This window comes from Microcoleus sp. MOSTC5, assembly GCF_036701825.1.
GTDB lineage: Bacteria > Cyanobacteriota > Cyanobacteriia > Cyanobacteriales > Microcoleaceae > Microcoleus > Microcoleus asticus.
The window spans coordinates 1-51,241 of the sequence record NZ_JAUBRK010000059.1 but is presented as its reverse complement, the minus strand read 5'-3'; the positions used below and the strand labels follow the sequence as shown (position 1 = coordinate 51,241).

Genomic DNA, 51,241 nt, shown 5'->3' with positions numbered 1-51,241 from the left:
GAATTTAACAGGCTTCTCAATTCACATATCATTTTCAGTCTTTTTTGTCAACTCCTAATACTGAACCGACGCCCTAGGCACCAAAACCAAAGAAACCGGGTTTTTTCCCTTTTCTACGGCTGTAACGCGTCTTCTGGGCAAAAACCAGGTTTCTGGGCACCCGCGCATAATCTGATTGCGCTCGCCAAATTTTCACTCTTAATACAGCCTCACGCTTTCAATCATCGGTTTGATGAGCAACAATGAGGCGATCGATTTCTTCGTGATGGCGATCGTAATAACGCCAAGCATTCTCTCTTCTCAAACTCTGGCACAAGAAGCACTAGCTGACAGTGAAACCGAAGGATTTGGACTATGAAAAGATTGCTGAGAGCGAGGAAGTGCGAGGGATAAACTTTGAGTTGCTGTTATGCTGTATTAATCTGGTTAATCATCTTGATGCTATCAAAACTTTTCAGCAAGCACTCAAGAACGATTAAAATAAGTAAGGGTTTTCAACTCAGATTGAGTATCAAGCCACATAAAAAATACGCCCCCGACAATAGGTGGGATTGTCTGTTTTAATATAAAAATTTTAAGTGCGGATAAAAGGACTTGAACCTTCACTCCTTTCGGAACCAGAACCTAAATCTGGCGCGTCTGCCAATTTCGCCATATCCGCATTTTGAGATTTAAATACTATAGCACACAACAAAGCGATCGGTCAATCGATTTTAGATTTTAGATTTTAGATTTTAGATTGAAGAAAGGGACCCACTGATAAATCCGCAGGCTGATAACCAAATTGCTCGATCGCTCAACATCGAGAAACCCGGTCATTTTTGGACACCGGGTTCAATCATGAGTTATCGCCACAGCAATTTTCCGTATTTTTCACTCGTCGCTTACTTTTGGCCCAGCGCCTTCCAGGTTGTGTCGTCCACCATGCCGTTAGCCATCAAGCCCTTATACTGCTGAAAGTTCTTGACAGCCGAAGCAGTGCGAGCGCCAAAAATGCCGTCGATGGGGCCCGGATCGTAACCCTGTATTTCCAAACGCACCTGTAGCGTCTTCACCTTGGAACCGACAGCGCCTTTATTTAGAAGAGTTGGAGGATTGCCGGGAACAGCAGCATTGCTCAGAATTGGAGCATTGCTCTGCACAGTTTCAGGAGCTGCCGCCGGATCTGCTGCTAAAGCTGTCCAAGTTTCCTTGTCCACAATGCCGTCTGAGTTCAAACCCTTAGACTGCTGAAAGGCACGAACCGCCGATGTAGTCCGAGAACCGTAGGAACCGTCGATCGTCCCCACCTTGAAACTGTGCACCTGCAACCGCTGCTGTATGGCTGCAACTTCTGGCCCGTCAGCTCCCGCCGAGATAGTTTTTTCCTTTCTCACCGGCGGCTTCTCGCCCGCGTAAAAAGGCTTGTTAAACATATCTGCTTGGGAATTTTCCTCGGGCGATGCTGACGCACCCGGATCGGCGGGAGCCGTAAAGTCTCTGCGGTACTGTTCCTGCACCAAGGGTTGGGAATCGAAAGCAGCAGTTGCCTTTCTGGTCAAGGCCGGAGCGAGCAGAGCGAGCAAGCTGAAAATCGTAACAGTAGTCACACGCATAAATTTCATCCTGTTAGTGAGGTTTGACAAGGTTTCCCTGTTTTCTAGTTTCTAAATCTAATTGTATTACCCGGACTGCTTTATGAGACATATAGCAGAAGCAAGAAGGAAGAATCCCCTTCGACTTGGCGATCGGGTAAATAGAAGTCCGAAGAAAGGGGTAATCGACCGCATTGGTTTGAACCCTTAAAAAGCTCCTAAGCGTTTGGCGCGGTTGCTATATCTGCCCTGGCCTCTAGAAGAGAAGTTGGGCAATGGAGACACCAGCACTCAGAAGTTGCGAGTTAGAAGTTACGTGTTAGAAGTAGGGGCCGGTTCGCACTATTCCTAATAAACCCGGTTGATTCCGAAATGTTTCGTTACCAAAGCCAATATTTTCGTATAAACCACGTCTTTCAGCCTCAGTCTTAGGGTACAAAACCAGCGGTTCTTCACAAATCTTTACAGGCGGATTTTGTACAAAGTTGCTCTATGAGAGGCTAAGTTTTTTCCTTCAACCCCGCCGTAATATCAATTCCGGTTGTATCGGAATTATTAAACCGCTCTTGACGCAGAGGATAAGGAGAAACGGAAGAGAGACATGAATAATTTCGATGCCAACCTATTTGATATAAAAACCAAAACTCGCCACCACTTATCGGTTTGCGTGTTCGGCCAATAAAGCCTTGGCTCTTGGCTTGTAAATTAGATAAAACAGCGATTCTATGTAGCGGAGCATATCTTCGCGGTTTTCCTTGGATGAGTAGTTCCAGAAACCGTAAGTCCGGGCCAGCGTCAGCAGCTTGGTAGTGTGAATTTCCCAAGTATACGTGCTGTAAACTCGGTCAATTCCTCGCGTTGAAATTTCATACCAATAGTTGGGATTTGGTTCGCACTTCGATAAAAAATCTAGAATTTTTTGGGCGGTTTCCGAGTGGTTATTCGGGTTGATATAAAACCCATTTACGCCATCTTGAATGATTTCCAGCGGGCCGCCAAACTGCGTCCCGAAAGTGGGAATGCCGGTAATCATTGCTTCGAGAATTGTCAAGCCAAAAGCTTCAAATAATGCTGGCTGAACAAATATACCTTGGGTGTCGGCGATTACCCGGTAGATTTCGCCGGACAGGCTTTTGGAAAGCCTCACTCCCAGCCAGCGAATTTTACCGTGAAGGTTGTATTGGTCGATAATTGCGTAAAGCTTTTTAATTTCTTCTGCTTCTTCGTGGTCTTCGGTTTCTTCGACCCGCAGCTTGCCAGCTACTAGAATTAAGTTGCATTTTTCTTGCAATTCCTGGCTTTTTCCAAACAATTCTGCTAAGCCTGTCAGGTTTTTAATGCGATCGAGCCGGGCCATCGAAAATAAAGGGCGCTTTTGCGGGTCGTCGAGTTTTCCAAAGACGTGTTCCGGGTCTTCTAGAGTAAACAGCAGTTCGTTGAGCCGATCGCGATCGCCTTGCACCCGGTCTTCTATCCGCGTGTAGGGAAAGTACACGCTTTCGTTGACTCCCGGCGGCACTACGTTGAATTTAGGGCTGAACAGTTCAATCCCGTTCACAACGTGGTACAAATCCGGCATGGTGAAACAATTATAAGATTCGTACTGACCGACACTATCGGGTTGGCCCACAATCTCTTGATAGGTGCTGCTGACAATACAATTAGCTGCATTCATAGCAATTATATCGGCAGTAAATTGCAGCGAAAAATGGTACTTTTCCTCTGATTCTTGCCAGTAGAGATTGCTGAACGAATATTTAGATTTTTCCAGCGCATGGGCAATATTGCACTGAGTAGTTTTGAGTTTGCGAGACAGCAAAAAGGCTACCAAGTTGCCGTCTGAATAGTTGCCGACAATTAAATCTGGTTTGCCCTGAAACTCAGCCAGCAATTCCTTTTCTGCATCGATCGCGTAAGTTTCCAAATAAGGCCAAATCTCGAATCTAGAAATCCAATTTTGAGTCAGTTTGGGATTGAACTCCCGGAAGGGAACCCGCAAAATCCAAGTATTTTCTGTGCCGTGAACTTTTTCCAAACGTTCGTTGCAGCGCGTGCCGTCGCTGTTAGGAATTAACCGGGTGAGAATAATTACTTTAGGTTTGACTCCTAAACTATCGAGACCGGCAAGATGAATGTCTTCTTGCAGTTGTTTCTCTAAACTCTTGGCTTGATCGAGGACATAAACTACCTGACCTCCCGTATCCGGTCGCCCCAAAACTCCTTCTTGGCCGAACCAGCCGTGAGGAGAAACTAGGACGATTTTGAAAATCATCGGGATGCGAGAAATAAATGCTTCTAGAGTTTGCGGATCGGGGGAATCAATTAATTCGTCAAGAATTCCTAGGGTTTCATTCACGTGGGCTGCGGTATTTCCCCAACCTGCCTCGAAACCCATCAATTGCAGAACCAGTCGAAATCTTTCGTAGGGTTCTTCTTCAGAAAGATCGCTGACAAAGGTGAGGGCTTTTTTGATTTGTTCTGAAAGTTGTTCTTGGGATTTTATGCGATCGTTAATTAGTAATTGTACGCCGTTGTAGCGGTGAATGCGCAAGAAATTAAATAGAGTTTCCTGCCACTGCCTGGGGTCTTGAAACAGTTTGCTGGACAGGTATCGGTTGAGGAATTGCACTCCTTTGCCGATGTTTTTGGGGTCGCGAATTGTGGGGGAATAATCGTAAAAAGGGGCGAAATCTAGTTCTAGAATGTCGCCTTCTTGGGGGTGAAAGTGGTTGACGAAGCGATCGCGCACGTCGAGCAATTCTTGCACTCTCATCTGCTCAACAGTCAAGTCGTCTGCAATTCGCAGTATTTCCATTGTAGCAATTTTTGGCCGCAGCAGGACGCAAAGACTGCCATCTTCGAGAATAATTTCCTGAACGTAGTAAATCAGTTTGCTTAAAAGAGAAGATTGATGAAACTGTTCGGGCTTTTCGTATTTGGTGCAGTAGGCGGCAAAAGCGTTAACTATGTCGTTTCGCAGCAAATATTTGTTGCCTAAAACCCGCAAATCGCTGACAAACTGACGCAAGTCGGTTTTTTCGTCGCTGGCGATAACAGCCTGAAAGAGTTCAGACATACATACTCCCTTATTTATGATTTTTGATTTTATCTGTAAAAAAGGGCGATACTGTTTGAGTATCGCCCTTTTTTTTTTTTGACTACTTTTTTTGTAATTTTAAAGTTGGCAATCTGAACTTGCTATCCCTCAAATGACATAAAATTCCCCGTATTTGTGGCGAATGTAACGGACAAAGGGATCGATACTTAAAGCTGAACCGGTAACGCGATCGATCAATTCGACGGCGGTGTATTTGCGGCCGTGCTGGTAGATATTTTGTTTTAGCCAGTCGTGGAGTACGGTAAAATTGCCCTGTTCTATTTCTACGGGAATTTCAGGATTGATTTTTACTGCTGTTTCGTAGAATTGGGCGCTCATCAAGTTGCCGAGGGTGTAACCTTGGAACATTCCGCCGATCGTACCAACATACCAGTGAACATCTTGCATGGCGCCATCGCTGTCGGTGGCGGGGACCACTCCCAGGTCGTTTTGATAGCGTTCGTTCCAAGCTTCGGGGAGGTCTCGCACTGGTAATTTTCCTTCTACCATTGCCAATTCTAGATCGAAGCGGATGGCGACGTGGAGGTTGTAGGTTACTTCGTCGGCGTCGGTGCGGATGAGCGATCGCGAGACTTTGTTAATTGCCCGGTAAAATGCGTCAGTGGATACGTGTCCCAACTGTCGCAAAAATACGCCTTGGAGTTGTGGGTAGAAACATTCCCAAAAACCGCGGCTGCGCCCGACCAAATTTTCCCAAAGTCGCGACTGACTTTCGTGCAGGCCGGAGGAAATGCCGCCGGCCAGAAGCGTGCCTTCAAATTCCGGGGAATTTCCGAGTTCGTAGAGGGCGTGTCCGGCTTCGTGGATGCTGCTGAAGAGTGCTTGATCCAGGTGATCTTCGTAGACGCGGGTGGTGATGCGCACGTCGTCTATGGAGAAGTTGGTCATGAATGGATGCAGGGTTGTGTCTTGGCGTCCCCGCTGGAAGTCGTACCCCATGCGTTCTACGATTGTGCGGGTGAATTCTAATTGCTGGGATTCGGGGAAGTGTTGGTGCAAGCAGGAGTCGTCGGCGGGAGGTTGGGAGGTTATGGCTTCGACTATCGGCACTAATTCTTGACGCAGTTGGGCGAAAAGCGGGCGCAGCAGGGATACTTTCATGCCGTAGTCGCTACGATCGATCAAAGGATCGGCGATGTGTTCGTATCCGGGGAAAAACTCGGCGTACTGCCTGCTTAATTCTAGGGTTTTTTCGAGATACGGCTCGACGGCTGCGAAGTTGTTGGCTGCTCTGGCCGCGGCCCAAGCTTCGTAGCAGTCGGCTTGGTGGCGGCAGAGCGCTGACATGAAGGTTGCGGGGATTCTGGCGGCGCGATCGTAGTCTCTGCGGGCGATGCGGATCAGGCTGGCTGCGGTGGAGTCGTAGGGGAGCGTTTGTTCGTAGAAACGCAAGTCTTCTAGGAGTTCACCAATTTTGGGGTCGGTAAATTTTTCGTGGGATATTTGTTTGAGAGTTGCCAACTGGCGGCCTCTGGCACTTGCACCTTTGGCGGGCATATAAGTTGATTGATCCCAATGCAGCAGCGACGAGGCTGATTCGATGTCGTTAACTTCTCTGAGGTGGGCTGCCAGTTGAGCGAATTTTGCTTGAGTTTTGTCTAGGGTTTGCATGATTGGGGTTTATGGTGCTGTTTTGCCTACAAAGGTTGCAGTGCGGCATCCGTATCCATCAATCATCGCTACCCTGAAATCAAGCTAAAAACCGCACTTCTTCCCGTATTGTACGCAATTTAGAGTCATTTTTGCACAGTTTCCGGTATTTATGGGGATTGAGATCGATCGCCTCGGACAAGTTTTCGATCGCCAGCCGGATACTGGTGGCTACAAGTTCGGGGTTGTTTGTGAGTTCGCCTGCTGCTTTTTCCAGGGCGTAAACGCAAGCTTTTTGATAGTAAAGGTTTGGATCGTCGGGGTTGAGTGCGATGATTTTATCGTAGGAGGCGATCGCTTCGGTAAATCGTTGAATTGTTTTGAGGGCGACGGCGCGGTTGTACCAGGCTTCGGTGTTATCTGGCTGCAACTCTACCGTTTTGTCCCACGAGGCCACTGCTTCTTCAAAGCGTTGTAACTTGGCGAAGGCTAAGCCGCGGTTGTACCAGGTTTCGCTGTCGTTTGGCTTGAGTGCGAGGGCTTTGTCCCAGGATGCGATCGCAGCTTCAAATTGTCCCATTTGTGCGATCGCCGTGCCGCGTTTGTTCCAGGCTTCGGCGGAATTCGGCCGCAGTTGCAGGGTTTTGTCGTAGGAGGCGACGGCTTCCGGGTAGAGTTTTTCATCAGCTAGGGCTAAGCCGCGGTTGTACCAGGCTTGATGCAAGTCTGGTTTAAGTTCGATCGCTTTGTCGTAGGATGCGATCGCTGCTGTATTTTTGTCGCATTTTCTCAGGGCAAATGCTTTGTTGTACCAAGCTTCGCAGTAGTCTGGTTTGATGGCGATGGCTTTGTCGTAGGAGTCGATCGCTTCTGATAATTTTTCTACGTTGACGAGGGTGTTGCCGAGGTTCGTCCAAGCTTCGTGGTAGTCTGGCTTGAAATCGATCGCTTTTTGGTAGGATGCGATCGCTTCTGAGAGTCTGTTGAGCTTCCGCAAAACGTTGGCGCGGTTATACCACGCTTCGGGATTGTTTGGTTTGATTTCTAGGGATTTGTTGTAGGCTGCGATCGCTTCTTCTAGCTGTCCCAATTTTCGGAGGGCTACGCCTTGGTTGTACCGCGCTTCATAAAATTTTGGTTCGAGTGCGATCGCTTCTTCCCAAGATTCGATCGCAGCTTGGAAGCGCCCCATTGCTTCTAGGGCGTTGCCGCGATCGTACAAGGTTTGAGCGTTTTGGGTGTTGACTGCTATGGATTTTTCCCCTGAGTCGATCGGCTTTTCTATGCTGGCTAATTTTTGCAAGGGGTTTCACCTCATTTTCTGTCTAATTGATTCTTTTCTTTTTTATATGCGATCTTTTTCGCCTGTGAGTGCTTTCGATCGATATTATTTGGTTATTTCTCGCAATTTTACAGGATTTTGGGAACTTTTTCAATTTTTTTCAATATAACCCTATCTCGGAGATTTGTAGGTATAGATTAATACTATTTTTTTAGATGACTGCGTAGAAAAGAGGAAAGGGCGATCGCACTCAGGTGTGACAAACCTCACCCAAGATATCATTTTCACGTAACCCTTTTGAGCGATCGGCGGTTGAAACCGCGTCTTGTCAAGCGAAGTCCGCCTTTGCAGACTAATAAATAAGAGGGATATTTAAGGTAGATATGGTTTACCGTCAGCTATAGTATAAATGTCTTCTTCTGGGTCGAGTATCGAACGAAAATTAGGATCGATCGCTACTGTTTTAATCCATTCTGAGTCGTGGAAAGGCAAGCCATCAGCTAAAGTGTAGATATCTTCCGCTGAGTCTCTTAGGGAATCAAATGCTGGATTTGCGATCGCAGCTTTTAGCCATTCATATTCTTCGAGTTTTGCTTTGTTAATTATGGCGGCTTCTAGTGCTTCTAGTCGCTTCAGATCGGCATAAGTAATGATAGCAGCGATCGCTCTTCCTTCCTGTTCTATGACAATTCGTTCTCCAGTATCCTCGACACGGGCGATGAGTTCGGGAAATCTGTCATTGGTTACGGTTACATTTAGTTTGGTCATCTTTTACCTCGCTACTAATTCTTATATCATATCGTGTCCGCTAGCTTCGGTTGAAAAGTGTTTTTGATGCTGTTGTGGCGGGTTTTACCAACAATAATTGCCGCAAACCGACAATCTCATAAACCCGCCCCGCCCAAGGGCAAATCCCTATTCTTGAATCAAGGCTTGAAACCTAGTATGCGATCGAATGCTGTCAAAACCCGAATCAGTTTTTGCCATTTCTCGGTATTGGTCAGGATTCAGATTGATGGCTTGCTGCAAATTCTGGATCGCTGGGTCAATTTGACTCTGTAACCCATAGCAGCAAGCTTTATTATAAAATGCTGCGTGTAAATCAGGTTTAAATTCTAAAGCTTGGTCGTAGGAGGCGAGCGCTTCTTCCAATCTTCCTAAACTAGCTAGTGCATTGCCCCGATTCAACCCGGCTTCGTAATAATCTGGTTTGATTTCTAAGGCTTTGTCGCAGGAGGCGATTGCTGCTTCAAACAAGCCTAAATTATTCATTGCATTGCCCCGATTGTTCCAGGCTTCGTGATAATCTGGTTTGATTTCTAAGGCTTTATCCCAGGAGGTTATCGCTGCTTCAAATCTTTCTAAATTAGCCAGCGCACGGCCCCGATTGTCCCAGGCAAGGTGAAAATCTGGTTTGATTTCTAAGGCTTTGTCCAAGGAGGCGAGCGCTTCTTCCCATCTTCCTAAATTACCCAGTGCATCGCCCCGATTGTACCAGGCTTCATGTAAATCTGGTTTAATTTCTAAGGCTTTGTCGCAGGAGGCGAGCGCTTCTTCAAACAAGCCTAAATTACCCAGCGCAACGCCACGATTGAACCAGGCAAGGTGACAATCTGGTTTGATTTTTAAGGCTTTGTCGCAGGAGGCGAGCGCTTCTTCAAACAACCCTAAATTATTCATTGCATTGCCCCGATTGTTCCAGGCTTCGTGATAATTTGGTTTGATTTCTAAGGCTTTGTCGTAGGAGGCTATCGCTTCTTGAAATTTCCCTGAATTACCCAGTGCAACGCCCTCATTGTAACAGGCTTGGGGATCGGGTTTCATTTCTAAAGCTTCGTCGAAAAAGGCGGTTGCTTTTTCAAACAAGCCTAAGCCTAAATTATACAGTTCATTCCAATCCATAATTTCTGACCTCAGGGCTCAAATTGTGCAATACTCTCTTGAAATTGCTTAATTCCTTTAATCAGCGGAGGAAAATCTTAATAATCTTAAAGTATTTTTGGCAAGTTCAATGTTTCTCAAGACTAACACAACCGAACTAAGCTGACAATACCTGAGCCGCCGTCAGCACTAATTCGGGGAAAGTCGGCGAAACGAAACAATTTGTTCATTATCTCTAAACTGAGTGCGGTGATATTTGCCTTCAGCATTTAGAGAAAACACAAATACCGTCGGAATTTTCGGGTTGCCCAAATACTCTCTTTTTCCAATTGCTAAATAATCAATAACCCAGTATTCAGAAATGCCCAAGCGTTCATATTCATCTAGCTTATAAACATAACCATCTTTCCAATTAGTTGATACTACCTCGACAGCTAACTGAATCGGCGATTCCAGTGCGGCATAAGCTTTGCGTTCAGCACGCCACAAAGTACGATCGATAACATTGACATCAGGAACTCGTCCTTGCTCTATACCTTCTTTTGTGGTAGTTTTAATCGTGATGCCTCGTTTTACTACATAGTTTAGTTTCAGCCGATCGCTCTCTTGATAAAAGTGTCTGTCTGTAAATTCACTAATATCATCATGATTTCTGGTAATTGCTATTTTGACAATTTCTCCGTTCACCAATTCTTAAAGACTATCTTCCGGGAAAATTGCAATAAATTCGTTAAATTTCAATTGGTGTTTGGTGGTTGCAATCATTTTTTAAAGAATCCTTAAAGTTGCAGCCATATCCTCCGGTTCTGCCTTATCAGGCTTTGGTTGAAAACGATGAGTTTCTTAGTCTCGCGTTGCGCGGAATTTGTTTGTGTAGTAGCGATTCCAAATTATTTTTTCAGCACTTATGCACTACGATCAAAGAAACCGGGTTTTTTACCGAATCTGCGGGTTACAACGAATAATCTTGGTAAAAAACCCGGTTTCTGAACTCCTATGCGTAAGTCCTAAGAATGCGGCTGCACCCTATTTTTAAGCTTGATATTTTTTCAGAGTTGCGACTTTTTCGGGGAAGATTTCGATCGCCATTTTGTCATCATCACGAGTCGCGAGCGATCGCCTCACTTCGCCCAAAAACAGCGGCTGCGACAGCCCCGGTTCAGGATGTACAACTGTACGAACCCGGATTGTCATGTAGTCTCTGCCCCTTCCAGAGCGCCCTGGAGAGTACAAATCCGCAGCCGCTTGCCGCATCGTTGCTTCTAATTCCGATTCGGTGATCGTAGGCGGCACAGTAACTACTGTTTGAGCGCCGCCAGTATCGTAAACTAAAGAATAGCGAACTGCACCGGGAATTTCTGTGCGAGTAAACAGTCCCAAACCCAGACCGAATATACTCGCAGCGACTACGGTCATAAAACTTGTCACTCCTACCAATCGGAAGCGAATACCCCATTTGAAGATAAATGCTATAACAGTTAGAATAGCCAAGGCTGCTGTCAGAATTCCCGCCCATTGGGCGTAGATTAAAAGGTTAGAATTTACGCTCATTTGTCAATTTGGTAATTGGTCGTTTGGTCATTTGTCATATCGTTTTCCGTGGGATGGGCACGATCGAGTCAAAGTCAATAATTACACCTTCCCCCACTCCCCACTCCCCATCATTCCGGTGCAACCGGAATTGATATCATGAGGCGTTTCGGGCCACAAGCAGATAAGTCATCATATCGCCTTTCCCCTTCACCGGAATCACGCCTCGCTCCTCAAAAACATACTTACCCCGCAGGCGCTCGTAGGTAGCAACTGTCACCTGAATGCTGCCGGGGACGCCTTGAGATTCCATCCGGGAAGCTGTATTTACCGTATCTCCCCACAAATCGTAAGTAAATTTTTTAGTACCGATTACCCCAGCTTCCACCGGGCCTGTGTGGATGCCGATGCGGATGCTGAGCGGCTGACCTCCCTTGGTGCGTATCTTAGTCATTGCTGCTTGAATGTCTAACGCCATTTCGGCGATCGACTCGGCGTGGTCGTCGCTGGGCGTCGGCAAACCGCCAACAACCATATAAGCATCGCCGATCGTCTTAATTTTCTCAAGTCCGTAGCGCTCGGCCAACTCGTCAAAAGCCGAAAAAATCTCGTTGAGCAACTCCACCAACTGGGCCGGCGACAAATGAGCCGAAAGCTTAGTAAAACCCACCAAATCGGCAAACATCACTGTTACCTCAGCGAAACTGTCGGCGATCGTACTTTCCCCGTGTTTTAGGCGCTGCGCGATCGCCTTCGGTAAAATATTTAACAGCAAACGCTCGGACTTTTCCTTTTCCAGGGCCAACTCGTGTAAATACGCCTGCTCCTTATCCCGCAGCCGCTTCTTTTCCAGACAAGCGCTAATCCGAGCCTTGAGCAATACCGGATTGAACGGTTTAGAAAGATAATCCTCCGCCCCCAACTCAATACACCGGACGATACTGTCAATATCGTCCACCGCCGAAATCATAATCACCGGGATATAGCGCAACTTTTCGTCCGCTTTCAGATTTTCCAGCACCTGATAGCCGTTCATTTGCGGCATCATAATGTCTAGGAGAACCAAATCAAAAGGATCTCTTCGCAACATTTCCAGAGCTTGGAGACCATCTTCAGCAACAGTGACCAAGTGGCCTTGACGCTGAAGTCGGCGGGCCAGCAAATCGCGGTTTACCTCATTGTCATCAACAACCAGCACGCTGCCCTCGTCACCTTTCATGTCATAGCCTCTTTCAGAAGCGTTTCAATTTTACCCAAAAGTCGGGGAAACTCGACCGGTTTGGTGTCGTAGTCGTCGCAGCCGGCGGCCAGACACTTTTCACGATCGCCCGCCATTGCGTGAGCCGTCAGAGCAATCACCGGAATCGTGCTAGTTTCAGGAGCCGCCTTAATTTGCTGGGTTGCTTGCCACCCGTCGAGCACTGGCAGACTCATATCCATCAGAATCAAATCCGGTACTTTCGCGAGCGCCATCGACACCCCCTCAGCACCGTCAACAGCAATAAAGACCTCGTGTCCCTTGCGGGCCAGACGCCTGGAAAGCATATCCCTATTCATTTCGTTATCTTCGACCAACAGGATTTTAGCCATTGGTGTTCTCCTTGCCTTTCGAGTCGTACCTGCGATCGAACCTGTCATTCACTATAGAGCGAACATCGCGCAACAAAGTATCGCAACTGTAGACTCCTTTTTGTAGCACCCGATCGACACAACCGTTAAGCTGCTGGCTTTCGGCCGGTGTCAGGTCTTTCCCTGTGAGCACAACAATCGGTATTGGATCTCCAGAGTACGATTTGCGAAGTTCGCCGATCAACTCAAAACCATCCATTTCTGGCAACATCAAATCCAGCAGGATCAGATGCGGTCGGGCAATTTCTAGCTTAGAGAGAGCCGCGCGCCCGCTGTCAGCCTCCGTTACTGCCCAGCCTTGTCTTTCTAGTATGCGTCGCAGTATTTCCCGCGTGGCAACGTCGTCTTCCACAATTAGAATCTGACAGGTCAAATTGTTACTTGCAACGCCGTCTTGGTCGCGCCGGTACTTGTTCAACAAGGCAGCCAGCCGTTTGCCGTCCACTGGTTTGGTGAGGTAGTCCGAGGCACCCAACGCAAAGCCGAGGCTTTTGTTGCCAACAAAGGATAGCAGGATTACGGGAATTTCGGCAAGATCTGGATCTGCCTTTAGCGCTGAGAGTACCGCCCAGCCGTCCATTCCGGGCATGATCACGTCGAGGGTAATCGCGTCTGGCCGCAGTTGCTTAGCGAGCCGGAGAGCTTGCTCGCCGCCGCCGGCGACTTCGATGTGCAGCCCTTGGCGAACGAGGGCGCGCTGGATCAAATCCCGCGATATCGGGTCGTCGTCAACTACCAGCACCGTGCCGACAGCGGGGGCGACCGGAGGGCTAGTGCTGTCGCGGACTTTGTTGGCGATTTCCGGCTGTTGAATCGCGCTGGGCAAAAGCACGGTGAAAGTGCTGCCTGCGCCCAGCGTGCTGCTGACCTCAATGCTGCCACCCATCATATGACAGAAGCGCTGGCTGATAGCTAGTCCCAAACCCGTGCCGCCGTACTTGCGGGTAGTCGAGGCGTCAGCTTGGGTGAAAGGTTGGAAAACTCGCTGCAATTGCTCTTTTGTCATGCCGATACCGCTGTCGGCGACGCGGAAACTGAAAAATTCGGAGTTAGAAATTAAAATTTGGGAAGATTCCTCTTGATTGTTCATTTTTAATTGTTCATTTTTAATTCTTTCCACCCCGATCGCAATTTTCCCGTTTTGGGTGAACTTGGCAGCGTTGCTGAGCAGGTTGAGCAGCACTTGCCGGACTTTGGTCATGTCGGCGTGCATGGTGTCGAGGTTGTCTGGACAGTAAACTTCTAGGGTATTACCGTTTTTCTCGACCAGCGGTCTGGCCGTGGCGACAGCACTTTCAATTAAGGGATGAATGTCGAAGGTTTCTAAGTAGAGATCCATTCGGCCTGCTTCAATTTTAGAGATATCTAGGATGTCGTCGATCATCGACAGCAGGTGTTTGCCGGCGCTGCGGATTTTTTCGAGGTCGGGGACGAAAGCTTCATCGCCCAATTCTTCAGCTTCTTCTTTAAGCATTTCGCTGTAGCCGACGATCGCATTGAGCGGTGTGCGCAGTTCGTGGCTCATGTTGGCAAGAAATGTGCTTTTTGCCCGGTTGGCTGATTCTGCTGCTTCTAGGGCCGACTGCATGGCGGATTCTGCCTGTTTGCGATCGGTAATGTCTTGGACTGTGCCTTCGTAATACAAAACGCTGCCGCTTTCGTCGCAGATTCTGCGCGCGTTTTCGGAAATCCAGATCGTGCTGCCGTCTCGGCGGTATATTTGGGATTCAAATTTTGATATTTGACGGCGAACCCCCAATTGGGCAATAAACTCGGCGCGTCGCTTGGGGTCTACGTAAAGTTGGCGGTTGAGGTTTGCGAGTTCGGCGAGCATTTGGGTAGAGGATTCGTAGCCGTAAATGCGGGCTAGTGCGGGATTGGCACTGAGGTAGCGCCCGTTTGGGGTGGTCTGGAATATGCCTTCGACTGCGTTTTCAAAGATGCTGCGGTATTTTGTTTCGGATTGTCTCAAAGCTGCTTCTGCTCGCTTGCGCTCTAGGGCATTGGCGAGCATTTCTCCTACCATTTTTAGCTGTGTGGATATTTCTGGCGATAGATTTGCTATTTGCTTTAAGGCATCGAATCCGAGAAATCCTACTAGGTTTTTACTGCAAATTAGGGGAATAATTATCAGCGATTGGATATTTTTTAGCTGTTTTTTTGATTCTAAATTATTGAGGGAAGCGCCAATCGAAGGTATTGAGGCGATTGCTGTTTGATTGGCTGTTGTGGATGGGGAGTCTCTCTGGAATTGGGCTGGATTTTGACCGATAAAATAGCCAATTTCGGCTTTTGCTGGGGGTTCGAGTTCGCCGATTTCTGGAATATAGAGGCATTCGGCGCGATCGAGCTTTTCTGCGATCCAAGGGATTTGTGCGATGTTTATTTGTTTTTGGGTGCTGCCTTTTATTACCGGAATGCAGTCAGCGCACCACTCGTAGGTTTTGTCGGCACGGGTTTTGTCTTGAGATAACAGGTAGATGTAACTGCGGTCAAACCCGCTCAAAGTGGCGATCGCTTCCAGAGTTCGATCGATGCTTTTGTCTATTCCCGATGCGGTCTGACTGATTAAATGGGTTGACCAACTGGCAATCAAATGATTGAATTCTACTTGATACTGCAAAGATTGTTCTACTTTTTTGCTATCGGTAACGTCTCGAAAGCTCCCGACTCTGTTCGCTCCGACTTTTTTTGACGGTAACGAATTTAATTCGATAATTTTTCCGTCTTTCTGTTCTAATAATTCGCTGATTTGAGTATCCGGCTCTGCCGACACTTCGAGCGCGTTTTGGAGAAATCCTTGGGGGTCTTTTAATTGTTCTCGGGCGAAGGGGAATCCTGTTCCGATGTTTTTTTTAACAGTGCCGAAGGTCGATCGGCTCAAGTTTCCTTGGCGGGCGGATAAACCCCACATCTCGACAAATTTCTGATGAGAATTGCATATATTGCAGTTTCTGTCAACCGCTATAATTCCAGCATCTGTAAATTCTAGAACGGCTTGCAGCATCGAGAGCGATTGCTTGTGTTCTCTAATGTCAAAAAACACCAACACTGATATTTCGCCGCCCTCAACTGCGGGATTGAAAAAATAGGAAACTGGTAAAATCTTGCCGTCGCGGCACAGAAACTCGTCGTCCCAATTGCTGCAAGGTTGACCGGAGGCGATCGCCTCTTGTAAACCTAGTGTAGGTGCGATCGCTGCATCTTCACTATTGCTTGGCAACTGTTTCCGAGGCGTCAAAACTTGGGATTTCTTGCTTTGATTTGGGTGACTGGCGATGCGCTGTAGCAGAGAAACGCCTGCAAGTTCCGACTCTCGCCACCCCAGCAAGCGTTCGGCCTCTGGATTCACCGAGATGACAAACCCTTTCGCGTCAAGGATACACAATCCCGCCCCCAAACTGTTGACAGTCGCCCGCAGCCGATCGATTTCTGAAGCTGCTGGAGAGTCTTGAGGCGACTGGGGCGAGGAACTCAAATCCTGTAGTGCCACCGGATCGGAGTTCAAACAAGCCTCCCGCAGCGGTTCCTCCTCACTCCGAGCTCCGTCGTAGCTACAACTTACCTGCTCTAAGAATAGCTGCCACTGCTCGGCATTGGGAGGGGGCGACTCGCTGGCTAAACCGAGCTGTTCGAGTTGGCGCTGGAGGTGAGAATGCATAATTTCTGGCGCTTTGTAGGCAACTTTATACAGTATATCTTTTTAATTAATAGTATATATACCCCGCTATACAGTTAGTGGAAAGGTACGGGATCGAACTTTCTCATAGGTTTGAGCGAAAAGCCGATCGAGCATCTCTGCTCTCCAAAATCTTTCCAACTGCGCTAATTATATTTATAGCAGATGTTGAAGGCCCTTCGGCTCCCTTCGGCTTCGGGATCGGGCAAGTCGCCCAGGGTAAAAAGAAGGAAGAAGGAAGAAGCAATAAAAGCAAGGGTTTTAGCAATTAAGAACGTCCTTACCCTATGGACGCTTTCTATAATAGTATCAAAAATTTTTCGATTGTCACCAAACCGATGTTCTGAATGTCGGCCGCACACTCAAAAATGGTATTTTATCAAGTTAACTTACGCTGAAAAACCCGGTTTCTGCCAAAAATCGCTTTTTTGACGGCCCGACTTAGGTGAAGAAACCGAGTTTCTGGAGGGAGCAATATCAAATCCGGTTAGATAGGAATGATACCGAGCGTGCGAACACGGCGATCGCACTGCACTCTGATTATTCCGATGCCAGTGGAAACTATAGCAGGACTTTGTTACTTACTGCGAACTTAATTAGGGTTAGAGTGCAAAACATGATATTATACCTGCTTATTTAAGAATAAAAGTAATAAAAATAAGTCGATCGATGTGATAAATTATAAAAACCGCGCCCGACGGTTAGGAATTTTTAATTATTGCTAAAAAATGAACTCTGATATTGCAACTTCAGTCTTCCTTCTTGCTTCTGCTATATGGTCAAAATCTCCATACCTGCTAGCGAAAGAATCAGCAAATTGCGGAGGCTAATAAATTTAGTAGCAATTGAAAATAACTGTTAAAAAATATTATTTATCAGAGTTTTCGGTTGATATCGAAAGGTCGGTGAAAATAGCTGGCAGCCGAATTATAAAAGTAGAACCTTTATCCAACTCGCTGAATGCGGTAATGTCTCCGCCCATCATTTCGCAGAATTTCTTAGTAATCGTCAGCCCCAAACCAGTGCCGCCGTACTTCTTAGTAGTTGAGGAATCGGCTTGGGTGAAAGGATCGAAGATTTTGGCTAACTGTTCGGGATTCATGCCAATGCCGGTATCTTTGACTGTAAAAACGATCCAATCTTGAGGGGAAGATAAGAGAGATAAGCTATTTTCAGCTTGGCCATCTCCTCTATACGCTCCAAGTTTTTTGCCTTTCTTTGCAGAGTCGGCGGGGGTTTCGACGGATCTGGTAACGGCGAAGGTAATCGCGCCGGAGCGAGTAAATTTCGCGGCATTGCTGAGGAGGTTGAGCAGAGACTGCCGGAGTTTAGTCAAGTCGGTCTGCATCGAGCCAATATCCTCGGGGCATTGTATTTCTAGGATATTGCTATTTTTGTCTGCCATCGGCGCGATCGTGGTAACTACTTCCTCAAGCAGAGTTGAAATGGTGAAGGTTTCGAGGTGGAAGTCGATGCGGCCTGCTTCAATTTTGGTCAAGTCGAGAATATCTTTAATCAGGTCTAGTAGGTGCTTGCCGGCCGTGTTAATTCTCTGGAGGTCGTCGATGAACTCTTCGGCACCGAGGTCTCGGGCGTCTTCTTGCAGGATCTCGCTGTAGCCGATGATAGCGTTGAGGGGGGTTCTGAGTTCGTGACTCATGTTGGCGAGAAAAATGGTTTTCGAGCGATTTGCAGCTTCCGCGGCTAATGCGGCCCGGCGGAATTCTTCGGAACGCAAGCGTTCGGTGATGTCGCTGGTCATGATTAAAACGCACTGAGTGCTGGCGAGGTCGATGAGTTCCACTGACAGCAGCCAGTCGCGCACTTCGCCGGCTTTGGTGCGAATTTTGATTTCTTGGTTGCTGATCGAATTTTGTGCTTGCAAAATCTGGGCTAGCCGCCGCCCGTCTTCTGAATTGACCAAGATTTTTAACTCGCTGGCGGTGCGGCCGATAAATTCGTGCCGCAGCCAGCCTAATGATCGCAAAAAGCTTTCGTTGGCATCGAGGAAGCATCCGTCTGTGAGGGTGCAGATGCTGATACCGACTGGGGAGGCGTGAAATGTTTTGGAAAATCTTTCTTCTGAAGAACGCAGCGCGGCTTCTGCCCGCTTTCTGTCTGTGATGTCTTGGACGGTGCTGGTGATGTAGAGGAAGTTGACGGCGGCTTGTTCGTAGACTGTGCGGTTGCTGCCGTCGGGGAGTACGAGCCTGTAGTCGATGCTGTAAGGCTGTTGGTGAAATAAAGCTGCTTCGATCGAGGTTTTGACTAATTCTCTGTCTTCGGGGTGCACGTATTCCAAGAAGGCTTCAAGGCTGGGTTCAAAAGTTCCCGGTCGCTCTCCCAGGATGCGATAAATTTCCTCTGACCACCGCAATTGCTGGGTGTTGCGGTCTAAGTCCCAGTTGCCTAGTTGGGCGATGCGCTGGGCGTTGGCGAGGCTGGCTTCGCTGGCGCGCAGCGAGGCTTCTGCTTGGTTGCGTTCGGCGACGGTGGCGGCTAAGACTAAGCCGGTGACGGCGATGACGGCGATGAAGGCTTGCAGGGATAACAGTGCTTGGGGGATGCTGCTAGCGTGTTTGAAAAAGGGGCCGCTGCTTCGGGCTATGCCCCAGATGGCGAAGCCGCACAGGATGAAGTTGGAGAGGGCCGTGTAGCGCTGGCCGAATCGAAAGGCAGCCCAAACTACTAGGGGAAATGGTAAGTATTCGAGGGGATAGCGGGCGTAGGCGGCGCGGGTGCGCGAGCAGAAGACGAGCCAGCCGACTGCTAGCAGCAGCAGCAGCCAAATCGCTCGTTCAGCTATCTTTTTTTTGCGATGGGTGGAGACTTTGGGGAATTGTTGCCACGCCAGCAGCAGCGGGGCGACGAGCAAAATTCCCATAGCGTCTCCCACCCACCAAGTCGCCCAAATGGTGCCAAAATTGCTGCAGCTAGATAAGCTGCTCAGGCATACGACAATGCTGCCAATGGTGGAGTTGATCAGGGTAGATCCTAAGGCTGCTAGTCCGACTATTCCTAAAACGTCTTTGAGCCGATCGAGCCGTGCGCTAAAGTTAATGCGCTGCAGTAGATAAGTTCCCGTCCACGCTTGCAGGGTTCTGGCGCCTGCCGAGATCAATGCCGTGCCGATGTTGGCCGACGGTGCGCTCATGCTGAACAGGAAGCCTCCGATCGCGATTCCCGGCCACAGTTGCCGCCCGAACAGCAGCAGGGCGACTTGGGCAATTCCTGCTGCTGGCCACATCGGGTAAATTTCTGAACTGAGGGTGAGGGTGGAAACGGCGAATTGCGACGCCCCATAGTAGGTCAGGGCGATCGCACCTACTGCGAGGAAGTACCGCCAGGAATGTCCTCTGATGGCGTTAAGGAACTTTGTCTGCATGGTCGTTTGGGGAAAAGGTTGACGGTTGTTGGGGTTTCAGTAGGTGGCACGGGACGGGCACAGGGTAGAGAAGATGTTTCTATTAAGTGATGGTAGGTCATGGGTGGTAGGTAGGGGGAGAACCTTTTGAGCTAACTTTTTGTGGCGCCGTTGAAGGTTCGGTTTTTTTTTGCTGTGCGATCGAATCTGCGCATCAATTTCGGGGGTAGCCGTTTTTTGCCAATATATCTGTAATGACTAAGCATTTGGTTTGTAAATTTTGGGTTTTGTTAAAAATTTATTACCGAGGTACAGCCGGCGTCTTTTAGTGTCGGGCGATCGCAACTCGATTTAACCTAACATCTTGCACCCTTGTCAATAATACCCAAGCAACCGATAACAGCGACACAAAATCTCAGCTTTTAGGTAAGCCCAAGGCAAGAAATCCGGTTTCTGACTATAAGTGCAGGCAGAAGTGATTTTAACTGGATTTTCAACCAATTAATTGATGCTTCAAGTCTTTTGATTCAATACAGTGAAAGCAGATAATTTACAGCAAATTTTTTTTATTCTCTATTTCCCTTTGGCTGTTGCAATATCTAAGGTTAGTGTCAAACGCTCTTGAGATTCTTTAAGGGCGTCTTGGGGGTTGCGGCCGAGAAGGGTTGCCTCTATGGCGCGACCGAGGTTTTCTGACAGGCGGGAGTAACCTGAAATAATGGGTCGCGCTCTGGCTGAGTTCATTTGCTCTAAAAATACTCGCAAAACAGGGTTTTTTTCCACAAAGCTTTGATAAGCTTTGCTCTGTCTCGATTTTAAGTTAACGGGCAAGTAACCTGTTCCCAATGCCCATGCTGTTTGGAATTCTTCACCTAGAACGTATTCTAAGAATTTTAGGGCTGCTCGCTCTCGTTCAGGGGATGTTTTCATTAAAAATAGGTTTTCACCCCCAACGACGGCTGCGGGGCGTTTGAGGGCGGGTATCGGCATCACTGCGTAGTCGATCGGGCTTTGCTGCAATTGTGCTAGCGTCCACGGCCCGGTGATTTGCATGGCGACTTTACCGGCGATGAAGTTGTCGAGTTCGTAACCGCGTTCTGGTGCTGACAGTATTGCTGAACCTTCTTTTAACAAGTCTCTCCACAATTCTAAGGCCGCGCGAGAACCGGGATTGTCTATTTGGGGTACGGGAGTTTGAGGTGTTGCGGCTTTGAGTTCGCCGCCTGCACTGAACATGAATGGCAGCCAGGTAAATACTGTCCATTCTCCTTTGCCTAGGGGGAGGACTATGCCGTGTTGGTCTGTGCGGCCGTCTCCGTTGGTGTCTCGGGTGAGCGATCGGGCTACTTGCTTTAATTGCGCCCAATTCTGGGGAACTTTTTTGATTCCTGCTGCTTTAAATAAGCTGGGACGGTAAAATATGGCGGTGTTATTTGTACCTAGGGGAACTGACCAAGTATGTCCGCCCAGTTCCATTGACTCGAAGAGTGCCGGGTCGATTTCGGCTTTCCGGGGCGATTTGTTAAGCCAGTTTTCTAAGGGTTGAATTGCGTTGAGTTCTGCTAGCTTTCCTGAAATTGTGGCACTATTCCACAGCAAATCCGGCGGTGCATTTCCAACTATTGCTGTTAGTATTTTTGGGAGTTGTTGGTCTGGCTGGCCGATGTAAACTGGTTCGATATGGATGTTGGGATGCGTTTTGTTGAATTTGTCTGTGAGGGTTTGAAATACGTCGCGATTTGGTGGAGGATTGATGCCGTGCCACAGTGTAATTTTAATCTTTTCGCTGTTTTTTTCTGGGCTTTCACAGCCGCTTAATATTACCAAATTTAAAATAAGTAAAATGCAAGCAGCTAGTTTTAGTTGCATTTTGATGGCTTGGGATAATTTTGATAAAATCATTTTTTAGTTGTATTCAGGAAAGAAGTTTTTTTAACCGCAAATGAAAGCCGATGGACGCGGATAGTTAGAAGTTGGTAAAACAAGTTAAATCTAGAAAATCGGCTGGTAGCTGATTTCTCTCTCCATCCGAGGTGTTTTGAAACAAAACGGTGAAAGCTCCTGCTCCTAGTTTATCTTGCGGCCACATCCGATAGCAAGGAATTTCTGTCAGGTGCGATCGATATTTTTCTAAATGAGGAACAGTGACTGGCTGAAATTCGGGAAATTTGCTTAACAGCCATTCGCTGACTTGTTCGTTTTCTGCGGTTGAATAAGTGCAGGTCATGTATGCAAGATAACCTTGGGGCGCTACAATTTTAGCAGAATTGGCTAAGATTCTTTTTTGGCGGTTGGCATTGCTGTTGATGGTGACATGATGAAAGCATCCGGGTGCTTTGTCTCCTTTTGCTAAGAGTGATTGACCAGTACAAGGAGCATCTACTATTACTAAATTAGCAGTTTGTGGTATTTTTTCGGCAAGTATTTTTGAATCGACGTTAGCGGTGGCGGATGGTAGGATTTGGCAGCGTCTTAAATTAGAGATCAGCATTCCCATGCGTTTGCCTATGACTTCGTTGCACAACAGCAATTCTGGGTTTAATGTTTTCCATGCAAATATACTTTTTCCTCCGGGCGCGGCGCACATATCTAAGATTAGTTTGATGGGCTGCGGTATTTTTAATAAGGTGGAGGCGGCGAAGATTGAGGAAAAGTCGAGACAGTAGTAATGTCCTGCTTGGTGTAAGGAATGTTTTCCCGGCTTGGATTCTAAGGCCAGTCTATCTACAAATTGCGGTTGCCAAGAGACGGGAATTTCGACCGTAAATGGGTTTTTTGTAGGCTTTGGTTGCAACCACAAGATGGCAGGATTAAAAGGTTGGGGATTTGTGACGGCGTAAATAAATTTTTCTTGTTCTGCGGTGTCGGCAAATAAGCTGCGGCTGAGTTTTAGCAGGAGATTCGACGGTTTTTCCATGTTCGAGGAGATATGATAAGATTGAGATTAGCAGTAAGCAAGGTAAATCCGATGATAATTCCTAGTGTAGAACAGTTATAGTTAACTTGAGAAGAATGGAGGCAAATGTTGTTGCGTCTATCAAACCAATTGCTTTTGAGCGTTTGAGTCGGGTGGCACCTGAGTATGAATCGAGATTCTTTTTGCCGATCGCACAAGTCGGAACTCTTCTCGAAGTGTATAATCTAGGAGCAAACTACCATTATTTGAGCTAACCAATAAGCATTACACGGGTTCGGCGGGTGAAAACACTCCTAAACTACCTTGTATCATAGCTCCTACCCGCTTAATAGTCTCTACAATATACTATGGTTTTTTGCCATTACCTACTTGATGACTGATGACAGATAACTACTTACTAATAACGAAGAATCTATGAAAATTGTCTTTTTTGGCACTCCCGATTTTGCTGTTCCTACTTTATCTAGTTTGCTAAGTCACCCAGAGTTTGAGGTTGTGGCTGTGGTGACTCAGCCGGACAAACGCCGGGGAAGAGGGAATCAATTGATGCCTTCACCTGTAAAAGATGTGGCTTTAAATCACACTCTCCCGGTTTGGCAGCCCCAGCGAATCAAGAAAGACGCTGAAACAATTGCTAAGTTGCGGGAAGCGGAGGCGGATGTGTTTGTGGTGGTGGCTTACGGTCAAATTCTGTCTCAAGAAATTCTTGATATTCCTAGTTTGGCTTGCGTTAACGTTCACGGTTCAATTTTGCCGAAGTATCGCGGTGCTGCACCGATTCAGCGCTGTCTTTTTGAGGGGGAAAAGACAACAGGAATTACTACTATGCTGATGGATGCTGGCATGGATACTGGGGCGATGCTGTTGAAGGCTTTTGCTGGTATTTCACTGTTGGATAATGCGGATTCTTTGGCGGATAGGTTGGCGGAAGTTGGGGCGGATTTGTTAGTGGAAACTTTGGTGAAACTGAGGGACGACCAAATTGAAGCTGTTGTTCAAGATGATGCTGAGGCGACTTATGCGCCGATGATTAAGAGTGCGGATTATGTGTTGGATTGGTCGAAAAGTGCGATCGACCTTCACAATCAAGTTAGGGGCTTTTTCCCGGATTGCACGACGACTTTTCGCGGCAATTCTCTGAAGCTGATAGCTACTGTGCCCGTCGGGCCGGAATATTGGCTGCAAATGCCAGCGGATTTGAGAGTTTTGGAACGCGAATGGCCTGTTTTAGCCCAGTTGTCGGGCGCAAATGGAGAAGTTGTTAAGGTTGTGAAGGGCTTGGGGGCGATCGTCCAAACCGGTGATGGTTTATTATTGTTGCGGGAGGTGCAGTTGGCGGGGAAAAAGGTGCAGTCTGGGGTGGATTTTGCCAATGGAACTCGGTTGGCGGCGGGTGAGATTTTTGGGAGTTAAATAGTATATTTAGGGCGGGCAAGATGCCCACTCTATAATATTTGGCAGCAAAATCATCCTGTAATTAGATGCGCGACACTTGACCTAAAATTCGACCAAAACCTCCTGTTTCTCTCCCAACAAACCCTGCGCCGCCTCTAACATACTCTCCGCAACATCTTTCAAATCGTCGCGACTTGCCAGATAAGTTTTCAAAGCTTCTAATGGTTCTATACTATTATTAGCATTCAATTCGGGTAAACGCGGCCTTGCTAACTGACTGACTAATTCCGGTTGAATTGTGTAGCTGTGCGCTTCGCCCAGAAGTGCGTGCAATTCTGCGTTGTCGATTAAATCTAATTGTTCCGATCGCAATTGGTAAATCAATCTCACAACCGCGTCTTGGATCTCTTTCTTGCCAATAGCTTTAACTAACTCAGCTTGCGGGTTTTCCGATTCGGAAACATTCACTTTAATCGTCTGAAACACCCGCACTGGCAAAGTGCAAAATTCCCACTCAGCTTTTCCCCGTTCCAAATTAACTAACACAAAACCTTTATCTTCTTTCTCTTCGCTAAAATCAACTCGTTCGATACTTCCGGGATAAATTACTGGCGGATTGTTGGAAGCATTGAGATTTTGGTGTTTGTGAACGTGGCCGAGAGCAACATAATCAAAACAAGGGCGAGTTAGCATGGAAACGGGTATGTTAAAACCTTTGCCAACTGCTAAAAAACGCTCGGCACCCAAACTCGCTTTATCTGCCATTAAGTGCGCTAAAAGTACGGTTGGTATGTCGGGGTTGAGGCGGCGGATTTCGCCTTCCATTGCGATCGTCAGTTTTTCGGTTAACAATTGGTTAACATCGCCCATAGACAGGCTTTCAGTCTCGGAACGTGTCATTAAGGTCGATCGAGTCAACCAAGGCAATGTTACCACCTGTACGGGCCCGCTGCGGGTTTGAATCAGGTGAGTGTCCAGGCGATCGCCTACAATAAACTTAGGTATTCCCAAAGTCCGATAAATCCCCAAACTCGCGCCGCCTTGTCCCTGAGAATGTTGGTCGTGATTTCCTACCAGCAAAACCGTCGGAATTTGCGCGTCCACCAAGCGGCTGAATTGGCGAGCAAAAGCCTCTTTTACAAACGGTGGAGGCGTAGAATCTGGGAAAGCATCGCCGCCGAATATGACTAAATCTACGGGTTCAGAAATTGCTCTATCCATACATTTGCTCAGCGTCGCCGCGAAGTCTTCCAAGCGCGTATTTAAACCAGTTTCTGGATTAATCCGCCCGTGAGAAAAGCCGCTACCCATGTGAATGTCTGAAAGGTGTAAGATTTTAATCATTGTTTTTTATTTGTAAAGTATCTTTTGGGTTCGTAGTGAGGACTTCAGCCCTCCTTTAGCTTCGGCAGAAAAACTAAAGTCTTTACTAAGAAGTAGGTTTAAGGTTTTTGTCAAAGTACAGACGAGAAAATTTTCCTACTAAAAATCTGGTTTCATACATGACAATACCATGCCGGGGACTTTTTGATAAAATTGTGCGATCGGGCAGCGAAAATCTATACTCCTTAACTCTAACTCATCTCCTTGCCGGTAAATCTGAGAAACCCAATTTTCCTCAGCATTGAGTCGAAAACACTCAATTTTCATCTCAGATTGAGTGATGAGTACGTATTCTTGCAAACTCGGAGAAGTTTGATAATCGGCAAATTTATTGCCTCTGTCGAAAGCTGCTGTTGAGGGCGACAATACCTCAACTACTAAAGATGGATATAAAATGAAATCTTCAGTAGTTGAGGTATCCCTTTCGTCGCAAGTCACAGCTACGTCAGGATAGTAATAGCAATTTGCCTCTTCCAGTCGGACTTTTATATCTGATGAAAGAACTAAGCATGGCGTATTCAGAAGATGATTTCCCAGCAGCCGAACTAAATTACTACCAATAATAATGTGAGGCTTTTTTGCCCCCGTCATTGCATAAACGTGCCCGCGTCTGTATTCGTGTTTGATCGGGCTTACTCGCTCACCTTCTAGGTACTCTTCTGGGGAGATGTAAAAATTATTCTTGCTAAGAAACATTGATGTTTCCTCCGATATTTTTATTTAACACTATTGGTTAATAATCGCATACCCGGGTGGGAAACGGCCGTGCCGTTTCCCTACAAATTTAACAAAACTCCAAAAATCGTGCGTGCCACAGTTTGCCGCTTTCCGTCAAACCCTGCGATCGCACTTTAATTTTGACACTTTTGGGGTTAGCCTCGTATAGTCGGGCAATTTCCTGCATTTCCCCGGCGCTAAAACCCGTTCCCACTGTTCCTACTGGCACTAATTTGCCATCAATTTCTTGCGCTACTTTGATGGCGCTAAATGGCCGCCCCGCAACTTTTGTATTTGTCAATCCGACAATGAAAAGGTCTAATTCTAGACAGTATTTAGTCCTCACCATCGGATATTTTTTAACATCTTTGCCGCCCACATAGCGGCAGTTGTGCAACACCCAAACTTCACCTTCTCTATTTTCAGATTCCTGCTGATTTGCCAACACGAGTTTTTCGGCTGCGGTGCGAAATGTCGGTACAATTTCAAAGGCTGGGGATAAATTAGCCAGCATTTCGCCAACTTCAACTCCCGCTGCAATCCGTTCGGATTCTGCTACGGTAGTTAGGTCATTCCCTTTGAAAAACAAACTTTTAAAAATGGCATAAATTGCGCTGGGCTGGATTGTCGGAAAACCGCTTTCAATATTAACTGTAGCAGCTTGCGCCCCCGTGCGGTGTTCGCTGCCGGTACAGCTTTTGTAATACAGTTCGCCGTCTAAAACAAAGGTGCCAATTTTAGCTGCCGTGTCGATTAATGTGCGATCGATCTCAATCGATGCCTGTTGCCGGAGGTTAGTCGATCGCGATTGGTAGTATACTTTATCTGGCGTCGCGATGACAACTACTCGATTGCCGTCGCGCTTCGGCTGCCCCCAATAATCGGGATTTTCGATATAATAAGAACGATCGCTCGGCGCGTCAACCGGCTGCATCGTCACAATCCTTCCCGGCTGCAAGTGCGGCGGCAATTCGGGAACAATGGGATTGTTGGCAGTTTCTATTTTTGGGGCGGAAGTTGATTGTTTAGCAGGAGCGAAATCGGCGGTAGAATTGTTTGGAGTATTGAGGGCGATCGGCTTTTCTCCGGTTTCCAATTCAAAAGCTCTTTTCCAAAAGCCAAAAGCCATTTCCTGATATCCTTCCGACTCCGCGCACAGTGCAAAACCAATAACTTTTGCCGTACCAATTCCGCGCCCGTAATCAGCTAAATACTGCACGGCCCCCCCTTCACCCATCAAGTGCAATCCTCGCGTGACGATGCGATTGTTCCAGCGTTCTCGAATGTCGGCGCTAATTTTTTTAGCTGCTTTTCGCTTGGCTTCTGCGTATTCGGTGCAGTCCATACTGCCTCCTTTCTGTAGGGCTATTTATATACTATACTAAAGATTGATTAATTAGTCAAGATTAAGTTTACAATTAGGTGTTGTGAATAAATTTAAGTCTTTGATTTGTGAACTAGATTTATTTTTTTACCGCAGAGGCGCAGAGGGCACAGAGGAAGAGAAGAAAGAGAGGGATGGGGTTGTAGTGTTTTGATTGTCAAGCGCGGTAATCTGTTCGCAGCCAATGCTAAGATAACTTCGATCGCGCATTGCGACCAATAAAGCCGCGAGTTGCGTCTTACTCGCGTTGGGTTCGCCAACTTGCGATCGCACGTTCGAGAATTTAATATCAAGTCTAATTGTAGTCTTATGATGCGATTAATTTTGTACAGCAAACCCGGCTGCCACTTGTGCGAAGGGTTGCAAGAAAAACTCGAACAGATTGAAAGCCTCAAGTTTCAACTCGAAGTCAGAGATATTACTGAACGCAACGATTGGTTTGAAGCTTATCAGTACGAAGTTCCAGTTTTGTTTAAAGTGCAGCCCCAGCCAAAAAATTCTGTTGGCGAGGCTGGATTCTCCGCTGAAGAACTGTTACCCCGTCCTTCTCCCCGCTGTAGTGTCGTCCAATTGGAGCAAATGTTACAGAAATATTTGCAAATCGATCCGTCACAATAATACGATTTACGCAAAAACTCACGTCTTAATCCGGGCCTCGGGGTTGGCGGTACGCACTTTACTGTAAACCTGTATGGTGCGCACAGCAAAAGCCTGTAGATAGCGGCTCAAAAAATGTGTTGCGCAAGTCATATTCAAGACATCCAAGTAAGGAGTTTTTCAGATGAAATTGAGAGAATTATTAGCAGCAGTTCCCAGCATTTCCTTTGACGCCAAACATCCTGCCCTCGATGCCGAAGTCAAGGGTTTATCCACTAATTCCCACGCTTGTCAGGCGGGAGATTTATTTTTGGGAATGCCGGGAACTCGGGTAGATGGCGGAGATTTTTGGCAAAGCGCGATCGAATCTGGTGCAGTTGCCGCCATAATTTCCACCCAAGCAGCCGAGAAGACACCCCCCCAACCCCCCCTTGCTAAGGGGGGGCTAAAAGAGGTTCCTTCCCCCCTTAGCAAGGGGCTAGAAGAGGTTCCCTGCGTCATCGCAGCAGCCGATATGGCTGAAGTTTGCGGTCAAATAGCAACTGCTTTTTACGCCAATCCAGCTAGCAAATTAAAACTTGTCGGCGTTACCGGGACTAACGGCAAAACTACAACAACTCATTTAATCGAATTTTTGCTCAATGAAATGCAGTTGCCGACGGCGATTTTTGGCACGCTTTACACTCGATGGCCGGGCTTCCAACAAACTGCACTTTACACCACACCTTTTGCAGTTGACCTGCAAAAGCAATTAGCAGAAGCTGTAGTCGCCGGATGCAAACACGGCGTGATGGAAGTCAGTTCCCACGCCCTAGCGCAGCAGCGAGTTTTGGGCTGTAGTTTTGAAGTTGCTGTATTTACCAACTTGACTCAAGATCATCTGGATTATCACCGCGATATGGAAGATTATTTTGAGGCTAAATCGCTTTTATTCAGTCCAAATTACCTCAAAAATCGCGCTGTAATTAATATTGACGACCCCTACGGGAAGCGGATAGTTGAAACCGTTAAGTCTGAAAAAGTTTGGAGTTATAGCACTAACGACAAAACGGCAGATTTGTATGCTTTTGATTTGCATTATCAGCCCAATGGAGTTAAGGGAATGCTGCACACTCCCAAGGGCGAAACTGCTTTTGTTTTGCCTTTAGTCGGTCAGTTCAATTTATCAAATATGTTGGCTGCTGTCGGTGCTGTTTTAGAATTGGGTTTAGATTTGTCCGCAATTGTGGAGAAATTATCTCAGTTTTCGGGAGTACCGGGACGGATGGAACGGGTGCAAATTAGTCCCGACCAAGATATTAGCGTCATTGTCGATTACGCGCACACTCCCGACAGTTTGGAGAACTTGCTGAAGGCGTCGCGGCCGTTTATTCCGGGTCAGATGATTTGCGTGTTTGGCTGCGGCGGCGATCGCGATCGCACTAAGCGGCCGATCATGGGTAAAATTGTTGCAGAATTAGCCGATTTAACTGTTGTTACTTCCGACAATCCGCGCACTGAAAATCCCGATCGCATTTTGGAGGATGTTTTAGCCGGAATTCCCGCCGCAGTAAAGCCGATCGTGATGTGCGATCGAGCCGCTGCAATTCGCACTGCTATTATGGACGCTAAACCGGGAGATGGCGTGCTGATTGCAGGAAAGGGACACGAAGATTATCAGATTTTGGGCACTGAAAAAGTCCATTTTGACGATCGAGAACAAGCGCGAGATGCCTTGAAAGCCAGAATTAATTCGGTTAACTGAATTTGGTTAACTGTTAACGGTTAACTGAATTCGGTTAACTGTTAACGGTTAGCTGTTCGCGGCCTCGGAAATTAGCTGTATTTTTCAGTATTGATACGAAGGTAGAATCTGATTGGCACTAGATTATACTTGTAAGACCAAATATTGTACTAAAAAAATAATTATTGCTATGATAGAACTAGCTGGTTATCAAATTGTCGATCGCATTTATTCAGGCACTCGCACCCTAGTTTATCGCGGAATTCGCCTCTGCGACCAAAAACCGGTCGCGATTAAAGTCTTGCGGAACGAGTATCCCAGCTTCAGCGAACTCTTGAATTTTCGCAATCAATACACGATCGCCAAAAACCTCAACTTGCCCGGAATTATTCAAACCTACAGCCTGGAAGCGTACCAGAATGGCTATGCGTTGATCGTGGAAGACTTTGGGGGAATTTCCCTGAAGGAATGGACGGGGAAAGGGAAAACAGTTCCGTCTCTCGTTGAATTTTTCCAAATAGCGATCGACCTATGCAATACATTAGATATACTTTGCAGGCAGCGCATTATTCACAAAGATATTAAACCCGCCAATATTCTAATTAATCCAGAGACTAAACAAGTCAAACTAATTGATTTTAGTATTGCATCTTTGCTGCCAAGGGAAACTCAAACGCTGATGAATCCCAACGTCCTCGAAGGAACACTCAGCTATTTATCTCCAGAACAAACAGGAAGAATGAATCGCGGGCTTGACTACCGCACAGACTTTTATTCATTAGGTGTAACTTTTTATGAATTGCTGACAGGAAAATTGCCATTTCAATCCAGCGATCCGATGGAATTGCTCCACTGTCATATTGCCAAGCAACCGCCCTCTGTACGTGAAATTAATCCCAAAATTCCCCTTGTGCTCTCGGAGATTGTCAGCAAATTGATGGCTAAAAATGCTGAAAATCGGTATCAGAGTGCATTAGGGCCCAAAGCCGATTTAGAAACTTGTTTGCAGCAACTCAATGAGACAGGTAAAATTGAGAGTTTTGCCATTGGGCGGCGCGATGTGTGCGATCGCTTTATCATACCCGAAAAACTCTACGGCCGAGAAACCGAAGTTGCCCAATTATTAGCAGCATTCGATCGAGTAGCAAACCCCTCTAAATTTCGTTTTCCAGAAGAGCCTGGAAACGAGATAAACGAGGGAAAAGAAGACTCACCCCTTACTAAAAACGGCTGGGGGGAATCGAATTTATCCCGCAGGGAAATGATGCTAGTTGCAGGATTTTCCGGCATTGGTAAAACCGTTGTAGTCAACGAAGTTCACAAACCCATAGTTCGCCAACGCGGTTATTTCATCAAAGGCAAATACGACCAATTTAAACGCAACATTCCCTTTAGTGCTTTTGTGCAAGCCTTCCGAGAATTGATGGAGCAATTACTCTCAGAAAGCGACGTTCAGCTACAGCAATGGCAAATAAAAATTCAGGATGCTGTTGCCGACAACGGTCAAGTTATTGTAGAAGTAATTCCCGAACTGGAACGAATTATTGGCCAACAACAGCCTGTCTCTGAACTTTTGGGAAGTGCCGCCGAAAACCGCTTCAATTTAGTGTTTCAAAAATTTATCTCTGTGTTTGCTACAAAAGAACATCCCTTAGTGATTTTTTTGGATGATTTGCAGTGGTCAGATTCAGCATCCCTGAAGCTTTTGCAAGTGTTGATGAGCGAAAAAGATAGTCAGAATTTGCTGGTAATTGGGGCATATCGGGATAACGAAGTATCTCCGGCTCATCCATTTATGTTGGCAGTAGCAGAAATGGAAAAATCCCAAGTAACGGTAAATACTATTACCTTGGAACCTCTGAGTCAAGCCGATATTAACGATTTGATAGCAGATACGCTCTCGTGCGATCGCCCTTTGGCTCAGCCTTTAACCGAGTTAGTTTATAAAAAAACCAAAGGCAATCCATTTTTTGCCACGCAATTTCTCAAATCGCTACAGGAAGATGGGCTGATTGCATTTAACTCCACCCCCCTTTCATCCCTCCTTACTAAGGGGGGACAGATGGGGGTAACAGGGGGGTGGCAGTGCGATATTGCCAAAGTCAAAGCCCTAATTATCAGCGATGATGTGGTGGAGTTTATGGCGGTGCAATTGCAGAAGTTGCCGCCAGAAACTCAGGATGTGCTGAAGTTGGCTGCGTGCATTGGAGCGCAGTTTGATTTGAATACATTGGCGGTAGTCAGCGAGAAGTCGCCAGAAGAAACTGCGGCGGATTTGTGGAAATCATTGCAAGAAGGATTCATCTTACCAACCAGTGAAATTTACAAGTTTTATCAAGGAAAAGAACCTCGGAAAACAACCGATGTATTGCCAACTACCGCCGCTCAATTACCTAACTACAAATTTCTACACGATCGCATTCAACAAGCGGCTTATTCCCTAATTCCAGAAGATCGAAAACAAGCCACTCACCTGAAAATAGGGCAACTGTTGCTGCAAAAAAGTAGTGAAACTCAACGTCAGGAAAGAATTTTTGATATTGTCGGTCATTTCAACTTTGCCCGCGGGCTGATTTGCGAACAAACAGCACGTTATGAATTAGCCTCGCTCAACTTGCAGGCTGGGAAAACTGCAAAAGCTGCCGCAGCGTTTGACGCGGCATTGATATTTGTCAATACAGGTATTAGCAGCTTACCAGCCGATAGCTGGCAAGAACAATATACTCTGACGCTGGCGCTGCACAATTTGGCAGCCGAAGCAGCGTATTTGTGCAGCCAATTTGAACAGATGGAACAGCTAATTACTGCGATTTTGCAACAAGCAAACCAACTGATCGACAAAGTTAGCGCTTACGAGATTCAAATCCTCGCTTACCTTGCCCAAGGCCAGCCCCAGGATGGCGTTTACACAGCAATTGATGTGCTCGGGCAGTTTGGGATTCGGCTTCCCAAAAACCCGACTCAGCCTCAAGTATTGCTGGGTTTAGCCAAAACTAAGTTGATTCTCGGTAACAAGAAACCGGAACAGCTTGTGAATCTGCCAAATATGACAGATGCTAACAAATTGGCAGCGATGCGAATTCTTTCTAGTGCTGCTTCTGCTGCCTATCTTTGTGCTCCGAAGTTGATGCCGCTACTGGTATTTGAGCGGGTTAACTTGTCTGTACGGCACGGCAATACTGCCCTATCAGCTTTTGGCTATGCTTGGTATGGACTGATCCTCTGCGGCATACTCATGGATATCGAAGGAGGCTATCAGTTTGGACAACTTTCTCTGCAATTACTAGAGCGTTTTAACGCGACGGATTTGAAAGCGAAAGTGCTATTTATGACTTATACGTTTATCAGCCATTGGCGCGATCGCATCGCAGATACAATGCCAGCGCTGTTAACAGCTTACCAGAGCGGTTTAGAAACGGGAGATGTAGAATATGCTGCTTGGGCAGCTTTGGTTCATTCTTACAATCGCTACTGGACAGGGGAGAACTTAACGGAAGCAGAAGCAGCAATTCGTTCTTTCATAACGGCGATCGCTCCTTTCAACCAAAAAAACGGCTCTCTTTACATCCAGATATACCATCAAGCGACCTTAAATCTTCTGGGTGATTCTAGCGATCCGAGTTGCTTGTCCGGCGAAAGCTATCGGGTGGCTGAAGATATTCCCGCACAGGTGGCTGCGAGCGATCGTACAGGGTTATTTTTTAGTTACGTTTGCCAGCAGCATCTTCATTATTTGTTCGGGCAGTATGACGCAGCAATTGAGAAGTCAAACGCTGCTAAACCCTACTTTGAAAACTGTGTTTCCTCACTCCCAACGGTGCTGCACTTCTTTTACGATTCTCTGGCACAACTGGCAATTTACGCGACTGCAACCTCTTCACAACGCCAGCAAATCTTGAAGTGCATTCAGGCGAATCAGAAAAAGCTGAAGAAATGGGGGCACTATGCCCCAATGAATTACCAACATAAGTTTCTTTTGGTAGAAGCAGAACGGTATCGGGTACAGGGGCAAAAACTAGAAGCGATCGACTATTACGATCGCGCCATTCAACTCGCTAAAGAAAACCAATTCCTCAACGAAGAAGCCTTAGCCAGCGAACTCGCCGCCAAATTCTACCTCGACTGGGGCAAAGAAAAAGTCGCTCAGGTTTATATGCAGCAAGCTTACTACTGCTACGCCCGCTGGGAAGCCAAAGCCAAAACAGATGATTTAGAAAAACATTATCCCGATCTGCTGCGCCCTATTTTACAAGAGTCCGTTCAACCCCTCACTATTTTAGAAACCGTATCCACGCTCAGCAATCCTACTTACTCCATTCATTCGAGCACCCACCAGAGTACCTCCAACACCTCCATCAATCATGCTCTAGATTTTTCGACCCTGCTGCAAATCTCCCAAGTCATCTCCCGCACGATCGACCTGGATGAGTTGCTGCAAATTGTGACTCAAACAATGCTACAAAACTCTGGAGCCGATCGCTGTGCACTGATGCTCTGCCAAGATCAACAATGGCAAGTGCGGGCGATCGCTACCTTGGAAGACATTAGCCTGCAAACGGAACCCCTAGAGAACAATCCCACCGTTCCCGTTAAATTAATCCAGTATGTTAAAAACACCCTAGCAGCAGTTGTCATCGATCGCCTCAAAACAGATATGCCTGTAATTGACGATTATTTAGAGTACCACCAACCGGAGAGTTTGCTGGGTTTGCCAATTCTAAATCAGGGGAATTTGGTCGGCATTTTGTATCTAGAAAATCGGATAACCAGTGGGGTGTTTAGTCCCGAGCGCCTCCTAGTGCTGAATTTTCTCTCTAGTCAAGCGGCGATCGCTCTAGAGAATGCCCGCCTCTATCACCAAGTGCAGCAGACTTTGAATGAACTGCAGCAAGCTCAGATGCAAATGATCCAAAGTGAAAAGATGTCAGCATTAGGCAATCTAGTTGCAGGGGTTGCCCATGAAATCAACAACCCCGTTGGTTTTATTGCCGGGAACCTTAATGAAGCTAATGCTGGAGTCCAAGATTTAATTGATTATTTGCACCTCTATCAAGAACAGTTTCCTCAACCGGGAGCAGAATTGATTGAGAAAGCAGAGGAAATAGATTTAGATTATCTAGTAGAAGATTTACCCAAGATGTTGAGTTCCATGAAAATAGGGTGCGATCGCATCAAAAACATCAGCACCTCCCTCCGCACTTTCTCTCGCGCCGATACGGCCCATAAAGTTGAGGCAAATATCCACGAAGGACTCAATAGCACTTTGATGATTTTACGCCATCGCCTGAAAGCGAACGAAAAGCATCCTGAAATTCAAATCATTAAAGAGTACGGCAAGATTCCCAAAGTAAAATGTTATTTGGGACAATTAAACCAGGTATTTATGAATCTGCTGGCGAATGCGATCGATGCCTTAGAAGAATCCAATCAAGGAAAGAATTTTGCAGAGATTGAAGCCCATCCCAATCAAATTACTATTCGGACGAAAGTAGAAGGTGAAAAGGTAAAAATTGCCATCGCCGATAACGGCAATGGAATGTCGGAAGAGGTAAAAAATCGTATCTTCGACCATCTATTTACCACTAAAGACGTGGGCAAAGGGACTGGGTTGGGACTGGCGATATCGCGTCAAATTGTAGAAGAAAAACACGGCGGAAAATTAAGTTGTATTTCTGCACTCGGAGAAGGAACGGAGTTTGTCATTGAAATTTTCATTGATTAAAACTAATAGATATCGTGCAAAAGTCTATCTTGCGATGGATTCCACTTGACGGGGTGATAATGCCTCTGGAACCTTGATTGTAAAAGCATTAAAGCCCCTGAACCTCAAACAAGATAGCGGATTATTGACAGGCTTATTAACTCATAACCCAATACGGTTCAGTATTTCAAGTTGACATTAGGCAAAAAATACTGATAAACTAGACTGGAGTATCTATCCCAAGGGACTTTGACATTGCTTCAATACGACTTTCTATATCGCTTTCTGAAAATCGCTGCTGTCAACGTAGTGTCGAATATTACAATACCCTTATCGGGTGCAATCAGCGTAGCTTTCCTGGGACACCTGTCAAACATTAGTTATTTAGCAGGGGTGGCATTAGGTGCTATTTTGTTTGATTTTCTCTACGAAAGTTGTTCTTTTATTAAGTCAGGAACAACTGCGATTACATCTCAAGCAGTTGGACGAGATGACCGAGAAGCCATACTTCTAGCAGGGCTACAAAATGGTTTAATCGCTTTGGGATTGGGTATGCTTTTTCTGCTGCTGCAATACCCTTTGGGGAAGCTAGGCTTTATGTTGTTGAACGCTACTCCAGATGTGCAACTGGCCGGTATTACTTATTTTAATAGTCGGATTTGGGGAGCGCCTGCAGCTTTCGTCAACTTAGTCTTAATTGGATGGTTTCTTGGAAGAGAACAAAACCGCAAAGTTCTTTTACTCACTATTATTGGGAATGTTGCTAATGTTGCACTTAATTACCTTTACATTGTCCTTTGGGATTGGTCAAGCATGGGGGCGGGATTGTCGCAGGCTATTAGCCAGTATCTAACCTTATTTGTAGCGCTTGTAATGATTGGTCGTGAATTTTCCTTAAAAGAAATAGGTAGTTTAACAGGAAAAGTCCTAAATTTGTCCGCATTGCAAACTGCTTTTGTTCTGAATGGCAATCTATCTGTTAGGTCTATAGTTATCGTATCTATTTTTGTACTTTTCAATGCTTTTAGTGCAACATTGGGGACTGAGGTTTTGGCTGAAAATGTTTTACTTCTCCAAATAGTAGCATTAAGTATGTATATGTGTGATGGAGTAGAATACGCTACTGTAAGTTTAATCGGTAACTTTCAAGGTCAAGGAACAACACATAAATTTGTGCCGCTTTTGCAAATTGCATTAGCAACCAATCTGGCGATTAGTTTAGTAGTTGGACTAGCTGCTTTCCTTTTTCCTGACCCGATATTTCATCTGTTCACTAGCCATTCTGAATTGATAGAAGCAATTAAAATTTATATCCTTTGGATACCCATTGTTGTAGTGGGCGCGGGAGTTGCTTATATTCTAGATGGATATTTTTCTGGCTTGGGTGAGGGTTCTGCTGTACGCAATACGTACTTGGTCAGCGGCTTACTGGGACTTATCTTTCTATGTTTATCAACCTTTTATTTTCATAGCAATCATTTTTTATGGTTAGCTTTATCCGTATTTATGTTATCTTGCGTATTAGTTTCTGGAATACAGATACCTATGACTTTGCAATCAACTGAGGAGAAGGAGGCTGTTGCCAACTAATAATTTAATCTATCTTGAAAATACCGGCTAAACTCTCATTGCCCTGTAGTATCTTGGACGGTTACAATTATTTTGACGAATTACCTTCATTTTTTGTAAATGAAGATAAAAAAACATTGAAATAAGAAATACAAATGAAATACAGAAAATTGGGTAACAGCGAATTGCATATTTCAGAAATCAGTCTTGGTTCCTGGGGTATTTGTGAGGGTGTCGAACAGCAAAATGCAGAGGCTTGCATTTACACAGCCTTTGACCTTGGTATTAACTTCATTGATACTTCTAATTCTTATGCGGCTGGCGGCGCTGAGTCATTTCTAGGGGAAGTATTACAAGGAATTGAGCGATCGTCCTATATCCTAGCAACCAAGGTCTTCTTTCCCACGTCACCTACTGACCAAGGACTGTCAGCAGCCCAGATCAGAAAACAAATCGATGCTTCTTTAAATCGATTGCGTACCGATTATGTTGACCTGTATCAATGTCATCGCTACGATCCGAACACACCTTTGGAGGAAACAATGACGGCACTCACTGAGGTAGTGCGTCAGGGAAAAACTCGTTACATCGGCTTTAGCGAGTGGAGTCCAGAGCAAATTCAATCTGCGTTCAATATTGCTGATGTTGAACGCTTTGTTTCCAGTCAGCCTCAGTATTCTATGCTGTGGCGCACACCGGAAGCTGAAGTGTTTCCATTGTGTGCAGCTAATGGTGTTGGTCAGATTGTTTGGTCGCCATTAGCTCAAGGTGTACTTGCAGGTAAATACCAGCCAGGACAAGTTCCACCTCAAAATTCTCGCGCTGCAAATGAAAAAATGAATTGGTTTTTGCTGGAGGAGTTGTTTAGCGATCGCATTCTAACAGCAGTACAGAAACTGAAACCCATTGCCCAAGAGTTAGGGTTGAGTATGCCACAGTTAGCTCTGGCTTGGGTACTACGCTCTGAGTACGTATCTTCAGCCATTATCGGTGCTAGTCGTCCCGAACAAATTGTTGATAACGCTGCTGCATCAGGAATACAACTAGATGCGGATGTATTGGCAGCAATCGATCGAGCACTGGTATCAGTTGTAGGCAAGTGAGGAAAGTAGGTCAGGACTTACGCAACTTTCACAAAACTACTGAAAATGTTAAGAAACGTATGCGATCGCTCTGGAAACTCAAAAAGACAAGTTTACAACGTAACAGCGTTCGTGTATGATTTACCTGTCAAACTAGAAATGAGATTGTATGAATACCCTGACTAATAAGGAAGTAGTTAAACAGTTTTTTGAAATTTATAACAATCAAGATTACGAAGCTGCATATAAGTATATTGTGCCGAATTATCTAGATCACGGGCTACCTCAAGTGCGAAGCGTCGAGGATGCGATTGAGATACTGAAGGCGACTCACAAAGCCTTTCCAGATATCAAAGTGGTGATTGACGATCTCATTGAAGAAAATGACAAAGTTGTATTTCGAGGTCACTTTACAGCTACGCACCTAGGTGAGTTTGTTGGTATGGCTGCCAGTGGAGTTAAAATAGAATTTGAGGCGTTAGAAATATTTAAGATTGAGAACCAGCAGATTACAGAATCTTGGGGATATTGGCCAATGTCAGATATTGTAAGCCAGATTCAGGCTTCTGAGAAGATCTAGCCGTAATTCTGTACCTGTGCAATACAGTAGATTCGGAGTAGATGTTGGGATGAAAGGTGCTAGCACAGGCAGTTTTCTCTCCTAGATAATTCAATAATTAACATTGAGTTAAAATAACCCTTAGTTAACGTTATTTTAACAGTTATTCACCTATCGAGTGCTAGTGGCTAATATTCCTCCCCGCCGACCCAAGAGCCAATAGGTCATCATTTCTCCTCTTCCCTTGACCTCGATCGTACCCCTTGGCTCTAGTAAGTATTTATTCTGTAATTTGAGATAAGTCGCATCGGTGACTTGAATGTATCCCGGTTTGCCGTGGGATTCCATCCTTGAGGCGACATTCACCGCATCACCCCAGAGGTCATAGATAAATTTCTTAATCCCAATTACTCCCGCAATTACAGGACCCGTATTAATCCCGATCCGAATTTGTAGAGATTCCCCAAAAATATTCTCCACCTCTTGCATATAGGCTTGCATATCCAACGCCATGTTGGCGATCGCGTCGGCATGATCCGGTCGAGAAACTGGTAAACCACCAACTACCATGTAGGCATCCCCAATGGTTTTAATTTTCTCTAAGCCATACTTTTCAGTGAGTTGATCGAACGTAGAGAAAATTTGGTTCAAACCTGCTACCAATTGCATCGGCTCTATCCGTGCCGAGATAGTAGTAAAACCTACGATATCCGCAAACAAAATCGTGGCTTCTTCAAAATGTTCAGCAGGAGATTCATTAGTCCGCATGAGGCGATCGGCAATTTCGGCAGGTAAGATATTCAAAAGTAATTGTTCTGACTTTTCTTTTTCTAGGCGCAGTTCTCCAGTTCTTTGCTCCACTCTAGCTTCCAACTCTTCATTTGCCAAATGGATGGCATCTAGAGAATCCTTCAGTTGTCTGGTCATGCCGTTAAAAACGTTGGCTAATTTGCCAAGTTCAACGATGGAACTAACCTCCACTTGTTGGTTGAGATTGCCAAGAGCGATCGCTTCCGAAGCAGTAGTGATCCGCTCCACAGGATGGATAATCCGGCGAGCGGTCAGGATACCCAACAAAATTGCCAAAATCAAAGTTGCTAAACAGAGCAGGATTGTAGTCTGAGTATTGGCATTAATCTGATTCATAAAGTCTGCTTCTGGAATAGTCACCACCACCAACCAGTCAATACCTTTACTATCTCGAAAAGGATCGACTTGGACGAAATAATTTTTACCAGCGATGGTAAATTTCAGTTGATGAGATGCTTGGATTTTTTGAAAATCCTGAAACTGCTCTAGCAAAGCTTGACTCGCTTTTTGGGTGATGGCATTGCTACTATTGACAACCTTAAGTCGTTGAACTCGTTGCTCTGGCAGTTGGACAACCTTGTCTGGGTAATATTGAAAGGGCTTTTCTCCTGTAGAGGTGGCAATCATTTCTCCAGAACGTTCCAGAATAAAACTTTGTCCAGTTTTACCGATTTTGAGTTTACTTAAAAAATCCCCAAACATTACCAGATTTAAGCTTGTCATCCACACTCCTTGGATATCTCCAGTCTTGGTATATATGGGTTTGCCAGCCGCAATGTATAGGTATTTACCTGTAATGTGAGGATACAGTTTTGCCCAAACAGCTTGCTTTTGCTGGACTGGAATTTTATAGTAGGGGCGATTGCGGGGATCAAAGTTAGGGTTCCCGGCGTTGATAATTTCTCGGCGTTCCCCCTCTGGACTGGCGGTATAGGTCGTCAAAGTGTGGTTATTTTCTACCTCCGAAGCACGGATGACGATCGCGCCATTATCCTGCCGCTCACCAGCAAAAAACTCTTGATTGGGGGTAACAAAAGCTGCGGCAGCAACAAGGGGAAAGGCAGGGAGTTGTCCCCATAGAAACTTCTCTACGTCTCTCCCATTATTAAGATCGATGCGGTTTTGGCTCAGGGCTGCATCATAGTTTTCAAAGGATTGAAAGGGAATAGCAAGCAGATAAGTTAGATTTTGGTTGATGCGATCGCTAACATCATTCCGCAACTGAGTAGCTACATCATTTACTGCTTTTTGACCGTTTCTATAGGAAAGATAACCAACAACAGCCACTGCTCCAACTGTTTGAACAACAAATGGAACAATTAGCAGTATTTGTAGGGGAATTTTTCTGAAAAGTCCAGGTGATAAGGGCATCCTTGATTTACCAAGCATAGTGGCTTCTCCCGACATTGATACCTAGCATAAGTTAATAGGAATTTAATTTGCATGCGCCTACACCCTACACCTCATGCTCCACAACCCTTTCGACAATTTCAACAGGCAATTTATTGCTCTTGTGTCACTCTGATGGGAGTAGAATAGCCGAAAACGACCCAAACTCAGTTGCTGCCTGTGGATGAAGCCCGCCCATCTCGATCCACCATCAATTTTATTGATGAATATTGTGCCTCCTGGGGGGTGACAACCCGCCTGAAACCCATATTTAGTAATGATTGAGCCAACTTGTAGTAAAAAAAGATAGGCAGCAGAATTGTTACACGCTTGCTTATCCAAAAAAATAATGATACGAAGATTCTACCAGACTCATTTACAAAAATACCTGACGCCATCTCAGTTTTTGGTGATGACAACATTGCCATCAAGTAATTTTAGGGTAGTCGATCGAATATTTTTGGGATTATTATCTGGAATTATTAGCTTACAAAGATGCTTTTAGTGCAGAAGCTGCACTGCCTTTAAAGTCTAAATTTTGGCTACTTTTTACAACGAAAAGCGGTTATGAATTGTTGAATGAACGCCAACAATTAACTGCGACCAAAGTATCGGAGTTGCGAGCGGGTTTTAGAGCATCCTGAATTACCTTTGCATAATAATCCGGCTGAGTTAGCTGCCAGAACTATGGTGCAGCGACGTAAGATCGGCTATGCAACTGGGACGATTGAGGGTACTCAGGCCAGGAAACTTTTATGTTTCTTGTTGCTACTACTCGTCAGTTGGGAATCAGTTTTTTTGAGTATGTGCGTGACCGAATTTCTCAACTGAGAATCATTCCTTCTCTATCCACTATTATTCGCGAAAAGTCTTCTCTTCATCCCTTGGGCTTGTCTTGGCAACTAGAATAACTGCTCCCCCTACTTATTGAGCCTATACGATTCGGAAGCCTGAGAATGAATTTAGAAAAACACACTCCAATAGCTAAATAAAATCGCTCAATTTGGTTAAAAATATTAGTAATTTTCCCGATCGGGCTAGGGAGCTTCTTTCGCTTTGCCCTTAAGGAGTGATGGGGTGACAACAATCGGTAAACCCATCACTCCTTAAGGGTTTGACCGATATGGGTTCAAAGGAAGATTACGATCCTGTAGCATTGACCTGATAATCCTCAAACGTTACCTCGAATCCACCTCCGTCTGGAGAGGCACACATAACGCCTACTTGAAGCGTTTCATAGGGTAAATACGTCATTCTGAGCATTGCATAGTTAGAAGCTTCATTTAAATAGAAAATTTGGATAGCTTCTTTAGAGCGTTCAACGCGCAAGTGTAAAACATCAGGGGGATTCGGCAAGGGAATGACTGACCAATCTGAATAGTCATGGGTAACGACAGCACTCAGATTTTGTACGCCATCAACATATTCAATACCTGTCTTGATCCAATGCTTTTCATCGGCACGCAGCATGAGGCCTGCCTGGTCGTAGATATCCTTGTAATTGCCGCGTATTTTGACATCAACCACAAAATCAGTGCTGATGGAATCAAAATAAAAATGTCCGGTGTCACGAATAAACCCATAATGGGTAATTCGCCAGAAATCTGTTTTGGGAGAAGTTTTGACAGTCAAACGATCGCCTGAGTCTGTCCATTGGGAGGGTTCATTGAGCCATTGCATAGAGTTTCATCCTGTTCAAAATATTTGATTGCCAGCGGTGTCAGGTGTTTTCTATCTACCGTTCACCAATGCTGTTGAACTAAGTATTCTAAGCCCAAGCGAGAGGAAAACATCAGAGCGCAAGGTTCTTGCTCTCCGGGTAACAGTCCATGTTCCAGCAGAACTTCAGCTTCAGCTTTATTGCGAATGCGAACCAAACAAGAATGCTCTTCCCACTGACCCGATCGAAAATGGCGATCGCCCATTTCCGTTTGCACCACAAAGACCAAATCAACTTCCCCCGTGATCGGGTTGCCAGACATACCAATAAACCGAGTATTCGTGTCATTTAAGGTCATGGCAACATTCACTTCTTCCCACAATTCCCGTTGAGCATCTTGATAAAAATTGATGTCTTGAGCTGCAGGAGAAAATGTAGCCCAACCAGCCACAAAATTGAGAACGCCTGTGTAATCCGATGAAGTCGATCGCCTACCAATGTAGACATTACCATCCGCAGTCAGCGGAACCACCGCAACCCCAACTCCCCTAGCAAAATAAGCGTAGGGATCTTGGTAAGTTGTCAGTCCGCGCATCATCAGCTTTAGTGCTTCGAGCGAACTGCGAGTCAAATCCAGACGACAACGTGGGTAGCTAGTGGGCCCAACTTCCAGGGTGAAGGTGTCTTGACTGCGAGACCAGAATCCAGCGACTCCAGCCCCAGACCAGCGGACTTTGCGATCGTCATAGCTGCTGGGTTTAGTGCCATCTGCGAGTAGACCAATACGGATCTGGGGATTAATCACCGCTTCCAAATAAGCATGGAACTGCGTGTCAAGCGGCTCACCATTGAGATTTTGAGGACCGTGTCCCTCCCGCACCTGAATTCTGGTTGCGCCTGCAACCTCATGGGGACGGATCCAGTGAAGAAAGTCGCGACCTGCAATCAGCGCCTCAGATAAGGCTTTACCCTGGGGCAAATCTGCCACAGCCGCAATTACCTGCTCGCGGCAGGCAAGATATTCGGAGGTTTGGGAGAGGGGAGATTCAAGCACTTTTCAATTGCTCAGAAAGCTGATAAAACAGGTGAATTTCGCCGATGATAAAATCTAGTTCTTCATCAGTCAAACTATAAGATGATGGCAAAGAAATTCCCCGCTCATAAGCAGATGTACTGACGGGATAGTTCATGCTGGGATCGGTCCAGTCTTGATAGCAAGGTTGAAGATGAAGCGGACAGAAAAATAGTCTGGTTTGAATTCCCCGATGGGTTAAATAGTCAGCCAGTTCAGCCCGGTTTTCCGCAAAGAAAGAGGTAAACCAGTGGACGGGCTTACAGCGTGGGTCCATAAAGATCGGCTGCAACTCCGTCACATCTGCTAAACCAGCCATGTAAGCTTCATAAATTTGCTGTTTGCGCTTAATAATTGCAGGTAGCTTTCTGAGCTGGGCAACACCAATGGCTGCCTGCATTTCTGTCATGGAAAAATTAAAGCCAATATGTTCGTGGATAAAGGTGCCGCGACGCGATCGCCCATGATTCTTAAGCCGGCGGCAAGTCTGGGCAATAGTATCACAGTCGGTTACAATAATCCCACCTTCACCACAAGTGATCGTTTTGTTGCCATAAAAGGAAAAGGCACCTGCGTCTCCGTAATAGCCGACATGACGATCGTTGAACTCTACTCCGATCGCCTGTGCTGCATCTTCAATCACCTTCAACTCAAAGCGCTTAGCAAAGGCGAGTACCGCATCCATATCTGCACTTTGACCGTACAAATGGACAGGCATAATCCCTTTGGTCTTATCATTGACCAGCGCTGCGGCTGCTTCTACATCAATGCACAGGGTATCTGCTCTAACTGGGCAAAAGACGGGCTTAGCCCCTGCCATAATCACCGCATTCGATGAAGCAACAAAGGTCAGGTTGGGGACAATCACCTCATCTCCATGACCGATATCCAGAGCCTTGAGGATGCAGTATAAGGCAGCAGTACCGTTGCAAACAGCAATTGCGTGCTGTGCCCCCGTTAAAGCCCTAATGCCAGCTTCAAACTCCTCTGTCACCTGATTCTCGGTTAAGTAGGTTGAGTCCATCACCCGCTTAACTTCTTGCCATTCACTATCGTCAATCCAAGGTTGAATTTGAGGGATCATATCAATTGTCTTTCTTTAGAGGCTGTTTGTGAAGTAAATCTTTTCAGTCCTACCTACTTCCTTAAAGGATGAAACAGGGATATGGGAGAATTGATCTACCTAAATCATTCAGGCAATCATAATCCCTCTTTTGTCACTTTCGGTAGATAATTTTTTGGAACTAATGGTTTGTTAGGCTTTCGCAAGGCGAAGAATAAATTATTAACAATGGCTAAAATCCAGATACAGCAAGGCAAGAGCTTTTTTTTCTGGTCAAAGTGACATAATAGGGATTATGATAATATCTCATCAGCCGTTCAACACTGACAATAGCATCCATGCTGGCAAGTTTTTTCACAATTCGCTGCGATCGCAGTCGTTTAGGTACCCATACCAATTCCTGAGCCAAGAAATCTTCCTTTTTTTTATTGATTCTAATTACCCATGACCGTAATGTCTCATTCTCCTTGGTGGAAGTCTGCTGTTATTTATCAGCCTTATCTGCGTAGCTTTCAGGACTCGAATGGAGATGGCATCGGTGATATCCCCGGCATTATCCAGCAACTAGATTATTTAGAATGGTTGGGGATAGATGCCGTCTGGGTGACACCCTTCTACCCCTCTCCAATGGCCGATTTTGGGTATGATGTCAGCGACCATACAAATATTGACCCTGTTTTTGGTACCCTTTCAGATATCGATAGCTTGATACAACATTTGCACGATCGCAATCTCAAGGTCTTGATGGACTTTGTTGCCGCGCATAGTTCCGATCGGCATCAGTGGTTTATTGAATCCCGCAGTTCGCGTTCTCATCCCAAGCGAGACTGGTATATATGGAAAGATCCAAAGCCAGATGGTAGTCCTCCCAATAATTGGCTAGGACGTTTTGATGGGCTTTCTGCCTGGGAATGGGATGATAAAACAGAGCAATACTATCTACATTCGTTTCTCAAGGAGCAGCCAGATATCAATTGGCGTAACCTCGATGCTAAACAGGCGATGTTGGATGTACTACATTTTTGGTTACAGCGAGGCGTGGATGGATTTCGAGTTGATGCCGCCTATCGTGCCTTCAAAGATTTGCAATTTCGAGATAATCCGGTGAATCCCGACTGGCATCCAGGCATGGAACCATCCGATCGCCTGTTTGAAGTCTTCAGCAAGAATATACCGGAAATTCACGATTTCAATCGGATGCTGCGGACGCTGGTAGATGGGTATGACGATCGGCTTTTGATTGCTGAACTATACAAATCACTAGAAGAAATTGTCAAGCACTATGGGTCAAATAATGACGAATTTCATTTACCCCTCAATTCAGAATTGATGTCATCTGATTTGCAATGGAGTGCTGAGTCCGTCCGAGAAATTGTCGATCGTTATGAGAGACTGCTGCCTGAAGGTGCATGGCCCAATTGGACATTGGGTAATCATGACAAGCATCGCGTCGCCAGCAGAATTGGGATTTCTCAAGCCAAAATCGGCATGATGTTATTGCTTACCCTTCGCGGTACACCAACAATCTACTACGGAGAGGAACTGGGAATGGAGGATGCCTGGATTCCCTCCGAGCATATCCAAGATCCTTGGGAAAAAAAAGCTCCCGGTATTGGGGTGGGACGCGATCCTGAGCGCACGCCGATGCTCTGGGATGACTCTGCTAATGCAGGCTTCTGTTCAGAATCAGTCCAGCCTTGGTTGCCCATCACTCATGACTACAGCAGTATCAATGTCAAGTCCCAGAAGCATGATTCTCGATCGTGTCTCTCACTCACCCAGGCACTTTTGCGCTTGCGTCGGCAACAACCGGCACTACAGCTTGGTGACTACATTTCTTTATACTCACCATCACAGCTTTTCTGCTATCGACGCTTTAACGAGACATCGGATCTCGTTGTAGCTTTGAACTTCAGTTCTGAATACCAGGAATGGACATTACCGATCGAGTTTCGCAACCAGTCAAAAGTTCTCCTCTCTACATTCATGGATCGCCAGGGAGGGCAACTGGGACATACCCTTGAGCTACGAGGAAACGAAGGTCTGATCGTCCAGCGCAGCCATCAATCGCAATCACCTCATACCGAGGATAAAAGATGAGCTATTAATCTATTGCTCGTGTATAATCATCAAAGCTTTGCAGCTCCCATCCTCCTAAACTATCCCCACTCCTCCTTGCGATCATGAATACTGAGCGAACGATCGTTTTCTCCACAAAGCATCAAGCAACCATGAAAGATCAGATCACACCAGATATGGGTAAAGATCCGGTTTTCATGGATTTATTTGAGCAGGTAAAGCCTTATACAATGACCAGCGTAGAGGCACTCTTTGCCCTTTATACATCGGTGAACTACGTCCTCGATCGCGAGATACCCGGTGATATTCTGGAGTGCGGAGTTTGGAGAGGAGGAAGCGCTTTACTTGCTGCCTTGATTATGAAAGCGCGAAATGTTAGCGATCGCCAGCTATATCTGTATGACACATTTCAGGGTATGCCAACCCCCACTGAATTTGATGTGGACAAATATGGACGTACCGGCTTTGAAATGATGGAGCAATATGGGGACGACATTGGTTGGTGTTACGCTTCATTGGAAGATGTTCAAGCAGCTTTCTCCGTCCATAATTTTGATTTTGAGATTCATTTTGTGCAAGGAGATGTCATTGAGACATTGGAAAGAATTAAGCCAGAAGTCATCTCTGTTTTGCGTCTAGATACCGATTGGTATGAATCCACAGCCGTTGAGTTTCAGCTTCTCTACCCTCGACTCTCCACAGGAGGCGTTCTGATCGTTGATGACTATGGTTGCTGGGCTGGATCGCGCAAAGCCACGGATGACTACTTCCGTGAGGTGCCTGGGCCAATGCTGACACGGATTGATAAGGAAGTGCGTCTTGGAATCAAGATTTAGACTGATGATTTCCCTGTAAACTGCGGGGGTCTAGTGAACTGTCCTGGCAACATATCTATTAGATTAAGAATAGATATGTTGCCCAATTTTAGAAATGCAGCATCCGGTGCTATTCGTAACCCTACTTTCTTCTCTTTTGAAGCTCGATGACATAAAATTCCTCAATCGGATACAAACGGATTTGATATCACTGGTTACAGTCTGTGTAAGTGGAATCAAGAAATGAAGCGATTTGAGGCTTATGCAAATTCCTGAAGAACCTATTTTCATCACCTTGTGCGACGCAGGTAGTCCGCGCGTCCAGCCACTGCATTCATCATTGCAGGGTAACTTGCGTATCCTCGATAATTACTGTCCGCGACTGGGACTCCTCTCAAAGATATTCAAGGTTCGCGACTTCTTAGCTTCTGATACCGATATTGCTGACGACACAATCATAGTCTTTACGGATGCCTATGATGTCCTGTGCATTCGTTACGATCCTGCGGGATTGGCAGCAGATTTCAGTGCCACAGGTAAAGATATTATCATCAGTGCCGAAACAGTATTCTGCCACCACAGTGCCGATGTACTTCCCTTCTTTTTGTCTAACTATTTAGGGCATCCAGCAAAGTATCTCAACAGTGGCTTTATCATTGGCTACAAATGGGCTTATCTCCGTATGCTTAACTATATTGCCAGTAATTTTGTGGATAAATACATGATGGATTGCCGTCAGAATGACCAGCGTGTAATTTCGCGATTTATGTTAGAAAACTCTGAACTGGGTCTGTTGAACATGGATATCGACAGCAGGTTCAAACTCTGCTATACCCACACCTACGACAATAATCCACTATGCTGTGATAATTTGGTATCTTATTTTGTCCATGTAACCTGGCTGGCGCTGGAAATACAGAAACAAGCCTACGAGGATATACAGAGAGTTTTCAATATTTAGAAATTTGAGCAGGGCAGATTCAAAATTGGTCAAATGAGGCTGGAAATCAAAACCCTGCCGTAGAAATGGAGCCTTCCTTATCAATCACTATCTATAGGATAAGAAGAAATGAAACTTGTCATTGTACGCCATGGGGAAACCGAGTGGAATGTACAGAGTAAGGCTACGGGGCAACTCGATAGTCCACTGACACCCAAAGGAATCCGGCAGGCCCATGCAATTGCCGATCGCTTACTGCGTCTTTCATTCACCACTTTATACAGCAGCGATCTGGGTCGTGCTGTTCAAACAGCCAATATCATTGCTAAAGTATGTAGAAAGAAAGTCATTTTTGAGCCGCAATTACGAGAGTGGAACATGGAATATTTGAGGGATTAACAGTCTCTGAAATGGACAAGAAGTTTCCACAGTATCGGCAAGACTATGAACGTATTGGCTTTGAATACGTCATCCCAGAAGGAGAAAGTTTAAGGCAATGTAGGGAAAGAGGCTGTCGTGTCCTGAATGCGATCGCTGAACGACATTTAGATGAAACCGTTGTGGCGATCGCTCATGGTTGTCTCTTGATGGTTTTTTTTGAAATGGTGCTTGGTCTCCCACCTGGAAATAGTTGGCGCTTCAAGCTGTATAATGCGAACCTCTGCATTTTTGAGTATGTTAACGGGCGCTGGAGTCTTATTGTCTGGAATAATGTGAGTCATCTCGAAAATATAGAGACCTTCAGTAAGGATTCAGGTATAAGCTTGAGGAATTAAAGAAGGGGTCTGTACAGTAGCGTTAACCATAGCTTGTAGAGATTGTTGAAATTGACGCTTAATACTACTTCCTTCTCTTTTCCAGCTCACAGACATAAAAGTCTTCAAGTTGTTGAATATGGTTCTTGATATCGTATTTTTGGGCACAGAGAAAGGCGTTGTTAACGATCGTTTCTCTCAGGCACGAATCGCTTAAAAGTGCTAATATCCCCTGGGCAATTTGAGCGCTGTTCTTGTAATCCACAACCCAGGCATTCTCTTTGTGTACAGCATGATCCAAAGCACTACCTGCAAGAGTAATAACAGATGGAACTCTAGAAAGCATTGCTTCTACATAGACTTGTCCGAACGTTTCTTGAATAGGATCGGTAGGCACATGGACAAAAACATCAAATAATCTGAACAAAGCGAAAAGGTCTTCTTCAAATGGGATTTCAATATAGCTATGCTCAGGCAATTGCGCCAACTTGTCTGTGATGCTGATAATCTCCTCGTATTGAGGCGCAACGATGTCTTCTTTACGCGCATTACGAATTTGCTCCTCCAGGTTGGCACGATTTGTATGTGTCCCTGAAAGAACTAAGATTGCATTGGGATAAGCTTCGAGAACCTGCTTGTGTGCTTCAATGACGTATTCAACTCCTTTCCATCTGACATACCTCGCAGCCACACCGATAACAGGGCCGTGATGATTTGCTAGATACTTAGAGCGCAATTTATCAATGCGCGAACTGTCTACATTCTCAAATTCACTAATATCAAATCCCGTTGGTATCACTGTGATTTTCTCATCTGGTATGCCGTCTTCTATCATGCCTTGTTTGCTTGTGTTGGTAACACCAATAATATTGGTGGCACATTCCCATATCAAGCGATGTTTGCTTGGAGCATGACGCGAATAGTATTTAATCGAAGGATGTTCCCTGGTGAAGATTCGTACTGGAATATGGGCGTAATAAGCAGCTTGCATTCCAGCCAAGCTGCCGGCGAACCAATGAGTATGAACAATATCAGTTTTATTTCTTATCAAGTGTTCGTAGATAAATTTGACGATCTCTGGGGTATTGCTATAATCCTGATAGGAAGCAACAGTGCAAGGAACATTAATCTGGCTTAAAAAGGAGATCATAGGATCGCCTTCATTAAGAATGATATAGTCAATTGCGAATTTACTCTTATCGATACATTTTGCGACCAATTCAAAGGGAACCCAACGAATATGGTGCGTGAAGATATAGGTAATTTTAATTCTCTGCTCTGCTCTGGTCATAACTGTGGAACGGGTAGTCTTTGTATAGGTGATTAGGTATATTGGGATTCTCTAGCGAACTCTGGCGGAAATAGGATCGATATCTAGCAAAAGTCTTCCTCTTGCAATCTACTGAAGCCGTTCAGTCACGGGACAATCTAGTTATACTGAATTTTACCAGAAGATGCACAATGTGAAGTTAAATTTCCTTTGAAATCGACATTGTTGTTTAAAAGAAATATCATTTCAGCATTTGGGAAAATAGTAAAAGAATATCTGCCGGGTTTTCAGGTAGCATAACTGAAGGGTTCAATGAGGATTTGGGATCAACTCCCTCTCTTGAGGTAAAGATGAGACCGATACAATCTTTGTGCTGCTCCAAAGCAAGAGCTTAGAGATGTGTAGATTCCCTACTGTACTTTCCCCTAAACAACAGATTCAGTCTTAAATGAACCACACTTGGCGCAGGAGTTGCTACACAGCACATCCAACAAGTCCATTGTGCTGTCTGCTCGTTTTTTGAACTGGCTGTGCAACTCACCTCGGAACTTTTGGAATTCAGTCTCTGTTAGAATTATTGGCATAATTAATTTTGGGATCATGACATTTATCGTTATTGAAACCCTCATTATCCCTTCTTAGGAATGAAAATTTAATAACTTCACTATTTACTCAATTGTCGGAACAGCACGGTAATTCCATTTTGGCAAATAT

36 protein-coding genes, 1 tRNA gene and 1 pseudogene are annotated in these 51,241 nt (G+C 45.7%); 15 read left to right on the top strand and 23 right to left on the bottom strand.

The features are described from left to right. Positions 1–232 precede the first annotated feature (232 nt). Positions 233–358: a hypothetical protein gene (locus tag QUA54_RS26480; RefSeq protein WP_333417129.1), complete on the top strand. Its 126-nt coding sequence runs from the start codon at positions 233–235 to the stop codon at positions 356–358. A gap of 221 nt (positions 359–579) precedes the next feature. Here QUA54_RS26480 and QUA54_RS26475 read toward each other — a convergent pair. The 12 genes from QUA54_RS26475 to QUA54_RS26420 all read right to left on the bottom strand — a co-directional run bounded on the left by QUA54_RS26475 (position 580) and on the right by QUA54_RS26420 (position 16,265). Beyond that, a tRNA-Leu gene (locus QUA54_RS26475) sits at positions 580–661 on the bottom strand. Between the two features lie 223 nt (positions 662–884). Next, positions 885–1,595 carry a peptidoglycan-binding protein gene (locus QUA54_RS26470; RefSeq protein WP_333417127.1) on the bottom strand — a complete coding sequence of 237 codons (711 nt, stop codon included), beginning with the start codon at positions 1,593–1,595 and terminating at the stop codon, positions 885–887. A 634-nt stretch (positions 1,596–2,229) separates the two neighbouring features. Then, on the bottom strand, positions 2,230–4,650 hold the full coding sequence (locus tag QUA54_RS26465) for a sucrose synthase (RefSeq protein ID WP_333417126.1): 2,421 nt from the start codon (positions 4,648–4,650) through the stop codon (positions 2,230–2,232). A 129-nt stretch (positions 4,651–4,779) separates the two neighbouring features. Continuing rightward, positions 4,780–6,303, bottom strand: coding sequence for a carboxypeptidase M32 (locus tag QUA54_RS26460; protein WP_333417124.1), 1,524 nt, complete (start codon positions 6,301–6,303; stop codon positions 4,780–4,782). Between the two features lie 79 nt (positions 6,304–6,382). Further along, entirely contained in the window at positions 6,383–7,585 is a 1,203-nt protein-coding gene (locus QUA54_RS26455; protein WP_333417122.1) for a tetratricopeptide repeat protein, read from the bottom strand. A 351-nt stretch (positions 7,586–7,936) separates the two neighbouring features. Beyond that, on the bottom strand, positions 7,937–8,332 hold the full coding sequence (locus tag QUA54_RS26450) for a type II toxin-antitoxin system Phd/YefM family antitoxin (protein WP_333417120.1): 396 nt from the start codon (positions 8,330–8,332) through the stop codon (positions 7,937–7,939). Between the two features lie 147 nt (positions 8,333–8,479). Further along, the gene (locus QUA54_RS26445; protein WP_333417118.1) at positions 8,480–9,466 is read right to left on the bottom strand and encodes a tetratricopeptide repeat protein; all 987 of its coding nucleotides are present in this window, start codon (positions 9,464–9,466) and stop codon (positions 8,480–8,482) included. A gap of 168 nt (positions 9,467–9,634) precedes the next feature. Then, the gene (locus QUA54_RS26440) at positions 9,635–10,132 is read right to left on the bottom strand and encodes a Uma2 family endonuclease (protein WP_333417116.1); all 498 of its coding nucleotides are present in this window, start codon (positions 10,130–10,132) and stop codon (positions 9,635–9,637) included. Between the two features lie 345 nt (positions 10,133–10,477). Next, on the bottom strand, positions 10,478–10,996 hold the full coding sequence (locus QUA54_RS26435; protein ID WP_333417114.1) for a Ycf51 family protein: 519 nt from the start codon (positions 10,994–10,996) through the stop codon (positions 10,478–10,480). Positions 10,997–11,132: 136 nt separating this feature from the next. Then, entirely contained in the window at positions 11,133–12,194 is a 1,062-nt protein-coding gene (locus QUA54_RS26430) for an adenylate/guanylate cyclase domain-containing protein (RefSeq protein WP_333190085.1), read from the bottom strand. Further along, positions 12,191–12,565, bottom strand: a complete 375-nt coding sequence (locus QUA54_RS26425; protein ID WP_172190694.1) for a response regulator — start codon at positions 12,563–12,565, stop codon at positions 12,191–12,193. The genes QUA54_RS26430 and QUA54_RS26425 overlap by 4 nt, the downstream gene beginning before the upstream one ends. Continuing rightward, positions 12,558–16,265, bottom strand: a complete 3,708-nt coding sequence (locus QUA54_RS26420; RefSeq protein ID WP_333417112.1) for a response regulator — start codon at positions 16,263–16,265, stop codon at positions 12,558–12,560. The genes QUA54_RS26425 and QUA54_RS26420 overlap by 8 nt, the downstream gene beginning before the upstream one ends. 77 nt (positions 16,266–16,342) lie before the next feature. Here QUA54_RS26420 and QUA54_RS26415 point away from each other — a divergent pair, with 77 nt between their 5' ends. Continuing rightward, entirely contained in the window at positions 16,343–16,555 is a 213-nt protein-coding gene (locus QUA54_RS26415; RefSeq protein WP_333417110.1) for a hypothetical protein, read from the top strand. Positions 16,556–17,151: 596 nt separating this feature from the next. Here the strand turns inward: QUA54_RS26415 and QUA54_RS26410 are convergent. The 3 genes from QUA54_RS26410 to QUA54_RS26400 all read right to left on the bottom strand — a co-directional run bounded on the left by QUA54_RS26410 (position 17,152) and on the right by QUA54_RS26400 (position 22,564). Then, positions 17,152–19,668 (bottom strand): MASE1 domain-containing protein, encoded by a 2,517-nt coding sequence (locus QUA54_RS26410; protein WP_333417108.1) that lies wholly within the window; start codon positions 19,666–19,668, stop codon positions 17,152–17,154. A 552-nt stretch (positions 19,669–20,220) separates the two neighbouring features. Beyond that, positions 20,221–21,549: an ABC transporter substrate-binding protein gene (locus tag QUA54_RS26405; RefSeq protein WP_333417106.1), complete on the bottom strand. Its 1,329-nt coding sequence runs from the start codon at positions 21,547–21,549 to the stop codon at positions 20,221–20,223. 64 nt (positions 21,550–21,613) lie between these two features. Continuing rightward, a complete protein-coding gene (locus tag QUA54_RS26400) occupies positions 21,614–22,564 on the bottom strand; it encodes an RsmB/NOP family class I SAM-dependent RNA methyltransferase (protein ID WP_333417104.1) in 951 nt (316 codons plus the stop codon). 95 nt (positions 22,565–22,659) lie between these two features. Between QUA54_RS26400 and QUA54_RS26395 the strand changes: the two genes are divergently transcribed. After that, the gene (locus QUA54_RS26395; protein WP_333417102.1) at positions 22,660–22,818 is read left to right on the top strand and encodes a hypothetical protein; all 159 of its coding nucleotides are present in this window, start codon (positions 22,660–22,662) and stop codon (positions 22,816–22,818) included. Between the two features lie 160 nt (positions 22,819–22,978). Next, the gene (gene fmt / locus QUA54_RS26390; protein ID WP_333417100.1) at positions 22,979–23,977 is read left to right on the top strand and encodes a methionyl-tRNA formyltransferase; all 999 of its coding nucleotides are present in this window, start codon (positions 22,979–22,981) and stop codon (positions 23,975–23,977) included. A gap of 84 nt (positions 23,978–24,061) precedes the next feature. Here fmt and QUA54_RS26385 read toward each other — a convergent pair whose 3' ends face one another. The 3 genes from QUA54_RS26385 to QUA54_RS26375 form a co-directional block, all read right to left on the bottom strand. Further along, entirely contained in the window at positions 24,062–25,303 is a 1,242-nt protein-coding gene (locus tag QUA54_RS26385; protein ID WP_333417098.1) for an exonuclease SbcCD subunit D, read from the bottom strand. A 138-nt stretch (positions 25,304–25,441) separates the two neighbouring features. Next, positions 25,442–26,038 (bottom strand): Uma2 family endonuclease, encoded by a 597-nt coding sequence (locus QUA54_RS26380; protein WP_333417096.1) that lies wholly within the window; start codon positions 26,036–26,038, stop codon positions 25,442–25,444. 88 nt (positions 26,039–26,126) lie between these two features. Continuing rightward, positions 26,127–27,404: an ATP-dependent DNA ligase gene (locus tag QUA54_RS26375; RefSeq protein ID WP_333417095.1), complete on the bottom strand. Its 1,278-nt coding sequence runs from the start codon at positions 27,402–27,404 to the stop codon at positions 26,127–26,129. A 351-nt stretch (positions 27,405–27,755) separates the two neighbouring features. Here QUA54_RS26375 and QUA54_RS26370 point away from each other — a divergent pair, with 351 nt between their 5' ends. The 6 genes from QUA54_RS26370 (at position 27,756) to QUA54_RS26345 (ending at position 38,695) form a co-directional block, all read left to right on the top strand. Further along, on the top strand, positions 27,756–28,061 hold the full coding sequence (locus tag QUA54_RS26370) for a glutaredoxin family protein (RefSeq protein ID WP_172190977.1): 306 nt from the start codon (positions 27,756–27,758) through the stop codon (positions 28,059–28,061). 163 nt (positions 28,062–28,224) lie between these two features. Next, positions 28,225–29,784, top strand: coding sequence for a UDP-N-acetylmuramoyl-L-alanyl-D-glutamate--2,6-diaminopimelate ligase (locus QUA54_RS26365; RefSeq protein WP_333417093.1), 1,560 nt, complete (start codon positions 28,225–28,227; stop codon positions 29,782–29,784). Between the two features lie 169 nt (positions 29,785–29,953). Then, positions 29,954–35,485 (top strand): AAA family ATPase, encoded by a 5,532-nt coding sequence (locus QUA54_RS26360; RefSeq protein ID WP_333417091.1) that lies wholly within the window; start codon positions 29,954–29,956, stop codon positions 35,483–35,485. A gap of 228 nt (positions 35,486–35,713) precedes the next feature. Then, a complete protein-coding gene (gene gntT, locus QUA54_RS26355; protein ID WP_333417089.1) occupies positions 35,714–37,054 on the top strand; it encodes a guanitoxin biosynthesis MATE family efflux transporter GntT in 1,341 nt (446 codons plus the stop codon). A gap of 134 nt (positions 37,055–37,188) precedes the next feature. Continuing rightward, on the top strand, positions 37,189–38,136 hold the full coding sequence (locus QUA54_RS26350) for an aldo/keto reductase family protein (RefSeq protein ID WP_333417088.1): 948 nt from the start codon (positions 37,189–37,191) through the stop codon (positions 38,134–38,136). A 148-nt stretch (positions 38,137–38,284) separates the two neighbouring features. Continuing rightward, on the top strand, positions 38,285–38,695 hold the full coding sequence (locus QUA54_RS26345) for an ester cyclase (protein ID WP_333417086.1): 411 nt from the start codon (positions 38,285–38,287) through the stop codon (positions 38,693–38,695). A 150-nt stretch (positions 38,696–38,845) separates the two neighbouring features. Here the strand turns inward: QUA54_RS26345 and QUA54_RS26340 are convergent, their stop codons facing one another. Then, a complete protein-coding gene (locus QUA54_RS26340) occupies positions 38,846–40,855 on the bottom strand; it encodes an adenylate/guanylate cyclase domain-containing protein (RefSeq protein WP_333417085.1) in 2,010 nt (669 codons plus the stop codon). Positions 40,856–41,628: 773 nt separating this feature from the next. On the opposite strand from QUA54_RS26340, the gene QUA54_RS26335 reads away from it, so the two are divergent. After that, entirely contained in the window at positions 41,629–41,784 is a 156-nt protein-coding gene (locus QUA54_RS26335) for a hypothetical protein (RefSeq protein ID WP_333417083.1), read from the top strand. A 229-nt stretch (positions 41,785–42,013) separates the two neighbouring features. Here the strand turns inward: QUA54_RS26335 and QUA54_RS26330 are convergent, their stop codons facing one another. From QUA54_RS26330 to QUA54_RS26320, 3 genes are all read right to left on the bottom strand, one after another. Then, positions 42,014–42,553 (bottom strand): DUF1349 domain-containing protein, encoded by a 540-nt coding sequence (locus tag QUA54_RS26330; protein WP_333417082.1) that lies wholly within the window; start codon positions 42,551–42,553, stop codon positions 42,014–42,016. Positions 42,554–42,615: 62 nt separating this feature from the next. Then, the gene (locus tag QUA54_RS26325; RefSeq protein WP_333417080.1) at positions 42,616–43,587 is read right to left on the bottom strand and encodes a hypothetical protein; all 972 of its coding nucleotides are present in this window, start codon (positions 43,585–43,587) and stop codon (positions 42,616–42,618) included. Then, positions 43,580–44,689 (bottom strand): DegT/DnrJ/EryC1/StrS family aminotransferase, encoded by a 1,110-nt coding sequence (locus QUA54_RS26320; RefSeq protein ID WP_333417078.1) that lies wholly within the window; start codon positions 44,687–44,689, stop codon positions 43,580–43,582. The genes QUA54_RS26325 and QUA54_RS26320 overlap by 8 nt, the downstream gene beginning before the upstream one ends. 423 nt (positions 44,690–45,112) lie before the next feature. Between QUA54_RS26320 and QUA54_RS26315 the strand changes: the two genes are divergently transcribed. The 4 genes and pseudogenes from QUA54_RS26315 (at position 45,113) to QUA54_RS34585 (ending at position 49,278) form a co-directional block, all read left to right on the top strand. Continuing rightward, positions 45,113–46,768, top strand: a complete 1,656-nt coding sequence (locus tag QUA54_RS26315; RefSeq protein WP_333417076.1) for an alpha-amylase family glycosyl hydrolase — start codon at positions 45,113–45,115, stop codon at positions 46,766–46,768. A 131-nt stretch (positions 46,769–46,899) separates the two neighbouring features. Further along, positions 46,900–47,583 (top strand): TylF/MycF/NovP-related O-methyltransferase, encoded by a 684-nt coding sequence (locus QUA54_RS26310; RefSeq protein WP_333417074.1) that lies wholly within the window; start codon positions 46,900–46,902, stop codon positions 47,581–47,583. Positions 47,584–47,824: 241 nt separating this feature from the next. Further along, a complete protein-coding gene (locus QUA54_RS26305) occupies positions 47,825–48,523 on the top strand; it encodes a glycosyltransferase domain-containing protein (protein WP_333417072.1) in 699 nt (232 codons plus the stop codon). Positions 48,524–48,631: 108 nt separating this feature from the next. Further along, positions 48,632–49,278, top strand: a pseudogene (locus QUA54_RS34585) (histidine phosphatase family protein). 64 nt (positions 49,279–49,342) lie between these two features. On the opposite strand, the gene QUA54_RS26290 reads toward QUA54_RS34585, so the two are convergent. Continuing rightward, positions 49,343–50,548 (bottom strand): glycosyltransferase family 4 protein, encoded by a 1,206-nt coding sequence (locus QUA54_RS26290; protein ID WP_333417066.1) that lies wholly within the window; start codon positions 50,546–50,548, stop codon positions 49,343–49,345. Positions 50,549–51,241: the final 693 nt, after the last annotated feature.

Coding starts and splice junctions, on each gene's coding strand:
- QUA54_RS26350 (WP_333417088.1), top strand. CDS start 37,189: ATGAAATACAGAAAATTGGGTAACAGCGAATTGCATATTTCAGAAATC.
- QUA54_RS26450 (WP_333417120.1), bottom strand. CDS start 8,332: ATGACCAAACTAAATGTAACCGTAACCAATGACAGATTTCCCGAACTC.
- QUA54_RS26470 (WP_333417127.1), bottom strand. CDS start 1,595: ATGCGTGTGACTACTGTTACGATTTTCAGCTTGCTCGCTCTGCTCGCT.
- QUA54_RS26375 (WP_333417095.1), bottom strand. CDS start 27,404: ATGGACTGCACCGAATACGCAGAAGCCAAGCGAAAAGCAGCTAAAAAA.
- QUA54_RS26335 (WP_333417083.1), top strand. CDS start 41,629: ATGTTTCTTGTTGCTACTACTCGTCAGTTGGGAATCAGTTTTTTTGAG.
- QUA54_RS26405 (WP_333417106.1), bottom strand. CDS start 21,549: ATGATTTTATCAAAATTATCCCAAGCCATCAAAATGCAACTAAAACTA.
- QUA54_RS26395 (WP_333417102.1), top strand. CDS start 22,660: ATGGAGGCAAATGTTGTTGCGTCTATCAAACCAATTGCTTTTGAGCGT.
- fmt (WP_333417100.1), top strand. CDS start 22,979: ATGAAAATTGTCTTTTTTGGCACTCCCGATTTTGCTGTTCCTACTTTA.
- QUA54_RS26360 (WP_333417091.1), top strand. CDS start 29,954: ATGATAGAACTAGCTGGTTATCAAATTGTCGATCGCATTTATTCAGGC.
- QUA54_RS26385 (WP_333417098.1), bottom strand. CDS start 25,303: ATGATTAAAATCTTACACCTTTCAGACATTCACATGGGTAGCGGCTTT.
- QUA54_RS26310 (WP_333417074.1), top strand. CDS start 46,900: ATGAAAGATCAGATCACACCAGATATGGGTAAAGATCCGGTTTTCATG.
- QUA54_RS26460 (WP_333417124.1), bottom strand. CDS start 6,303: ATGCAAACCCTAGACAAAACTCAAGCAAAATTCGCTCAACTGGCAGCC.
- QUA54_RS26430 (WP_333190085.1), bottom strand. CDS start 12,194: ATGAAAGGTGACGAGGGCAGCGTGCTGGTTGTTGATGACAATGAGGTA.
- QUA54_RS26345 (WP_333417086.1), top strand. CDS start 38,285: ATGAATACCCTGACTAATAAGGAAGTAGTTAAACAGTTTTTTGAAATT.
- QUA54_RS26465 (WP_333417126.1), bottom strand. CDS start 4,650: ATGTCTGAACTCTTTCAGGCTGTTATCGCCAGCGACGAAAAAACCGAC.
- QUA54_RS26305 (WP_333417072.1), top strand. CDS start 47,825: ATGCAAATTCCTGAAGAACCTATTTTCATCACCTTGTGCGACGCAGGT.
- QUA54_RS26320 (WP_333417078.1), bottom strand. CDS start 44,689: ATGATCCCTCAAATTCAACCTTGGATTGACGATAGTGAATGGCAAGAA.
- QUA54_RS26410 (WP_333417108.1), bottom strand. CDS start 19,668: ATGCAGACAAAGTTCCTTAACGCCATCAGAGGACATTCCTGGCGGTAC.
- QUA54_RS26340 (WP_333417085.1), bottom strand. CDS start 40,855: ATGCCCTTATCACCTGGACTTTTCAGAAAAATTCCCCTACAAATACTG.
- QUA54_RS26435 (WP_333417114.1), bottom strand. CDS start 10,996: ATGAGCGTAAATTCTAACCTTTTAATCTACGCCCAATGGGCGGGAATT.
- QUA54_RS26380 (WP_333417096.1), bottom strand. CDS start 26,038: ATGTTTCTTAGCAAGAATAATTTTTACATCTCCCCAGAAGAGTACCTA.
- QUA54_RS26480 (WP_333417129.1), top strand. CDS start 233: ATGAGCAACAATGAGGCGATCGATTTCTTCGTGATGGCGATCGTAATA.
- QUA54_RS26425 (WP_172190694.1), bottom strand. CDS start 12,565: ATGGCTAAAATCCTGTTGGTCGAAGATAACGAAATGAATAGGGATATG.
- QUA54_RS26420 (WP_333417112.1), bottom strand. CDS start 16,265: ATGCATTCTCACCTCCAGCGCCAACTCGAACAGCTCGGTTTAGCCAGC.
- QUA54_RS26315 (WP_333417076.1), top strand. CDS start 45,113: ATGACCGTAATGTCTCATTCTCCTTGGTGGAAGTCTGCTGTTATTTAT.
- QUA54_RS26290 (WP_333417066.1), bottom strand. CDS start 50,548: ATGACCAGAGCAGAGCAGAGAATTAAAATTACCTATATCTTCACGCAC.
- QUA54_RS26330 (WP_333417082.1), bottom strand. CDS start 42,553: ATGCAATGGCTCAATGAACCCTCCCAATGGACAGACTCAGGCGATCGT.
- QUA54_RS26370 (WP_172190977.1), top strand. CDS start 27,756: ATGCGATTAATTTTGTACAGCAAACCCGGCTGCCACTTGTGCGAAGGG.
- QUA54_RS26400 (WP_333417104.1), bottom strand. CDS start 22,564: ATGGAAAAACCGTCGAATCTCCTGCTAAAACTCAGCCGCAGCTTATTT.
- QUA54_RS26445 (WP_333417118.1), bottom strand. CDS start 9,466: ATGGATTGGAATGAACTGTATAATTTAGGCTTAGGCTTGTTTGAAAAA.
- QUA54_RS26365 (WP_333417093.1), top strand. CDS start 28,225: ATGAAATTGAGAGAATTATTAGCAGCAGTTCCCAGCATTTCCTTTGAC.